47 protein-coding genes (1 of these 47 running past the window's edge) are annotated in these 57,671 nt (G+C 70.7%); 23 read left to right on the plus strand and 24 right to left on the minus strand.

Annotated elements, in window-relative coordinates; all coding sequences use genetic code 11:
• Window positions 1–185: 185 nt before the first annotated feature.
• Both ACZ3II_RS23665 and ACZ3II_RS23670 read right to left on the minus strand, forming a co-directional pair.
• A complete protein-coding gene (locus tag ACZ3II_RS23665) occupies window positions 186–3,137 on the minus strand; it encodes a carbohydrate binding domain-containing protein (protein ID WP_465519889.1) in 2,952 nt (983 codons plus the stop codon).
• Window positions 3,138–3,377: 240 nt separating this feature from the next.
• A complete protein-coding gene (locus ACZ3II_RS23670; protein WP_465519890.1) occupies window positions 3,378–4,040 on the minus strand; it encodes a TetR family transcriptional regulator in 663 nt (220 codons plus the stop codon).
• 78 nt (window positions 4,041–4,118) lie between these two features.
• On the opposite strand from ACZ3II_RS23670, the gene ACZ3II_RS23675 reads away from it, so the two are divergent.
• A complete protein-coding gene (locus ACZ3II_RS23675; RefSeq protein ID WP_465519891.1) occupies window positions 4,119–5,579 on the plus strand; it encodes a DHA2 family efflux MFS transporter permease subunit in 1,461 nt (486 codons plus the stop codon).
• On the opposite strand, the gene pnuC is transcribed toward ACZ3II_RS23675, so the two are convergent.
• Window positions 5,483–6,193 carry a nicotinamide riboside transporter PnuC gene (gene pnuC, locus ACZ3II_RS23680; RefSeq protein WP_465519892.1) on the minus strand — a complete coding sequence of 237 codons (711 nt, stop codon included), beginning with the start codon at window positions 6,191–6,193 and terminating at the stop codon, window positions 5,483–5,485. The genes ACZ3II_RS23675 and pnuC overlap by 97 nt on opposite strands.
• A 57-nt stretch (window positions 6,194–6,250) precedes the next feature.
• Here pnuC and ACZ3II_RS23685 point away from each other — a divergent pair, with 57 nt between their 5' ends.
• The 4 genes from ACZ3II_RS23685 to ACZ3II_RS23700 all read left to right on the plus strand — a co-directional run bounded on the left by ACZ3II_RS23685 (window position 6,251) and on the right by ACZ3II_RS23700 (window position 13,995).
• Entirely contained in the window at window positions 6,251–7,180 is a 930-nt protein-coding gene (locus ACZ3II_RS23685; protein WP_465519893.1) for a magnesium transporter CorA family protein, read from the plus strand.
• Window positions 7,181–7,263: 83 nt separating this feature from the next.
• The gene (locus tag ACZ3II_RS23690) at window positions 7,264–10,296 is read left to right on the plus strand and encodes an FtsX-like permease family protein (RefSeq protein ID WP_465519894.1); all 3,033 of its coding nucleotides are present in this window, start codon (window positions 7,264–7,266) and stop codon (window positions 10,294–10,296) included.
• On the plus strand, window positions 10,293–13,286 hold the full coding sequence (locus tag ACZ3II_RS23695; protein ID WP_465519895.1) for an FtsX-like permease family protein: 2,994 nt from the start codon (window positions 10,293–10,295) through the stop codon (window positions 13,284–13,286). Before ACZ3II_RS23690 ends, ACZ3II_RS23695 begins: the two co-directional genes overlap by 4 nt.
• Window positions 13,287–13,341: 55 nt before the next feature.
• Entirely contained in the window at window positions 13,342–13,995 is a 654-nt protein-coding gene (locus tag ACZ3II_RS23700) for an ABC transporter ATP-binding protein (protein ID WP_465519896.1), read from the plus strand.
• A gap of 25 nt (window positions 13,996–14,020) precedes the next feature.
• Here ACZ3II_RS23700 and ACZ3II_RS23705 read toward each other — a convergent pair whose 3' ends face one another.
• Window positions 14,021–14,863, minus strand: a complete 843-nt coding sequence (locus ACZ3II_RS23705) for an ABC transporter ATP-binding protein (RefSeq protein WP_465519897.1) — start codon at window positions 14,861–14,863, stop codon at window positions 14,021–14,023.
• Window positions 14,864–14,929: 66 nt separating this feature from the next.
• Between ACZ3II_RS23705 and ACZ3II_RS23710 the strand changes: the two genes are divergently transcribed.
• Genes ACZ3II_RS23710 through ACZ3II_RS23720 form a run of 3 tightly spaced genes read left to right on the plus strand, consistent with a single transcriptional unit; the run spans window position 14,930 to window position 19,622 of the window.
• On the plus strand, window positions 14,930–15,868 hold the full coding sequence (locus ACZ3II_RS23710; protein ID WP_465519898.1) for a ribose-phosphate diphosphokinase: 939 nt from the start codon (window positions 14,930–14,932) through the stop codon (window positions 15,866–15,868).
• Between the two features lie 58 nt (window positions 15,869–15,926).
• The gene (locus ACZ3II_RS23715; RefSeq protein WP_465519899.1) at window positions 15,927–17,951 is read left to right on the plus strand and encodes a hybrid sensor histidine kinase/response regulator; all 2,025 of its coding nucleotides are present in this window, start codon (window positions 15,927–15,929) and stop codon (window positions 17,949–17,951) included.
• Between the two features lie 42 nt (window positions 17,952–17,993).
• Entirely contained in the window at window positions 17,994–19,622 is a 1,629-nt protein-coding gene (locus tag ACZ3II_RS23720) for a serine/threonine protein kinase (RefSeq protein ID WP_465519900.1), read from the plus strand.
• 64 nt (window positions 19,623–19,686) lie between these two features.
• Here ACZ3II_RS23720 and ACZ3II_RS23725 read toward each other — a convergent pair whose 3' ends face one another.
• From ACZ3II_RS23725 to ACZ3II_RS23735, 3 genes are all read right to left on the minus strand, one after another.
• Window positions 19,687–20,919: a hypothetical protein gene (locus tag ACZ3II_RS23725; protein ID WP_465519901.1), complete on the minus strand. Its 1,233-nt coding sequence runs from the start codon at window positions 20,917–20,919 to the stop codon at window positions 19,687–19,689.
• A gap of 100 nt (window positions 20,920–21,019) precedes the next feature.
• Window positions 21,020–21,304, minus strand: coding sequence for a PLD nuclease N-terminal domain-containing protein (locus ACZ3II_RS23730; RefSeq protein WP_465519902.1), 285 nt, complete (start codon window positions 21,302–21,304; stop codon window positions 21,020–21,022).
• Between the two features lie 61 nt (window positions 21,305–21,365).
• Complete coding sequence (locus tag ACZ3II_RS23735; protein ID WP_465519903.1) at window positions 21,366–22,136, minus strand: SGNH/GDSL hydrolase family protein; 771 nt, start codon at window positions 22,134–22,136, stop codon at window positions 21,366–21,368.
• A 152-nt stretch (window positions 22,137–22,288) separates the two neighbouring features.
• Here ACZ3II_RS23735 and ACZ3II_RS23740 point away from each other — a divergent pair, with 152 nt between their 5' ends.
• Window positions 22,289–22,663, plus strand: coding sequence for a hypothetical protein (locus tag ACZ3II_RS23740; protein ID WP_465519904.1), 375 nt, complete (start codon window positions 22,289–22,291; stop codon window positions 22,661–22,663).
• A gap of 3 nt (window positions 22,664–22,666) precedes the next feature.
• Here the strand turns inward: ACZ3II_RS23740 and ACZ3II_RS23745 are convergent, their stop codons facing one another.
• Entirely contained in the window at window positions 22,667–23,365 is a 699-nt protein-coding gene (locus ACZ3II_RS23745) for a FadR/GntR family transcriptional regulator (protein ID WP_465519905.1), read from the minus strand.
• A gap of 50 nt (window positions 23,366–23,415) precedes the next feature.
• On the opposite strand from ACZ3II_RS23745, the gene leuA reads away from it, so the two are divergent.
• Window positions 23,416–25,152 (plus strand): 2-isopropylmalate synthase, encoded by a 1,737-nt coding sequence (leuA, locus tag ACZ3II_RS23750; protein WP_465519906.1) that lies wholly within the window; start codon window positions 23,416–23,418, stop codon window positions 25,150–25,152.
• On the opposite strand, the gene ACZ3II_RS23755 is transcribed toward leuA, so the two are convergent.
• Window positions 25,149–26,159 carry a LacI family DNA-binding transcriptional regulator gene (locus ACZ3II_RS23755; RefSeq protein WP_465519907.1) on the minus strand — a complete coding sequence of 337 codons (1,011 nt, stop codon included), beginning with the start codon at window positions 26,157–26,159 and terminating at the stop codon, window positions 25,149–25,151. The two genes, leuA and ACZ3II_RS23755, sit on opposite strands and share 4 nt — an antisense overlap.
• Before the next feature lie 206 nt (window positions 26,160–26,365).
• Here ACZ3II_RS23755 and ACZ3II_RS23760 point away from each other — a divergent pair, with 206 nt between their 5' ends.
• Genes ACZ3II_RS23760 through ACZ3II_RS23780 form a run of 5 tightly spaced genes read left to right on the plus strand, consistent with a single transcriptional unit; the run spans window position 26,366 to window position 33,438 of the window.
• A complete protein-coding gene (locus ACZ3II_RS23760; protein WP_465519908.1) occupies window positions 26,366–28,324 on the plus strand; it encodes a beta-galactosidase in 1,959 nt (652 codons plus the stop codon).
• Window positions 28,321–29,184, plus strand: a complete 864-nt coding sequence (locus tag ACZ3II_RS23765) for a carbohydrate ABC transporter permease (RefSeq protein WP_465519909.1) — start codon at window positions 28,321–28,323, stop codon at window positions 29,182–29,184. Before ACZ3II_RS23760 ends, ACZ3II_RS23765 begins: the two co-directional genes overlap by 4 nt.
• Entirely contained in the window at window positions 29,181–30,014 is an 834-nt protein-coding gene (locus ACZ3II_RS23770; RefSeq protein WP_465519910.1) for a carbohydrate ABC transporter permease, read from the plus strand. Before ACZ3II_RS23765 ends, ACZ3II_RS23770 begins: the two co-directional genes overlap by 4 nt.
• Window positions 30,015–30,049: 35 nt before the next feature.
• Entirely contained in the window at window positions 30,050–31,369 is a 1,320-nt protein-coding gene (locus tag ACZ3II_RS23775; RefSeq protein ID WP_465519911.1) for an ABC transporter substrate-binding protein, read from the plus strand.
• Between the two features lie 2 nt (window positions 31,370–31,371).
• Complete coding sequence (locus ACZ3II_RS23780; RefSeq protein WP_465520259.1) at window positions 31,372–33,438, plus strand: alpha-galactosidase; 2,067 nt, start codon at window positions 31,372–31,374, stop codon at window positions 33,436–33,438.
• Window positions 33,439–33,742: 304 nt separating this feature from the next.
• Here the strand turns inward: ACZ3II_RS23780 and ACZ3II_RS23785 are convergent, their stop codons facing one another.
• Genes ACZ3II_RS23785 through ACZ3II_RS23795 form a run of 3 tightly spaced genes read right to left on the minus strand, consistent with a single transcriptional unit; the run spans window position 33,743 to window position 36,850 of the window.
• The gene (locus ACZ3II_RS23785; protein ID WP_465519912.1) at window positions 33,743–34,480 is read right to left on the minus strand and encodes a ferredoxin reductase; all 738 of its coding nucleotides are present in this window, start codon (window positions 34,478–34,480) and stop codon (window positions 33,743–33,745) included.
• Window positions 34,481–34,485: 5 nt separating this feature from the next.
• The gene (locus tag ACZ3II_RS23790) at window positions 34,486–35,085 is read right to left on the minus strand and encodes a sulfite oxidase-like oxidoreductase (RefSeq protein ID WP_465519913.1); all 600 of its coding nucleotides are present in this window, start codon (window positions 35,083–35,085) and stop codon (window positions 34,486–34,488) included.
• A gap of 37 nt (window positions 35,086–35,122) precedes the next feature.
• A complete protein-coding gene (locus tag ACZ3II_RS23795; protein WP_465519914.1) occupies window positions 35,123–36,850 on the minus strand; it encodes a S8 family serine peptidase in 1,728 nt (575 codons plus the stop codon).
• A gap of 127 nt (window positions 36,851–36,977) precedes the next feature.
• On the opposite strand from ACZ3II_RS23795, the gene ACZ3II_RS23800 reads away from it, so the two are divergent.
• Entirely contained in the window at window positions 36,978–37,415 is a 438-nt protein-coding gene (locus tag ACZ3II_RS23800; RefSeq protein ID WP_465519915.1) for a nitroreductase family deazaflavin-dependent oxidoreductase, read from the plus strand.
• A gap of 59 nt (window positions 37,416–37,474) precedes the next feature.
• Here the strand turns inward: ACZ3II_RS23800 and ACZ3II_RS23805 are convergent, their stop codons facing one another.
• From ACZ3II_RS23805 to ACZ3II_RS23830, 6 genes are all read right to left on the minus strand, one after another.
• Window positions 37,475–38,854: a multicopper oxidase family protein gene (locus tag ACZ3II_RS23805; RefSeq protein WP_465519916.1), complete on the minus strand. Its 1,380-nt coding sequence runs from the start codon at window positions 38,852–38,854 to the stop codon at window positions 37,475–37,477.
• Between the two features lie 2 nt (window positions 38,855–38,856).
• Window positions 38,857–39,294 carry a hypothetical protein gene (locus ACZ3II_RS23810; RefSeq protein WP_465519917.1) on the minus strand — a complete coding sequence of 146 codons (438 nt, stop codon included), beginning with the start codon at window positions 39,292–39,294 and terminating at the stop codon, window positions 38,857–38,859.
• Between the two features lie 78 nt (window positions 39,295–39,372).
• Window positions 39,373–40,581 carry an adenylosuccinate synthetase gene (locus tag ACZ3II_RS23815; protein WP_465519918.1) on the minus strand — a complete coding sequence of 403 codons (1,209 nt, stop codon included), beginning with the start codon at window positions 40,579–40,581 and terminating at the stop codon, window positions 39,373–39,375.
• Entirely contained in the window at window positions 40,578–41,534 is a 957-nt protein-coding gene (locus tag ACZ3II_RS23820; protein ID WP_465519919.1) for a hypothetical protein, read from the minus strand. Before ACZ3II_RS23820 ends, ACZ3II_RS23815 begins: the two co-directional genes overlap by 4 nt.
• Before the next feature lie 9 nt (window positions 41,535–41,543).
• Entirely contained in the window at window positions 41,544–42,521 is a 978-nt protein-coding gene (locus tag ACZ3II_RS23825; protein WP_465519920.1) for a protein kinase family protein, read from the minus strand.
• The gene (locus ACZ3II_RS23830; protein WP_465519921.1) at window positions 42,518–43,276 is read right to left on the minus strand and encodes an NUDIX hydrolase; all 759 of its coding nucleotides are present in this window, start codon (window positions 43,274–43,276) and stop codon (window positions 42,518–42,520) included. Before ACZ3II_RS23830 ends, ACZ3II_RS23825 begins: the two co-directional genes overlap by 4 nt.
• Before the next feature lie 397 nt (window positions 43,277–43,673).
• On the opposite strand from ACZ3II_RS23830, the gene ACZ3II_RS23835 reads away from it, so the two are divergent.
• The gene (locus ACZ3II_RS23835; RefSeq protein ID WP_465519922.1) at window positions 43,674–43,982 is read left to right on the plus strand and encodes a hypothetical protein; all 309 of its coding nucleotides are present in this window, start codon (window positions 43,674–43,676) and stop codon (window positions 43,980–43,982) included.
• Between the two features lie 61 nt (window positions 43,983–44,043).
• On the opposite strand, the gene ACZ3II_RS23840 is transcribed toward ACZ3II_RS23835, so the two are convergent.
• Window positions 44,044–44,334 (minus strand): DUF1540 domain-containing protein, encoded by a 291-nt coding sequence (locus tag ACZ3II_RS23840; protein WP_465519923.1) that lies wholly within the window; start codon window positions 44,332–44,334, stop codon window positions 44,044–44,046.
• Window positions 44,335–44,730: 396 nt separating this feature from the next.
• On the opposite strand from ACZ3II_RS23840, the gene ACZ3II_RS23845 reads away from it, so the two are divergent.
• The gene (locus ACZ3II_RS23845; RefSeq protein WP_465519924.1) at window positions 44,731–46,374 is read left to right on the plus strand and encodes an IPT/TIG domain-containing protein; all 1,644 of its coding nucleotides are present in this window, start codon (window positions 44,731–44,733) and stop codon (window positions 46,372–46,374) included.
• Window positions 46,375–46,508: 134 nt separating this feature from the next.
• Here the strand turns inward: ACZ3II_RS23845 and ACZ3II_RS23850 are convergent, their stop codons facing one another.
• Both ACZ3II_RS23850 and ACZ3II_RS23855 read right to left on the minus strand, forming a co-directional pair.
• On the minus strand, window positions 46,509–47,162 hold the full coding sequence (locus tag ACZ3II_RS23850) for a hypothetical protein (protein WP_465519925.1): 654 nt from the start codon (window positions 47,160–47,162) through the stop codon (window positions 46,509–46,511).
• A 39-nt stretch (window positions 47,163–47,201) separates the two neighbouring features.
• Window positions 47,202–48,017, minus strand: a complete 816-nt coding sequence (locus ACZ3II_RS23855) for a hypothetical protein (RefSeq protein ID WP_465519926.1) — start codon at window positions 48,015–48,017, stop codon at window positions 47,202–47,204.
• Window positions 48,018–48,191: 174 nt separating this feature from the next.
• On the opposite strand from ACZ3II_RS23855, the gene ACZ3II_RS23860 reads away from it, so the two are divergent.
• The 4 genes from ACZ3II_RS23860 (at window position 48,192) to ACZ3II_RS23875 (ending at window position 54,119) form a co-directional block, all read left to right on the plus strand.
• Window positions 48,192–49,487, plus strand: coding sequence for an IPT/TIG domain-containing protein (locus tag ACZ3II_RS23860; protein ID WP_465519927.1), 1,296 nt, complete (start codon window positions 48,192–48,194; stop codon window positions 49,485–49,487).
• Window positions 49,488–49,535: 48 nt separating this feature from the next.
• Window positions 49,536–50,060 carry a DUF4142 domain-containing protein gene (locus ACZ3II_RS23865; RefSeq protein ID WP_465519928.1) on the plus strand — a complete coding sequence of 175 codons (525 nt, stop codon included), beginning with the start codon at window positions 49,536–49,538 and terminating at the stop codon, window positions 50,058–50,060.
• A 101-nt stretch (window positions 50,061–50,161) separates the two neighbouring features.
• Window positions 50,162–52,063 carry a S8 family peptidase gene (locus ACZ3II_RS23870; protein WP_465519929.1) on the plus strand — a complete coding sequence of 634 codons (1,902 nt, stop codon included), beginning with the start codon at window positions 50,162–50,164 and terminating at the stop codon, window positions 52,061–52,063.
• A gap of 91 nt (window positions 52,064–52,154) precedes the next feature.
• Window positions 52,155–54,119 (plus strand): S8 family peptidase, encoded by a 1,965-nt coding sequence (locus tag ACZ3II_RS23875; RefSeq protein WP_465519930.1) that lies wholly within the window; start codon window positions 52,155–52,157, stop codon window positions 54,117–54,119.
• A 64-nt stretch (window positions 54,120–54,183) separates the two neighbouring features.
• On the opposite strand, the gene ACZ3II_RS23880 is transcribed toward ACZ3II_RS23875, so the two are convergent.
• Window positions 54,184–54,903 carry a hypothetical protein gene (locus ACZ3II_RS23880; RefSeq protein WP_465519931.1) on the minus strand — a complete coding sequence of 240 codons (720 nt, stop codon included), beginning with the start codon at window positions 54,901–54,903 and terminating at the stop codon, window positions 54,184–54,186.
• A 650-nt stretch (window positions 54,904–55,553) separates the two neighbouring features.
• Between ACZ3II_RS23880 and ACZ3II_RS23885 the strand changes: the two genes are divergently transcribed.
• Entirely contained in the window at window positions 55,554–55,784 is a 231-nt protein-coding gene (locus ACZ3II_RS23885) for a hypothetical protein (protein WP_465519932.1), read from the plus strand.
• 10 nt (window positions 55,785–55,794) lie between these two features.
• Here ACZ3II_RS23885 and ACZ3II_RS23890 read toward each other — a convergent pair whose 3' ends face one another.
• Both ACZ3II_RS23890 and ACZ3II_RS23895 read right to left on the minus strand, forming a co-directional pair.
• Window positions 55,795–56,970, minus strand: a complete 1,176-nt coding sequence (locus tag ACZ3II_RS23890) for a VWA domain-containing protein (protein ID WP_465519933.1) — start codon at window positions 56,968–56,970, stop codon at window positions 55,795–55,797.
• Window positions 56,967–57,671 carry the final stretch of a DUF5682 family protein gene (locus ACZ3II_RS23895; protein ID WP_465519934.1) on the minus strand. It continues 1,632 nt past the right edge of the window, so the window shows 705 of its 2,337 coding nt (coding positions 1,633–2,337); its start codon lies beyond the right edge, outside the window; it ends in the stop codon at window positions 56,967–56,969. The genes ACZ3II_RS23890 and ACZ3II_RS23895 overlap by 4 nt, the downstream gene beginning before the upstream one ends.

The raw sequence follows: 57,671 nt of genomic DNA on the forward strand, positions 1-57,671 counted from the left end.
CCAAAATAAAAAATTAACAACCAACATTATCCCCAACCCCCACCCCCTCCCCACCCCCCCCCCAAAAAACGGGGGTTGGGATTTGGGGGCCCTTACCCCCCCCCAACTCCACACACCGGAAGCGGCGGGAACAGCCGCGCCGGCCGGGGGGGCCGGCCGGCGCGGTGATCAGGAGAGGCGAGGTGTCACTTGAGGTAGGAGGTAGCGGAACCGATCTTGCCGGGGGCGGGGGTGGCGCTCGTCGAGAGGACGTAGACGCGCAGGTTGCCCTTGGCGTTCAGGGCGACGGTGAGAGACCCGTTGGTGACGGTCTTCGTGTCGCCGGTGACCGCGTCGACGTAGGTGCCGTTCGGGATGCCGCTGAACGTGGCGCCGTTGGAGACCGCGATCAGGGCGAAACTGTCCACACCGTTCGCGGTGTAACGGCGCTTGTACGCCATGTTGCCGCTGACACCGTCCGTCGAGTACTGGCCCATCTGCAGGGCCGGCACCGCCCGGCGGATCTGGTTCAGCCGCTGCAGGTGCTTGACCAGCGGCTTCGACAGCGTGGTGGCGACCTGACCGCTGGCCGACGAGACGACGCCGTAATCGCTTGCGGTGACGTTGCCGGCGATCTGGTTGCCGTAATAGGCGCGGCCGGTGGTCTCCAGCGGGCAGGTCGGTCCACAGTCGATCCGCTGACCGGCCTTGAACTCGATCTCCGAGCCGTAGTACAGCGTCGGGATGCCGCGGAACGTCCACATCAGCGTCATGTTCTCGGCCCACGCGTCGGTGCCCTCGGCGTAACGGACCGACGACTTGTTCGGGCCGTAGTCGTGCGAGTCGACGTAGACGACGTTGTACGTGGCGTCGTTGACCGAGTCGTCGGAGTCCTTGCCGTTGTGGTAGGCGTTGGACGCGTCACCGAAGTTCATGTGCATCCGCATGTCGATGATGTTCATGCCGGAGAACTTCGAGTAGTCGGGGGCGTGGTAGTCGTTGCCCTGCAGGAACGCGTTGGTGCTGGTCGGCTGGTTGCCCGTACCCAGGTTGTTCTCGTGGTCGAACTGCTCGATCGCCGCCTTGACGTCGTCGGCCGCGTACTCCTTCCGCTCCTTCCAGGTGAAGAACTGGGCGGAGTGGTTGACCGAGCCCCGGTTCCACTTGTCGTTCACGAACGCCGCGACCTCACCGAAGATGTAGAAGTCCTTGGCCTTCGCGGCGCCGTACTTCTGGGTGAGGATCTCCTGGAAGGCCGGCAGGAAGCGGCGGTTCCAGGTGACGCGGGGGATGTGCACGGCGGTGTCGATGCGGAAGCCGTCCACGCCCATGTCGATGTACTTCTGGTACGCCCCGATCAGGTAGTCCTGGACGACGGCATTCTCGGTGTTGAGGTCGGCCAGGTCCTCGTGCAGCCAGCAGGATCGCGCGTCCTCACCCTCCCAGTTGCCGATCCAGCACTGGTGGAACAGGTTCGCCGGGAACAGCTTGTTGTTCGCCTGCGGCCACTGGCAGTGGTACAGCTTGAAGCCCTCGGCGCTCCGGCCACCTGTCGCGGCGCCGAAGTTGGGGCAGGTGTTGCCGGCCGGAGCGGTGCTGCTCCACACGTCGCCGTTGTAGGGGCGGCCCTTGGCGAGCGCGTTCTGCGCCGCGGTCAGCGTGGGGTCGTTGCCGGCGTGCTCCTCGAGCGGGTCGTACTTCTTGCCGGCGACCTTCTCGTTGTAGTACCAGCTCCACTCGCTGTCCCGGGTGCCGTAGACGGTCGGCGTGTACAGGCCGGTGGCGCCCCAGCGGGAGGTGTGGTTGAGGACGATGTCCTGGTAGATCTTGAGGCCCTTGGCGTGCGCCGCGTCGATCAGCTGCTGGTATGACGCGCCGTCCGACTCCAGCCGCGGGTCCACCTCGTAGAAGTCGTACCCGTGGTAACCGTGGAAGTCGTAGTCGGACCGGTTCAGCACGACCGGCGTGATCCAGATGGCGGAGAAGCCGAGCCCCTTGATGTAGTCGAGCTTGTCGACCAGGCCCTTGAAGTCGCCCCGGAACATCGGGTCGTCGTTGGCGGCGTTGCCGGACTTGACGTGCTGGCTGCCGCCCCGGTTGTTGCCGCTGTCACCGTCGTTGAACCGGGCGGTGAGGATGAAGTAGATGCTGTCCTTGCGCGGGTCGCCGCCGAGCATCCGCCCACCGGCCGGTGGCGGGTCGGCCGCGCCGGTGGTGACGGTCGCGGTGGCGGCGGTGGACAGGTTGCCGGCCGCGTCGAGCGCCTGCACCCGGTACGTGTACGCGGTCCGGGCCGCGAGCCCCCGGTCGGTGTACCCGGTGGTGGAGCTGCTCAGCACGGTGTCGCCGCGGGTGATCCGGTACCCGGCGACCCCGACCGCGTCGGTGGAGGCGGTCCAGCCGAGCGTGACGGTGGTTCCGGCGGCGGTGGCGGTGAGCCCGGTCGGCGCGGTCGGCGCGGTGGTGTCCGGCGGGGTGTCCACACAGGGGCTGGTCGCGTTCGCGGTGATCACGCCGCCGTTGACGGTGATCGTCCCGGTGCCCAGCGTGTAGTTGCGGCCGGCGTTGTTGTCCCAGGTGCCGGAGCCGTTGTTGAACGTGGCGGCCCAGGTGGTGGCGCTGCCCAGACCGACCGTCCGCTTGGCCCAGCCGGCGCAGGCGGTCTCGTTCATGGCCACGCCCGGCGCCGTGGTCCAGGCGCCGCCGGCCGGCGCGTAGTGCAGGTACGTCGCGGGCCAAGTGGTCTTGTAGAACACCTCGGCGGTGTTGCTGCCGGTGCCGCCGCACGGGACGGCCGAGCTGACCGCGCCGCCGGAGACCGTGACGGTGCCCGTACCCCCGCGGTAGTTGGCCCCCGCGTTGTTGTCCCAGGTGCCGGAGCCGTTGTTGAAGACGACCTGCATGCCGGTGGCGGCGCCGAGGTCGAGTTCCTTCTTGTACCACCCGGCGCAACCGCTGTAGGCGGTCATCACGACGCCGGGCGCCGTCGTCCAGGAGCCGCCGGTCGGCGCGTAGTGCAGGTTCACCGCCGGCCAGGAGGCGGGCGCCTGGTAGTAGACGGTCACCGTGGTCGCCGCGCTCGCGGCCGGCAGATCGGTCAGGAGCAGCAGGGGTACGGCGCAGAGCGCGGCCAGCACGCGACGGACTATTCGGGACACGGGGCCTCCAACCACCTCGGGGACGGGCGGCGTTAAGGGGGAGTTGCGGGGTTATCGACTTGGTAATCCCGCGTTCATATGACCAGGAAGCTAGCAACTTCTTTCAATTTCTGGAAGACCTTGACGTGCTCTTGCAAAAAGATGCACTGAGATGTCTCGATGTGTCCGAACCGGCCGTCATCAGGGCGCGGCGAAGGGGCGTGCCGGCTCGATGCCGGCACGCCCCGAGGGCAAGCTGATCTATCGCTGGGCGGCGGCCTGCGCCTCGACCGCGGCGATCAGCAGGTCGACGGAGAAGGCGTAGTAGCGCTCCATGTCGGGCTCGTCGCGATAGGACGCGGCCAGCTCGATCATCATCGGGAACCGGTCGGCCGGCATCGTCTCCAGGTGCAGCCGCTTCTGCCGCCGCCACTCCGGCTCCTGCTCCGCCGGCAGGCTTGGCGGGCATCCCGGCTGGCCGCTGACGATGCCGATGCAGCCGTTCAGCAGGAACGTCGCGATCCAGTAGCCCTCTTCGACGGTGAACCCCGCGTCGGTCAGCAGGGCCAGGGTGTCGTTGGTCGCGCGGTTGAAGCTCTCGGTCCGCATCTTGTCCACCGAGTGCATCAGGGCCGGCAGCGACGGGTGTGAGCGCATCACGTCGATCACGGCGTCGACCACGGTGCGCAGTCGTTTCTGCCAGGGGCCGCCGGTTGCCGGGTCGGCCCGCACGCTGCTGAGCGCGTGGTCCACCACGCCCAGGAGCAGCTCGTCCTTGTTCTTGAAATGCCAGTAGAGCGCCATCGGGGTGACGCTCAGTTCTTTGGCGAGGCGACGGATGGTGACCGCCTCGAGGCCCTCCTCGTCGGCGAGGCGCAGTGCCCGGCCGGCCACGGCGGCTTTACTCAGTCGATCGCCCGTCACTTGACAACCATACAACGTACAGGTCTCATGTACGAGGTACATGTACAACGTACAAGTACGCCGTACAGGGGAGAGCTGATGGAAAAGAACCGACGGTGGTGGGCGCTGGTCGCGGTCGCGCTCGGCACCTTCATGACGTATCTGGACAACAACGTCGTCAACGTGGCGCTGCCGAGCATCCAGCGGGATCTCGGGCTCAGCATCGCCGGCCTGGAGTGGATCACCAGCGCGTACATCCTGGTCTTCGCCGGACTGTTGCTGGCCGGTGGCCGCGTCGCGGACGTCCTCGGCACCCGCCTCGCGTTCCTGTCCGGCCTGGTGATCTTCACCGGGGCGTCGGTCGCGGCCGGGCTGGCCGGCGGCCAGGAGCTGCTGATCGGGGCGCGGGCGCTGCAGGGCATCGGGGCGGCGCTGCTCGCCCCGGCCTCACTGGCCCTGCTGCAGCAGCTGTTCCCGGACCCGAAGGAACGCGGCACGGCGATCGGCGTCTGGGGCGGCGTCGGCGCGCTGGCCCTGGCGGTCGGGCCGTTCACCGGCGGGGTGCTCAGCGAGCACGTCTCGTGGGGCTGGATCTTCCTGATCAACCTGCCGATCGGGGTGGCCACGCTCGCGCTGACACTCTTCAGCGTGCCCGCGCAGGGACGGCCCGCGGGCGGCGGCTTCCTGCGGCGACTCGACCCGGCCGGGCTGGCGTCCTCCTCGATCGCGCTGTTCGCTCTCACGTACGCGCTGATCGAAGGCGACGCGGAGGGCTGGACCTCGCCGCTGATCCTGGGATCCTTCGGGGTCGCCGCGGCGGCCGCGGTGGCCTTCGTCGCCCTGCAGAACCGCAACGCCGACGCCATGGTGGACCTGAAGTTCTTCCGCTCCCGGATGTTCACCGGTGGTCTGCTGGCGATGGGCCTGTGGGCGTTCGGCGTCTTCGGCATCTACTTCTACATGGCCATCTACCTGCAGTCGGTGCTCGGCTTCTCGCCGACCGAGGCGGGCGCGGCCTTCATCCCGATGGCGATCATCACCGCCGCTGGGGCGGTCCTCGCGCCGCGCCTGGAGATCCGGTTCGGCGTCGCCCGGGTGACCGCTTTCGGTCTCGCGGTGATGGCCGCCGCGATCGGCGGCATCGCCCAGTACGGCGCCGGCACCACCTACGGCGACCTGCTGCCCTGGTTCCTGCTCTACGGCGTCGGCGGCGGCCTGCTGATCCCGCTGAACACCGTGGTGGTCGACGCCCTGCCGCGCGAGCGGGCCGGCGTCGCCTCCGGCATGCTCAACGTCTCCCGTGAGGTGTTCGGCCTGCTCGGCGTCACGGTGCTCGGCGCGATCCTGGCCGACCGGGCGGCCGCGCCCGGCGGCGACTTCCTGGCCGGCTACCAGTTCTCGCTGGTGGTGGCGGCCGTCCTGGTCGCCGCCGGGGTGCCGGTCAGCCTGTGGATGCTGCGCCGTCAGGCCAGTGCCGGCGCCGGCCCGGAGGGGGACGTGGACACGGCCCGGGAGATCCGCAGCCAGACCACGAAACCCCAGATGACGAACGCGGCGTAGACGGCGTAGAGGATCGCCGACGGGTAGTAGCCGAAGTGCAGCAGCTCCGGCACGCCGACCAGGTCCACGGCGATCCAGAACAGCCAGAACTCGACCCAGCCGCGCGCCATCGCGTAGGTCGCCAGCATCGACCCGACGAAGATCCACGAGTCGGCCAGGTAGTACCACCAGGGCACCGGGAAACCCGCGCCGACCTCGCGGAAGATGAAGAAGAACAGCACCACCGAGGCCAGCGCCAGCGGGATGAGGATCGCCCGCTGGCGCGCGGTCGCCCAGCGCGGGACCACCGCGGTGCCGTTGTCGCGGCGCCGGTTGCGCTGCCAGGCCCACCAGCCGTAGACGCTGGTGGCCAGGAAGAACACCTGCCGGGCGGCCTGGCCGTAGAGCGGGGTGCCCTGGTCGTTGCCGAGCGCCTGCCCCAGGAAGACGGTGAGGAGCAGGAGGTTGCCGATGATCCCTACCGGCCACGCCCAGGCGTTGCGGCGCAACCCGAACAGCGCCGAGCCCAGCCCGAAGGCGTTGCCGACGATCTCCCGCCAGTAGATCGACTGATCGGCGGTCACCTGCCACTTGGCCGTGTAGAAACTCGTCAGCAGTTGATCGATCCAGTCCACGATCCGGGTAAGCGCGCCGGGTTTCCCGGTATTCCGGCCGGGGGCATAGTGAGCCGGGTGACATCCCGGCGCTATGTGAACGGCCGCCCGGCCACCGACGGCGACCAGGACCCCGATGCGGTCTCCTGGATCGACCTCGACGGGCCCGACCCGGTGGAGCTGCGGGCCCTCGCCGACCGGTTCGGCCTGCACCCGCTCGCTGTCGAGGACGCCCTGCAGGACCACGAGCGGCCCAAGGTCGACCGGTACCGCAACCATCTGTTCCTCAACGTCTACGCCGTCGAGCACGGCGACGACGGCCCCCGCAAGACAGAGATCAGCGCCTTCGTCACCCCGCGGGCCCTGATCACCGTGCGCAAGTCGCCGATCGACCTGACACCCCTGCTCACCCGGTGGTCCGTCGGCGAGCGGTCCGCCGCCGGGAGCGGCGTCGACCTTCTGGTGTACGGGTTCCTCGACCTCGTCGTCGACGGGCAGCACCGGGTCGCCCAGCGGATCGACGAGGCGATGGACGGCGTCGAGGACCTGATGCTCGGCGAGGGCCCGGCGCCCCGCGAGGTGCGCCGGCGCGGGTTCGCCCTGCGCCGGCACCTGGCCGCGCTGCGCCGTGCCGTGGCGCCGATGCCCGACGTGGTCCGCGAGGTCGCCCGGGACCTGGCCGGCGACGACCACCTGCGGCCGTACTACCGGGACGTCGAGGACCACGCCCGGCACGCCCTCGACCTGATCGAGCATGCCCGCGTCCGGATCACCGAACTGCTCGACGACGACCTGGCCGAGCAGGGCAACGTCCTGAACGTGGTGACCCGCCGGCTCGCGGCGTGGGCCGCGATCATCGCCGTGCCGACCGCGCTGACCGGCTACTTCGGGCAGAACGTGCCCTATCCCGGCTACGAGACGTGGTGGGGCTTCCTGCTCAGCACGACGCTCATCGTGCTGTCGGGCAGCGGCCTGTACGCGTACCTCAGGCGCCGGGGTTGGTTGTGAACCGGTTAAGCAATCGTTGTCCACAGGGGTCCCCGATCAGTCCCCGGATCGCGTAACGTCGCCCCCGAACCGGGGGAGGGTGAATGCTCGCGCTCGTCATCGGCGCGGTCCGAGCCCGCGCCGCGCAGGTGCTGACGATTCTCGTGCTGACCGTGCTGGCGTCGGCCGTCGCGGTCGCCGGCCCGTGGTACGCGTTCGCCGCCGTCGGCGAGAGCGCCCAGGCCTATCTCGACGTCGCCTCGGCCGGCCAGCGCACCATCTCGGTGGCGAACCGGGTGGACCTGCAGGAGGATCCGGCCGCGCGGTTGCGCCGGTTCACCAGCGAGGTGCGCGAGGGACTGCCGGCCGGCCTCGGCGACGGTGTCACCGGGATGATGTGGCCGCTCAGCGTCCAGGCCGGAGTCTCCACCACCAGCCTGCCGGTGGCGTACCGGGACGACTTCTGCGCGCACGTCCGGCTCGACGGGGCGTGCCCGGCGGCCCGCGGCGACATCGCGCTCAGCCGGCGGGCGGCCCAGCGGCTCGGCGTCACGACCGGCAGCACGGTCACCACCCTCGCCGACACCGCGGACGAGCCGATCACGATGCGGGTGGTCGGCCTCTACACGCTGACCGACCCGGCCGGGACCTACTGGCACGACCCGATGTTCCGCGGCGAGGCCACCCTGGACCCGGCGTTCACCACGGTCGCCACCTTCACCCACTGGGAGCTGCGGACGCCGAACATGGCGTACGACGTGGACGTCCCGGACCCGCTGCTGCGCGGCGACGGCGGCCTCGACCTGGAGACCGCGATCCAGGACGCCGACCGCCGCCTCGGCCGCGCCCAGAACCGGCTCACCACCGAGGCCGTCTCGCTGCACCAGGCGATCGTGCGGGACCGCGCCACCATCCTCGACGGGGTCCGCACCACCGGGGCCCAGCTGCTGATCCTCACCCTGTTCGCGATCGGCCTCGCCGGGTGGTACACGCTCCGCGACCGCCGGGCCGACGCCGCCCTGCTCAAGCTCCGCGGGATCAGCCGGTTCGGTCGGCTGCGCCTGGCCTGGGGCCAGCACCTGGTCCCGCTGACCGCCGGCGTGCTGATCGGCGTCCCGGCCGGCTACCTGCTGGCCCGGTCCCTGGCCGGGCCGGTGCCGATCGCCCCCGACCAGCGGTCCGCCCTGGTCCAGAGCGCGCTCGCGGTCGGCGCCGTGCTGCTCGGCGGCCTGGCCGTGCTGGCCGCGGTGGAGGCGGCGGTGCTCGGCCGGCCGGTGTCCGCGCTGCTGCAGCGGACCTCCGCCCCGAGCGGCGCCTGGCGCCCGGCGCTGATCGACATGCTGCTGATCGCCGTCGCGGTCGCCGCGATCTACCAGGCCCGCTCCGGCCGGCCGTCGGACGGGCTCGGCCCCGCGGCGCCCGCCCTGATCGCGCTCACCGTCGCGCTGGTCGCGGCCCGCCTGCTGAGCCGGGCCGCCGACCGGGGCGGCGGCGCCGCGCTGCGCTCCGGCCGGCTGCGGACCGGCCTCACCGCCCTGCGGATCTCCCGCTCGCCCGGCACCGACCGGGTGTTCGCGCTGGTCGTGGTCGCGGTCGCGATGTTCGTGACGGCGGCCGGCGGCTGGGGCGCGGAGACCGACGCCCGGCTCGCCCGCAGCAGCGCCGAGCTGGGCGCGGTCCGGGTGCTGGCCGTCGAGGCCGCCAACCGGACCGCGCTGCTGCACGCCGTCCGCAGCGCCGACCCCGGCGGGCAGGAGGCGATGGCCGCCGTCCGCAACCGCGGCGACGTGCTCGACATCCTCGAGGTGGACACCGAGCGGTTCACCGCCGTCACCTCCTGGCGCCCGGAGTACGGGCCGCCCGCCGCCCTGCCGGACGCGGTCGCCGCCGCCACCCGGCCGCCGATGCCGCTGGTCACCGGGGACCGGATCACCCTGCGCGCGCAGCGGGCCGGCCGATTCGACGTGGCCCTGCGACTGCGCCTGCAGCACGAGGGCACCGGCGAGGCGGTCACCGCCGACTTCGGGACGCTGCGACCCGGCGACCAGACCCGGACCGTCCCGGTCGCCGGCTGCTCCACCGTGCCCGGCTGCCGCATCGTCCGCTGGGAGATGACCAGCCCACCGGACCCCGACGGCAGGTTCGAGCCACCACCGGAGGGCACCTCGGTCACGGTGTCCGGCCTCGGCCAGGGCGGCTCGGAGTCCGGGCTGCTGGACGCCGCCACGCTCGGCGACATCCGGCGCTGGCGGGCCGGCACCGTGGGCGCCGCCCTCGACCTGACGGCCGCCGACGGCAGGCTGCGGCTCGCCGCCGACCCGAACAAGAGCGGGGCGGGCGTGGTCGGGACCGACGCGTGGGCGTCCGACTCGCTGCTGCCGCTGCCCGCGCTGCTGGCCGGTCCGCTGCCGGACGAGTGGCGGGACGCGGACCCGGCGCTCGGGACGTACGGGGAGCCGGTCCCGCTCCGGGTCACCGCCACCGTCGGCGCGCTGCCGCTGATCGGCCGCAGCGGGCTGATCATCGACCTGGACGCGGCCCGCCGGGTGGCCGCCGAGGCCGGCTCCGGCGGCGACTACCAGGTCTGGCTGGCCCCCGGCGCCCGGCCCGGCATCGTCGCCGACCTGACCGCGGCCGGGCTCACCGTCACCGCCGACTCCACGGTCACCGCCCACGCCGCCCGGCTCGGCGCCCAGGGCCCGGCCGTCGTCGTCCGGTTCTCGCTGATCGCCGGCATCGCGGCGCTGCTGCTCGCCGCGGCCACCGTCGCGGTCGCCGCCTCGGTGGACCGGCGCTCGCTGGCCGACCAGTTCGCCGCCCTCCGCGTCCAGGGCCTGCCCCGCCGGGTCGCCGTCACCACCGGTTACGCCGGCGCCGCCGCCCTGATCCTGGCCGGCCTGCTCGGCGGGGTGCTGGCCGCGCTGCTGGCCGCGTCGTTCATCGGCCGGACCGTGCCGCTGTTCGCCGACGGCTGGGCGGTGCTGGAGCCACCCCGCCCGCTCAACGCCGGCACCACCACGCTCGCGGTGCTCGCCGCCGTCGTGGTGCTCGGCCTGACCGCCTGGACCGCCCTGCTGCCGCTGCTGCGCGGCCTGCGCGCGGACCGGTCCGCCGCCCGGACGGAGGCCGGCCGATGATCTCCCTGGTCTTCGCGATGCTCTGGCGCCGGCGTGGGCAGGCCGTCACCCTCGCCCTGCTGTCCCTGCTCGCGGTCGCCTCCGCGGTCGCCGCCCCGGCCTATCTGATCGCCGCCGAGCGGGCCGTCGCCGCCGGCCAGATCGAGACCGCCGCCACCAGCGAGCTGACCCTGGTGACCCGGCGCAGCCTCGACGCCATGGACGACCCGTCCGGCCGGGCCGGGATCGACTTCCCGGACGCCGGCAAGGCGCTGCTCAGCCTGAGCGGCTTCACCTACTACCACTCCGCCGAGGTGCCGGCCGTCGGGCTGGAGAAGAGCATCGAGTACCCGACCCGGGTCGTCTACCGCCAAGGCCTCTGCGACCACGTCCGGATCATCACCGGGCGGTGCCCGGCGGCCGAGGGCGACGCGCTGCTCGGCGAGGACACCGCGCGGCGGCTCGGGCTGACCGCCGGCGACCTCATCGAGATCCGGGCGGCCCGGCAGAACGACATCACCAAACCCCCGACCTGGATGCCCGAGGGCCGGCCGAAGACGATGACGGTGGCCGGGACGTACCGGGCGGCCGACCCCAGCGAGGCGTACTGGGGGCTGCACGGGTACTTCGTCGGCGGGCCGGGGATCGGCAGCGGTGAACCGGTGTTCGTCAACCACGAGACCATGGAGACGACCGAGCGGACCGTCACGACGATGGCGATCGACGGGATCGCCCAGCCGGGGACGATCGACATCGACCGGCTCGACCAGTTGCGGGCCGATCTCGTACGCCTCAACACCACCTCCGACGATCTGGAGCAGATCCAGTTCAACAGCGCCATCCCGCGCCTGCTCGACCGGATCGACGAGGGCCGGGCCGCGGCCCGCCTGCTGGTGCCGGTCATCGCGGTGCCGCTGGTCCTGCTCGCCTGCTTCACCATCTACCTGACCGTCGGCTACGGCGCCGAGGGCCGGCAGAGCGAGCTGGCCGTCGTCGCGCTGCGCGGCTCCCGCTGGTGGACCCGCTGGTGGCTGGCCACCGGGGAGAGCCTGATCGCCGTGCTGGCCGGCGCCGTGGCCGGTTGCCTCACCGGGCAGCTGCTGGTCAACGTGGTGGCGGCGGCCCTCTTCCCCGGGGTGGGCGCCGACCCGGCGTTCTCCTCGCTGCGGTACGCGCCGGTGGCCGCCGCGGCCGCCCTGGTCGCCGCCGTGGTGGCGCAGCGGCGGCAGCTCACCAGCTCGGTCGCCGGCCTGCTCCGGCGCACCCCTGCCGCCGGCCGCCGCCGGCTCGCCGCCGCCGAGGCCGTCGTGGTGGTCCTCGCCATCGCCACCGGCGCCCAGTACGCCCTCGCCGACGAGCCGCTCACCGGCGTCGGGATGTTCGCGCCGGCGCTGCTGGTGCTGGCGCTGGCCCTGGTCGCCGCGTGGGCCCTGCTCCCGCTGGTGAGCCGGGGCGCGGTGGCCGCCCTGCACCGCGGCCGGCTCGGTCTCGCGCTCGCCGGTCTCCAGTTGTCCCGCCGGCCCGGCGCCGGCCGGCTGTTCGCCCTGCTGGTGGCCGCGGCGGCGGTCGCCGGATACGCCGCCGGGGCGGTCGACACCGCGAGCCGCGGCCGGGAGGTCGAGGCGACGCTCGGCACCGGCGCCGAACGCGTCCTCACCGTCAACCCGGTGACCCGGGGGAAGCTGATCGACGCGGTCCGGGCCGCCGACCCGGCCGGCGAATTCGCGATGGCGGCCGTCAAGCTGCCCAGCGGCATCAACGCGGTCCCCGGGTACGCGGTCGACTCCGCACGGCTCGCCGCCGTCGCCGCCTGGCCGGAGGACGGGCCGGACCCGGACGGCGTACACCGGCTCCTGCACCCCCGGCCGGCCGATCCGCCGCTGTTCACCGGGCCGGAGATCACCGCCGACGTGACGTACACCAGCGGTGGCGCGCCGCTGCTGATGACGATCTCCGTGTCGTCGACGTCCGGCCTCGGCGACGGGCTGCTGCGGCTCGGCGAGTTGAAACCGGGCACGCACACCTACCGTAACCGGGTCGAACTGTGCGGCCAGGGCTGCCGGCTCAACGGCATCTCGATCACCGGAGGCGGCGCCGCCACCCCCACCATCAGCGGGCAGGTGGTGATCCGCGCGCTGAACACCGCGCAGCCGGCCCCGCTCACCGACCCGGCCCGCTGGCGGCCCACCGAGGAGGCCCGGCTGTCCGCGGCGCCGGACGGGCTGCGGGCCGACGTGACCGTTCCGGTCGGCGGCAACGACGGCGCCTGGATCCAGCCGGCCGCCACCCCCTACCCGGTGCCGATGGCCTACGCCGGACGGGAACTGCCCGACGTGACGCTGTCCGACGTCGCCCCGTCACCGGTGCCGCTTACCCCGGTGGCGACCCTGCCCGCCGTGCCCGCCGCCGGGCGGCAGGCCGTCCTCGTCGACCTGGAATACCTCGGCGTGCTGTCCGCCGACCCCAAGCAGCTCAACGAACCCCAGGTGTGGCTCAACGCCGCGGCCCCCGCCGACGTGGCCGAGCGGCTCGCTGCCCAGGGGCTGTCGATCGCCGCCGACGCGCCGGCCGCCGCCGTCCGGGACTCGCTCGACCGGCAGGGCCCGGCCGTCGCCCTCTGGTTCCACCTGATCGCCGCGGTCCTCGCCGGCCTGCTCGGCGCCGGGGCGCTGGCCCTGACCGTGGCGGTGGACCGGACCCGCCGTGCCGAGGACCTCACGGCGCTGCGCGTGCAGGGGCTCCGGCGCGGCCCGGCCGCGAGCGCGACTCTCTGGACCTACCCGGTGCTGGTCACCATCGCCACCGCCGTCGGCGTGCTGGTCGCCCTGGTGGCGTGGCGGCTGACCGGGTGGGCGCTGCCGCTGGCCGGGCTCACCCCGCCCGACCTGCCGCTGCCCACCTGGCCCCGACCGGCAGCCGTGCTCGCCGCGGCCGGCGCCGTCCTCGCCGTCGAGTTCCTGGTCGCCCTCCTCAGCGGCCGCGACCTGCGCCGCCGGATCGAGCGCCGATGACGGGGACGGTGGGCGGGACAGTCCTGGTGAGCATCTCGAGGAGAAGGGGACGGCGATGGGGACGCTGACGGTGGACGGGGCGGAGCTGGGGTACGGGGACGGCCCGGCCGTGCTGAGCGGGATCACCGTGACCGCCCGGCCCGGTGAGGTGCTCGCGGTCACCGGCACCTCCGGGGCCGGGAAGACCACGCTGCTCAGCGCCATGGCCGGCGCCCTGACCACCCGCTCCGGGACGGTGACGGTGAACGGCGCCCCGCTGACCGGCCGGGATCACGCCGTGTCGCTCGGGGTGGTGCTGATCCCGCAGGACAACGGCCTCGCGGCGATCCTGACCGCCGCCGAGAACATCTCCGTCGCGGTGATCGCGACCGGTGGCTCGCCCGCCGACGCGCGCCGCCGGACCGCCGAGTCGCTGGACGCGCTCGGCCTCTCCGGTCAGGCGAACCAGCTGATCGACGAGCTGTCCGGCGGCCAGCAGCAGCGCACCGCCCTGGCCCGCGGGCTGGCCCTGCGGGGTGACGTGGTCCTGGCCGACGAGGTGACCAGCGAACTCGACGCCGCGAACCGCCAGCGTGTCCTCGACCTGCTGCGGGCCGAGGCGGCGCGGGGCGCTGCCGTCGTCTTCGCCACCCACGACCCGGAGGCGGCCGCGGCCTGCGACCGCGAACTGCACCTCGCCGACGGCGCCGCCACCTGGCCGCGTCCCTGACGTCGCCGTCCGGCGGCCGTACCCCTCAGGCGGGGGTGTCGTGCCCGGAGGGCACCAGGCTGACCTCGCCGTCGACGTGCTGCACCGTGAACAGGGTGCCCGGCGGGTAGGAGCCCAGCACCTCCGGCGGGAGCTGGACCGTGCCGTCCCCGGCGACCACCGCGAAGTCCTGGCCGTCCCGGCCCTCGGCGCCGACCCGCCCGTCCCGGATGGTGACCGCACGCCCCAGCCGGGCGCCCACCTCGTTGTCGTGGGTGACCACCACGATCGTGGTCTGCCGTTCGGTGTTGACCGTCTCCAGGGCGTCCAGCACCTCGTCGCGCCCGGCGGTGTCGAGGCGGCTGGTCGGCTCGTCGACGAGCAGCAGGCCGGGGCCGGTGGCGATGCCGACGGCGAGGGCGGCGCGCTGCCGGCCGCCGGGGGTGAGGTCGGCGAGTTTGCGGCGGCCCTGGCCGGGCAGGCCGACCAGGTCGAGGATGCGGTCCGGGTCGTCCAGCTCGATGCCGCGGGTGTGCGCGGCCCGGCGCTGGGCGAGCCAGATGTTGCGGTGCAGCGTGGCGTAGGGGAGCAGGTTGCGGGCGGCGCCCTGCAGGACCACGCCGATCTCGGTGCCGCGCAGCCGGGAGATCTCGCTGTCGGAGAGCTTGCCCATCTCGTAGGTGCCGATGACGATGCGCCCGGCGGACGGGCGCATCAGACCGGCGAGCAGCGCGATCAGGGTGGATTTGCCGGAGCCGGACGGGCCGACCAGGGCCAGGGTCTCGCCGGGCGCGATGGACAGGTCGACACCGGCGAGGGCGACGACGTCACCGGCTTCGGCACGATAGATGTGCACCACCCGGCGGCAGGCGACGGCGAGTCCGTTCATGCCTGTCAAGCTAATCGAGGTGGACCGGCCTGACGACCCCGTCCGGGCGCAACCTATCGTGAAGTCGTGCGTGACATCGCCGTTTTCACCGGATCCGCCCATCCCGAGCTCGCGAAGGAGATCTGCGAACACCTCGGTGTAATGCTGTCGCCGACCAAGATCGACCGGTTCGCCAACGACTGCATCGAGGTGCAGCTGCAGGGGAACTGCCGGGAGCGCGACGTCTTCATCATCCAGCCGCTGGTCCCGCCGACCCAGGAGCATCTCGCCGAGCTGCTGTTCATGCTGAACGCGGCCCGGGGCGCGTCGGCCGGGCGGATCACCGTGGTGCTGCCGCACTACGCGTACGCCCGCAGTGACAAGAAGGACGCCCCCCGCATCTCGATCGGCGGTCGCCTGGTCGCCGACCTGCTGACCACCGCCGGCGCCGACCGGGTGCTGGCGATGACCCTGCACTCGCCGCAGGTGCACGGCTTCTTCAACATCCCCGTCGACCATCTGCACGCGCTGCGGGAGCTGGCCCACCACTTCCGCGGCTACGACCTGAGCAACACCGTGGTGGTCTCGCCGGACCTGGGCAACGCCAAGGAGGCCGCGGCCTTCGCCCGGATGCTGGGGGTCGAGGTGGCGGCCGGCGCGAAGCAGCGGTTCGCCGACGACAAGGTGGTGATCAGCTCGGTGATCGGTGAGGTCGCCGACCGGGACGTGATCGTCCTGGACGACGAGATCGCCAAGGGCAGCACGGTGTTCGAGCTGCTGGCCCGGCTGCGCGAGCGCAACGTGCGCAGTGTCCGGGTGGCCTGCACCCACGGCCTGTTCACCAACGACGCGATCAAGCGGCTGGCCGCGGAGAAGGAGATCGAGGAGATCGTCTGCACCAACACGGTGCCGATCCCGGCGGAGAAGGCCGACGACAAGCTGACGGTGATCTCGGTGGCCCCGGCGCTGGCCGAGGCGATGCGGCGGATCCACAACGGCGAGTCGGTGAGCGCCCTGTTCGCCTGATTCTGGCAAACCGGCCACATGAGCCTCACCTAACGCGAATCATTACCGCATGGGAGTCATGGCTTACCCCCTCCGGTACGCGCTTGCCGATCTCGCCCTCGCGCTCAGCCGCGCGGCGGCGGATCCGGCCGAGGTTCGCTCCACGGCGGCCCGCGCCGCCGCCGACATGATCGGTGACGGCAGCGGGGTGCAGCTGCTCCGCGACGACGGGCGGTACGAGGAGATCTCGTACCACCATCTCGACAACGAACGTTCGGCACCGCTGGCCCGGGCTCTGTCCCGGGCCGGCCAGACCCCGGACGACGAGTACTCCACCACCCTGGCCGCGAGCCGCCGCCCGATCGTGCTGGCCGGGGAGACCGCCGCGGCGCTCGCGAACCCCGAGCTGTCGATCACGGCCGCCGTGCTGAGCCCGATCATCGTGGACAACACGTACGCGGGCTATCTGATCCTGACCCGGCACGCCCCGGAGGCCTTCTACTCCACCCCTGAGGTGGAACTGGCCCGGGACATCGCCGGTGAGCTGTCGCTCGCGGTGAGCAGCGCCCGCGCCCAGGAGCGGCTGCGGGCCGCCGAGGAGCGGTACCGCCGGGTGCTGGAGACGATCCCGGAGGGTGTGCTGCAGCTCGACCCGAACGGGGTGGCCACCTACGCCAACGAGCCGATCGGCGTGGTCCTGGGCATGCCGCGGGCCGAGCTGATGGGGGTGTCGCTGCGCGGCTTCCTGGACAACGTGGGCCAGAAGGAACTGGACCGGCGGATCAACGAGTGCAAGACCGGGCGGTCCACGGTGGGCGCGACCCGGCTGATGCGGGCGGACGGCTCGCGGCGCAGCGTACGGATCAGCATGATGCCGGTCCAGGACGAGAACCACGAGTTCACCGGCGTCCTCTGCATGATCACCGACACCACCGATCACATCGACGCCCGCGGCCTGAAGCGGCAGCTCGACCACCTGCGCCGGCTGGACAGTCTGGGCCAGCTGATCGGCGGCCTGTCGCACGACTTCAACAACCTGATGACCGTGGTGGCCGGTTCGGCCGACATGATCCTCGGCACCGCCGAGGAGGGCTCACCGCACGCCCAGCTGGCCAAGGACATCCTGGACGCGGTCGGCACCGGGCGGACGCTGACCCACCAGTTGCTGGCGTTCGGCCGCAGCGAGGGCAACCGGCCCGAGGTGATCCCGATCCCGGATCTGCTGACCGACGTGCAGGCGCTGTTCAGCCGGACCCTCGGCGAGCGGATCGGGCTGGACCTGGCGTTCGGCCCGGACGTGTGGCCGGTGAAGGCCGAACGTGGCCCGCTTGAGCAGGCCCTGGTCAACCTGGCCGCGAACGCCCGGGACGCGATGCTGCACGGCGGCATGGTCCGGGTGACGGCCACCAACGAGGTGGTGGAGCCGGGGCAGCTGGCCGCCGAGGGGGCGCCGGCCGGCAAGTTGGTGCACCTGGTGGTCACCGACACCGGGCAGGGCATGGAGGAGGAGGTACGCCGCCGCGCGCTGGAGCCGTTCTTCACCACCCGCCCGACCGCGGCCGGCCTGGGCCTGGCCACCACGGCCGGGATCGTGCAGAACCTGGGCGGCCACATCGAGCTGGAGTCCCAGCCCCGGATGGGCACGACGGTGCACATCTACCTGCCGGCGGCCGAGCAGAAGGCCGGTACGTCGGGGGAGGGCCAGCGCCGGACCGCGGTGATCGGGCGGGTGCTGATCGTCGAGGACCAGCCGGACGTGGCGCAGTTGGTGCGGCGGCTGATCGAACCCGCCGGGTACGAGATCGCGGTCGCCACCGACGCCCTGATGGCGGTCACCCAGGTCGCCTCGGGCGCGCGGCCGGACCTGCTGATCACCGACGTGGTCATGCCGACGATGACCGGGCCGGAGCTGGCCGGAGCGCTGCGTACCCATCAGCCGGACCTGCCGGTTCTCTACATGTCGGGGTACACGGCGGCGTCGCTCGGGCCGCAGCTGCACCTGGACGAGAACAGCATGCTGCTGGAGAAGCCGTTCACACGGTCGACCCTGCTGGGTGCGATCCGCTCGCTGTGCGGCCCCCAACCACCCGTGTCAGGAAAATGACGCAGACTTGCCGAAATTTCGGGCAAACGGCACTATTCCCGGGTGGCTGAGGACCAAGTCGTCGGGAACTCGTACCGCCTGATCCGCCCGATCGGACAGGGCGCGACCGGTACCGTCTGGCGTGGTGAAGACCAGGCGTCAGGCGAACCGGTCGCGATCAAGCTGTTGCACGACAGTCTGCTCCGGCAGCCCAGACTGGTCACCCGGTTCGTCCAGGAGCGGACCATCCTGCTGATGCTCCGGCATCCCAACGTGGTCCGGGTCCGTGACCTGTTCAGCGCCGGTGAGACGCTCGGCCTGGTGATGGACCTGGTCGACGGCGGGAACCTGCGCGACCACCTGCACCGCAACGGCACGCTCGCGCCGGGGGAGGCGTGCCGGCTGGCCGCGCAGATCGCCGCCGCCCTGGCCGAGGCGCACGACCTCGGCATCATCCACCGCGACCTGAAACCCGACAACGTCCTGCTGGACAGCGCCGGCGAGACCCGGCTGACCGATTTCGGCATCGCCCGGATCCTGAACCTGCCCAGCATGACCACCCCGAACGCGGTCGTCGGCACCCCGCACTACATGGCCCCGGAGGCGTTCCACGGCGTCACCCCGAGCGCGGCCACCGACGTCTACGCGCTCGGCGTGATGCTCTACGAGCTGGTGTGCGGGCATCCGCCGTACCGCAGCGACTCGATACCGGAGCTGATGCGCCTGCACGCCGAGGGCGATCCGCCGCGCCGCCCCGGCATCCCCGGCCCGCTCTGGCGGATCATCACCGCCTGCCTGTCCGAGAAGGCCCGCCAGCGGCCGGGCGCCGCCGAGCTGGTCACCGATCTCACGGCGCTGGCCGCCAACCTCGCGGAGATGCCGGCGCTGCCTCCCGCCGTACCCTCGCACCCGGAAGAACCCCGGCCACCGGCGAACCGTGCCCTGCCCGCACCGCGCCGCCACCGTCCGCGCAACGACGCCCCGGCCGGCCGCTGGTCCCGTCCCGGCGCGATCGCCGCCCTGGTCGCGGGCACCATGCTGGTCTCCGGCATCGCCACCACCGCCTGGCACCTGGGGCGGTCCGGCACCCGGACCCTCCAGGCGCCCTCGATCGCCGCGCCGCAGGCGTCCCGGGTACCGCAGGCCCGGACCGTCCCGAGCGGCGCTGCGCGCCGGCCCTCCCCGAAACCCACGCGGTCGCCGCACAAGGGCAGCCGCGACGTCACGCTTCCCGTTCCGGACGTCAAGACCAACCCCGCGGCGGTACGGGTGACGCGCCCCGCCCCCACGAAAAAGGCGCCCGACCCGCCCCTGCCGGAGGCAAGGACGCGAGGTCCCTGGCAGTGTTCGCAGGGGTTCGTCTTCGATCTGCCGAGCCGTACCCCGCTCGGCCCCCGCCCGTGTCACTCGGTCGGCAGCGACGTCCGGTTCCAGGCGTCCCTGACCGCCCCGGCGGGCGGCCGCGGCCGGATCGAGGTGACCCTGCAGGACACCGCCACCGGGCGTACCGTCGCCGGCCCCGCCACCTGCGACAACCTGAACTTCACCCGGGACTCCTACACGCGGGACTGCGGTCCCGGCGGCGCGCGCCCGAAACGCGGCCGTACCTACACGGTGGTGATGTCCTACCGCTACAGCCGCGACGGCCGTACCACCACCAGCACCACCCGCGGCCGCCCCTTCACCTGGTAATTCCCCAGGCTGGTCGTCGGTGCTGTCTCGGCGGGGTTGAGACAGCACCCACGACCAGCCGGGGTCAGCCGATCGCGGGGTGGAACTGGGGGATGTTGGAGACGCCGCCGTACTCGTTCACCGCGATCGGGTCGATCCCGGCCGAGGGCTCCCGGTCCGCGCCGGTCCGGCCGTCCAGCACGACCGCGTCGTTCTTGACCCTGCCGTACACCGCGCCGTGCCAGGCGAACGTCACCCGCGGCGCGAGCCGGTCCGCCGTCGGCAGCCGCCACAGCTCCGCCCCGGTGGCCGCGTCGAACCCGGCCACCTTGTCGTTGTCGAGCGAGCACACGGTGACCGCCTGCTCGTCGTGGTGGCACCCGCCGACCCGCGTCCCGTTGATCGTCGCGGTCAGTTTCCCGTTCGCGTTCAGGAAGCCGGCGGAGCGCGCCCCGGTGGCATGGTTGCTCACCGCGACGGCGGCGAACCCGGGGCCGGCCGGCGAGATCGTGAACCCGCCGGACGGGACCCGCAGCGCGGTCCAGCGCTGTTTCCCGTCCGCCACCCCGAGACCGCTCACGAACGCGGGCCCCTTGCCGGCGGTGTGGGCGAGCAGCGTGTCACCGAGCACCGCCGCGCCCTGCAGCCCGGCGCGCCGCCACAGCGTCCGGTCGTTGATCACGTCGACGGCGACGGTCTCCGGGTCGTCCATCGTGGCGCCCTTGCCGAAGACCAGCACCACCACGTCGCCGTGGGTGCCCGCGATCCGGACGGTGTCGTGGGCGCCGGCGCCGTTCGCGGGGGCGGGCGGGACGTCCACGGTGACCGAGCCGGCGCCCTTGCCGGTCGCGGCGTCGGCCGTGACCACTTCCAGCTTGCTCCGCTTCGTGCTGGTGCCGGCGGCCGGCAGGGCGACCGGGTAGGCCGCCGCGACCCGATCGCCCGCGGACGTCCTCATCAGCACCGACGGATGCTCCTGGAAGTCCAACGGGGTGCCGCCGGGGGCCACCCGCTCGCCCTCCGGCTCGGCCACGGCCACCGTCCTGCCGGTGAGCAGGTCGGTGACGGTCAGGCCGGCGGTGTCGCCGTAGAAGGCCAGGTTCTTGCGGAGCAGCACGTTGCTGCCGTTCGGCCGGCCGATGTTCAGCGCTTTCGCCTGGAAGCGGACCGGCGGGTCGAACGTCGCCCCGGCGGTGGCCTGCGGCGGCGGTGGCGCGAGCGAACCGTCGATCCGCGGCGCGACCGGGGTGTCACAGCCCGCCGTCGCGAGCAGTGCCAGCATCGTCGCGGTTCCGAGGACCCGTACCGGTCGGCTCATGCGTTCGTCTCCCTCGTGTCGCGCTGGACGTCCGCACGAAGGGTAGCCCCGAGCACGTGTGGACTTCGGGCGCGCATAGCGGCCGAAGTCCACACGCGAATCAGTGGTCGCGGAGGGTCGCGGCCATCCGGCGTACGAAATCGGGGTCGTCCTCCGGGCCGATGAAACCGCTCGCCGCCCGCCCGCCGCCCGCCGTGACCACCGGGGCGCGGCCCGCACGGAACCAGGCGATCGCCCCGAACACCGGGCAGAGCACGATGAGCACCGCCCACGCGCGCCGCGGGAACGACTGGAGACGGGACCGTTCGGTGCGGAGGCAGTCGATCAGCGCCACCACGCTGAACGCGACGACGGCGAGGAAGAGCAGCGTGTTCACTCGGGCCATGACGCAGAATCCTGGCGCCCGTGGGCGGCGATCGGGGTCCGCCCACGGTGCCGGTGGGTTGTTACGCGGCGCCGCTGAAGGCCGGCAGGTATCCGCTGGTGTAGCCGCTGCTGTTCGGGTGGTACGAGTTCTGCGGCGGGATGATCGTCAGTCCGTTGAGCCACGGCCGCGAGGCGCAGACCCCGTGACCGGTGAACTCGTCCCGGACCTCGGAGTAGACGAACCCGGCCGCCTCGGCCCGCTGTTTGATCATCTCGTCGAGCACTCGCGCGCCCTCGTTGAGCGACCGCCGTTTGGCGAGGCTCATCTCGCAGAGGATCGAGGAGGTGTCGAAGATCAGCGGGTACGACAGGACCACCACCCGGGCGTCCGGCGCCTTCGTCCGGATCGCGGCGTAGGTGGCGTCGAGTTTGCCGGGGAGGGTGTTCGCCACGTACGCCCGGCCCTGCGCGACCCTGCTCGCGCACGCCGCGTCGCTGGAGGTGAGGCAGGTGAGGACGGTCGGCGCGAAGCCGGCGTCGTTGCCGCCGATGGTGATGCTGATCAGATCGGCGCCGGCCCGCATGGCCGGAACCTGGCTGGTGCGGACGTCGTCGGTGGTGGCGCCGCCGCAGGCGAGGAACTGGAAGGACGCGGGGTCGTTGCGGGAGGCCCATTGGGCCGCGTAACTGGTGTTGCTGCGCAGGCACGTGCCGGACTGGCCGGGGGCGCCCACACCGGAGGAGTACGAGTCCCCGAGCGCGACGTAGTCGACGCTGCTCGCCGCGTACGCGGGGGTGGCGACGGCGAGGCTGAGGACGGACGAGATGACGAGGACGGTGGCTCTTCTCATCGATGACCTCCTTTGTTACCGCACGGTAGGCCGCGGTGATGAGAAAAGGAATCCGGTGAAATTCCTGTTACGAAGTAGTAAAGTCCGTCAATATGTTCGACGTTCCGGGGGATGCTCAGCGATCCTCCAGGGCGGCGCGCTAGCGTCGGATCATGCACGAGAGCCGAGCCCGCCGAGTCGTCGCCGATCTGCGGGCGCGCAACGTCTTCGCCCACCTCAAACTGCCCAGCGCCGGCCGCTCGGGTTATGCGGTCCGGATCGTCCTGCCCGACGGCCGCGAGGCGCTCTGGGGTGACGACGGTTCGGCCGCCCTCAAGGCGCAGGTGATGCGCGACGGCGTCCTGGTCGGTTTCGTCGACGCGATCGAGGGCTCCGAGGACTTCACCGACGAGCAGGTGGTCGACGCCATCGCCGCCGCGGACTACGACCGCCCGATCGGCCGCTCCGCGCGCCCCGCGGTCCAGCGCCCGGTTCCCCCACCGCCACCCCCGACCCTGGCCCAGCGCCTCCGCGGCCTCCGGGGCTGAGCGTCAGCCGCTCAGGTGGCTCTTGAGCAGGGTGAGTGTCTGCTCCAGTTCCTCGCGCAGGGCGCGGCCGGCCGCCTCCGCGTCACCGCGGATCACCGCCTCGACCAGGGCGGTGTGCCCCACGTCGCCCGGCACCGGGTCGTGCGCGCGCAACCCGACCAGCCCGACCAGGTCCAGCAGTTTCTCCTGCAGCACCGGGGTGAACTCGGTGAACAGGCCGCTGAGCACCGGATTGTGCGCGGCGGCGACCACCGCGGCGTGCAGGGCGATGTCGATCTCGACGAACGCGGCGTCGCTCGCCGACGTGGCGGCGCGGCGGCGGTCGAGGGCGGCCCGTAGCGCCGTGACGTCCTCCTCGGTACGGCGGCCGGCGGCGAGCCGGGCCGCGTCCACCTCGAGGATCATCCGGGCCTCGTAGACATCGGTGATCGCGGCCTGCCGCAGCCGGGTGCTCCAGTCGTCGCTGGGCCGGGTGGCGATGACGAACACTCCGGAACCCTGGCGGGCCCGGACCATCCCGGCGCCGGCCAGGGCGCGCAGCGCCTCCCGCACGGTGGAACGCCCGACGCCGAGCGACTCGGCCAGGGTGACCTCGCCGGGCAGTTTCGTGCCGACCGGCCAGTCGCCGCCGGTGATGTGCTCGCGCAGCCGGTCGGTGGCCTGCTGGACGAGGGGGGAGGGCCGTAACGGACCGGACGTCATGCGCGAATTCTAACTTGTCTGAGGACCTGAGGAGTTAGTAGTGTGCGTCCATGTTCTCCACCCTGCGCACCCCGTCCGGCGACGTCCCCGCGGACGCCCCGCACTGGAATCCGCAGCGCCCCAGCGCGATGCCGTACCACCGCTACCGTCCCGCCCACGACCGCGTCGCCGTGCCGCTGACCGCCCGCACCTGGCCGTCCGCCCGGATCGAACGGCCCCCGCTCTGGGTGCCCGTCGACCTGCGTGACGGCAACCAGGCCCTGGCCGAGCCGATGGACACCGCCCGCAAACGCCGGATGTTCGACCTGATGGTGGCCATGGGCTTCAAGGAGATCGAGGTCGGCTATCCGTCGGCGAGCCGGACCGACTTCGACTTCGTCCGTCACCTGGCCACCAGCGGCGCGGTGCCGGACGACGTCACGGTGGTGGCGTTCACCGCGGCCCGCCACGACCTGATCGACCGGACCGTGGAGTCGATCGCCGGCCTGCCCCGCGCCCTGATCCACCTCTACACCCCGACCGCCCCGGTCTGGCGGGACGTGGTCCTCGGCCGTACCCGGGCCGACCTGCACGCGATGATCCTGGAAGCGGCCGGGCACCTGATGCGGTCGGCCGGTGACGACGTGCGCTTCGAGTTCTCGCCGGAGATCTTCAACCTGACCGAGCCGGACTACGTCCTCGACGTCTGCAACAGCCTGACCGAGTTGTGGGAGGCGAGCCCGGACCGGCCGGTGGTGCACAACCTGCCGGCGACCGTCGAGGTGGCGACCCCGAACGTGTACGCGGACCAGATCGAGTACATGCACCGCCACCTGGCCCGCCGCGACAGCGTGATCCTCTCGGTGCACCCGCACAACGACCGCGGCACCGGGGTGGCCTGCGCCGAACTGGCGGTGCTCGCCGGGGCGCAGCGGGTGGAGGGTTGCCTGTTCGGCAACGGGGAACGGACCGGCAACGTCGACCTGGTGACCCTGGCGCTCAACCTGTTCGCCCAGGGCGTCGACCCGATGATCGACTTCTCGGACATCGACCTGGTCCGGGACGTGGTGGAGCACTGCAACCGGATTCCGGTGCACCCGCGTCACCCGTACGCCGGGGAGTTGGTCTACACCGCCTTCTCCGGCACCCATCAGGACGCGATCGCCAAGGGCATGGCGCTCCGGGCGGCGAAGCAGGCCGACGACGCGGTCTGGGAGGTGCCGTACCTGCCGATCGACCCGGCCGACGTGGGCCGCACCTACGAGGCGATCATCCGGATCAACTCGCAGTCCGGCAAGGGCGGGGTCGCCCACCTGCTCAAGGTCCACCACGGCGTGGAGCTGCCGGACGGGATGCGCCAGGACTTCTCCCGCACCGTGCAGACGGTCGCCGACGAGACCGGGGCGGAACTCGCGCACGAGGAGTTGTGGGAGCTGTTCCGGCGGACGTACCTGCACCCGGCCGGCCCGGTCACCCTGGTCTCGTGGCGGGCCGGCGAGCCGGAGCACCGCTTCGACGGCGTGTTCCGCGTCGACGGCCGGGAAAGGGCCTGCGGGGGTACGGGTAACGGCCCGCTGTCCGCCCTCGCCGCCGCGCTGCGCGAGGCCGGGGTGGATGCCGATGTGCTGGAGTTCCACGAGCACGCCGCGACGACGGGGACGGCGAGCCCGGCCGTCGCCTACGTCCGCTGCCGCGTCGGCGACACCACGGCCTGGGGCGCCGGCCTCGACGACTCCCTGCTGGCCGCCTCGGTGCAGGCCGTGCTGGCCGCCGTCAACCGGGCCCTGAACGGGGCAGCCGGAAACTAGGCGGAGTCGCGCAGCACCAGGGGAGTGGGCAGCAACTGCCCGCCCGGATCGGTCTGCTCGCCGCGCAGCTGGCGCAGCACCAGCTGCGCGGCGCACGACCCGATCTCCTTCGCCGGCTGGTGCACCGTGGTGAGCTGCGGCTGGGTGCGGACCGCCCACGTGCTGTCGTCGAACCCGGCGACCGCGACGTCACCCGGCACGCTGCGCCCGGTCTCCCGCAGCACCTCGAGCGCGCCGGCCGCGATGGCATCCGAGGCGGCGAAGATCCCGTCGATGGCCGGCTCGCGTTCCAGCAGGTCACGCATGCCCTTGACGCCGGAGCCGTAGTCGTAGTGCGGCACGTCGGCGACCAGCTCGGCGTCGAACATGTCGCCGAGCGCGGCCCGGAAGCCGGCCAGCCGGTCGATGCCGGAGTCCCGGTCGAGGGCGGCGGCGATCATGCCGATCCGGCGGCGGCCGGTGGAGCGCAGGTGCCCGGTGATGGCGCGCGCCGAGCCGACGTTGTCTATCCCGACGAACGGGATGTGCTGGTCGAGCTCGGGCGGGTGGCCGACGAACGCGGCCGGCAGGGACAGGTCGCTGATCACCTTGATGATCGGGTCCTTGGTGCGGGCCGAGACGACGATGGCCCCGTCGACGAAGCCGCCGCTGAGGTAGCGGGAGACGCGCACGGTGTCGCGGGCCGACTCGACGACCAGGCTGACCATCTGGTGATCGGCCAGGGAGAGGGCGGCGTTGGCGCCCAGCATGATCGCGCCGATGTTGGGGTCGTCGAGGAAGAGCGAGTGCGGCTCCAGCGCGACGAAGGCGACCGCCTGCGACCGGCGCATCTTCAGCGCGCGGGCGGCGTTGTTCGGCACGTAGCCGAGGTCGCTCATGGCCGTCTCGATGGCGCTGCGCGCCTCGGCGGAGACGTAGCCCCCGTTGAGCACGCGGCTCACGGTGCCCCGGGAAACGCCGGCCACGGCCGCGATGTCATGCACGGTCGGGCGCTTCACGGGCTTCATAAGGTCAACAGTAGCCGCCGGGCTATTGACCTCGCCGGGGGTCGGTCATAACGTGTGCACGTTCACACATCCGTAACCGCCGGTGAGGCGCACGGAAATGTGTGCACGTGCACACATGCTTCGTGTGTGGATTTCGGCTGCCCAGCGCGCCCGTACTCCACACACTGAACTGGGCCTTGACCAGGAGTTCAATGAAAACCGTGCGGATGCCGCTACCAGGCGTGAGTCTGGGCTGCGACTACAACCCGGAGCAGTGGTCGCCGGACGTGTGGCGTGAGGACGCCGCGCTGATGCGCCGGGCCGGGGTCGACCTGGTCGCCGTCAACATCTTCGGCTGGTCCCACCTCGAGCCGAGCCCCGGCGAGTACCGGTTCGACGATCTCGACGAGGTCATCGAGCTGATGCACGCCAACGGCATCCGGATCAACCTGGGCACCGGCACCTCCTCGCCGCCGCCCTGGCTGACCACCCTGCACCCCGAGGTGCTGCCGGTCGCCGCCGACGGGACGGCCCGGTTCCCGGGCGGGCGCCAGGCGTACTGCCCCAGCTCTCCGGTCTTCCGCAAGCGGGCCCTGGACCTGGTCGAGCGGGTCGCCGAACGGTACGGCCGGCACCCCGCGCTCGCGCTCTGGCACGTCTCCAACGAGCTGGGCTGCCACAACGCCCTCTGCTACTGCGACACCAGCGCCGAGGCGTTCCGGGAGTGGCTGCGCGCCCGGTACCGGAAGATCGAGACGCTGAACGAGGCGTGGGGCACCTCCTTCTGGAGCCAGCGGTACAGCGACTGGGCGGAGATCCAGGTCCCGCGCCTGGCGCTGTCCCTGCGCAACCCGGCCCAGCTCGTCGACTTCCAGCGGTTCAGCTCCGACGAGCTGCTCGGCCACTACCGCGCCGAGGCGGCGATCCTGCGCCGGCTGTCGGATGTCCCGGTCACCACGAACTTCATGGTCACCGCGCACATCCGGAACCTGGACTACTGGTCCTGGGCGCCGGAGATGGACGTGATCGCCAACGACCACTACCTGGACCACCGCCTCGGCGACCCGGTCGCGGAACTGTCCTTCGCCGCGGACCTGACCCGCGGCCTGGCCGGCGGCCGCCCCTGGATGCTGATGGAGCAGGCGGCCGGCGCGGTCAACTGGCAGCCGCACAACCTGACCAAGGCGCCCGGCGAGATGATCCGCAACTCGCTGACGCACGTGGCCCGCGGCGCCGACTCGATCTGCTTCTTCCAGTGGAGGGCCTCCGCGCAGGGCGCCGAGAAGTTCCACTCCGCGATGCTGCCGCACGCCGGCACCGACACTGTCGCCTGGCGCGAGGTCCTGAAGCTGTCGGAGATCCTGGACCGGATCGGCGAGGTGGCCGGCACCGAGGTCGCGTCCGACGCCGCCCTGCTGTTCAGCTGGGAGTCGTGGTGGTCGGCGGAAGGGGAGGCCCGGCCGTCGCAGGCGGTCACCTACCTCGACCAGGTGCACGCGAGCCACCGGGCGCTGCGCGGCCTGGGCGTCACCACCGACGTGGTCGCGCCGGGCGCCGACCTGAGCCGTTACAAGCTCGTCGTGATCCCCGGTCTCTACATGGTCTCGGACACCGACGCGCAGGCGATCGCCGACTACGTGGCCGGTGGCGGGCACGTGGTGGTCACCTTCTTCAGCGGGATCGTCGACGAGCGGGACCGGATCCGGCTCGGCGGCTATCCGGGGGCCTTCCGGGACCTGCTCGGCGTGGTGGCGGAGGAGTTCGCGCCGCTGCTGCCCGGCGTCACGGTGCAGCTGAGCGACGGTGCGACGGGCGCGCTGTGGACCGAGCGGCTGCGAACCACCACAGCCACTGAGATCTCGCATTATGTCGACGGCCCGCTCCCCGGCGTCCCGGCCATCACCCGTAACCAGCACGGCGCCGGCGAAGCCTGGTACGTCGCCACGGCGACGGACATGACAGGCATCCTCCGGGAGGCCTCTTCCGCTTCCGGAATTATATTTCACGAAATGTCCGAAAAAGTGGAGGTGGTTCGGCGTGGGAACTATCTCTTCGTTCTCAATCACGGAACCGAACCCGTCGAGTATCCCGCGACCGGCCACGAACTCGTCACCGGCGAGCCCGTGCAAGACGTGATCCGCGTCGACGGCGGCGGCGTCGCGGTGATCAGGGAGGAGGGGCAGTGAAAGCGAACAAGAAGGCTCTCCTCTTCTTCATCCTCCCGTTCGGCCTGCTGTTCACCGCCTTCTACCTGGCCCCGATCGGGTACGCGATCAAGCAGTCCCTCTACAAGGTCGAGCGCCAGGGCACGTTCGGCAAGGCCCAGGAGGTGTTCGGCGGCCTGGACCAGTACCAGCGGGTGTTCTCCGACGGCCCGTTCTGGGAGTCGATCGGCCGGGTGCTGCTGTTCGGTGTCGTACAGGTGCCGGTGATGTTGGGTCTCGCCCTGGCCCTGGCCCTGTTGCTGGACTCCGGGCTGGTGAAGGGCCGGCGGTTCTTCCGGCTGGCGTTCTTCGTGCCGTACGCCATCCCCGGTGTCGTCGCCGCGATCATGTGGGGTTTCCTCTACTCCCCGAACCTGTCCCCGTTCACCGCCGTCACCAGCGCCGCCGACCTGCTCAGCGCCGACCTGGTGCTGTGGTCCATGGCGAACGTGGTGACCTGGGTCTACGTCGGCTACAACATGCTGATCATCTACTCCTCCCTGCTGGCCATCCCGCAGGAGGTGTACGAGGCCGCGAAGATCGACGGCGCCGGGGCCTTCCGGACCGCCTGGTCGATCAAGATCCCCCTGGTCATGCCGGCGATCGTGCTGACCACCGTCTTCTCGATCATCGGCACGTTGCAGCTGCTCGCCGAGCCTGCCGTGTTCCGTACCTTCAGCTCTGCGGTGTCCAGCACCTACACCCCGAACCTGACCGTCTACTCCACCTCCTCCATCCCGAACTTCAACCTGGCCGCGGCGTTCTCGGTGGTGCTGGCGATGGCCACGTGCCTGCTCTCGTTCGCCTTCCTCAAGCTCACCCAGCGGGGAGGCGACAAGTGAAGAACCTCAACCGTGTGGGCCCCATGCTGGTCATGGGCGCCGCCACGCTCTACTTCCTGGTCCCGATCTGGTGGCTGGTGGTCGCCGCGTCGAAGACCCGCAGCCAGTTCTCCAACACCGACCCGTTGTGGTTCGCCGACTTCGCGCTGGTCGACAACGTGAAAGAGCTGTTCGCCTACCGCGACGGCGTCTTCCTGCGCTGGATGCTGAACAGCGTCGTCTACACCGGCGGCGCCGCGCTGCTCGGCACCCTGTTGGCCGCCATGTGTGGATACGCCCTGGCCAAGTACCGTTTCTGGGGCCGTGAGGCGATCTTCAACATCGTTCTCAGCGGGGTCCTTGTGCCGGCCACCGCCCTGGCCCTACCGTTGTTCCTGATCTTCAGCCAGTTCGAGGCGACGAACACCTTCTGGTCGGTCTTCCTGCCCAGCCTGGTGAATCCGTTCGGCGTCTACCTGGCCCGGATCTACGCCACCGCGAGCGTGCCGGACGAGTTGCTCGAAGCGGCCCGCCTGGACGGCTCCGGCGAGATCCGCACCTTCTTCACCGTCTCCAGCAAGCTGATGTTCCCGGCTCTCGTCACGATCTTCCTGTTCCATTTCGTGGCGGTCTGGAACAACTTCCTCCTCCCGCTGATCATGCTCGGCGAGGAGAAGCTCTTCCCGGTCACCCTCGGCCTCTACTCCTGGAACACCCAGGTGAACCAGATCCCTGAGCTGCGGATGCTCGTGCTCACCGGCGCTCTCGTCTCGATCGTCCCGCTGGTGATCGCCTTCCTGCTCCTGCAGCGCTTCTGGCGCAACGGCCTCGGCTCCGGCGCCATCAAGTAATCCCCCTTTTTCATGAAATGAGGAACATCATGCGTATGAGGTCACTCAGCGTCGTGCTGGCTTCGGCGCTCGCACTCGGCGCCTGTTCGTCGACCGACTCCCCGGAGGGCGGCGACCAGGCGGCGGCGGGCAGCTGCGCCCCGTCGTCCGGCAAGGTCGAGCTCACCTACACCACCTGGATCCCCGGGATCGACAAGGTGGTGAAGCTCTGGAACGACAAGAACCCGAACATCCAGGTCAAGGTCCAGACCGGCCCGAACGGCAACGGCGGCACCTACGCCAACTTCTTCAACCAGATCAAGGCCGGCAACACCCCCGACCTGGGCCACATCGAGTACGACGCGCTGCCCAGCTTCCGCGTCCAGGACGGCCTGGCGAACCTGGCCTCCTGCAGCGAGGTGACCGCCGCGAAGGACCAGTTCGTCGACTGGACCTGGGGCCAGGTCACCTTCGGTGAGCAGAACTCGGTCTACGGCGTGCCGCAGGACGCCGGCCCGATGGCGCTGTTCTACCGCAAGGACCTGTTCGAGAAGAACAACATCCCGGTCCCGGCGACCTGGGAGGAGTACGCCGCGGCCGCCGAGAAGGTGAAGGCCGCCGGTGGCAACATCACCAACTTCTCGCAGAGCGACATCAACCAGTTCGCGGGCCTGGCCTGGCAGGCGGGCGGCCGCTGGTTCGCCAACGACGGCACCAAGTGGACGGTGAACCTGCAGGACGAGGCCACCACCAAGGTCGCGAACTACTGGCAGGGCCTGATCGACAAGAAGCTCGTCTCCAGCGTCCCGCCGTGGACCACCGAGTGGGACAACGCCTACAACAAGGGCAACGCCTGGACCTGGACCTCCGCGGTGTGGGGCGCCAACTCGATCATCTCCGGCGCGCCGGACACCAAGGGCAAGTGGGCGGTCGCCCCGATGCCGCAGTGGGCCGCCGGTGAGACGAAGGCCGGCAACTGGGGCGGCTCGGCCACCGCGGTCTTCAAGAGCTCGAAGCACCCGTACGAGGCCGCGAAGTTCGCCCTGTGGCTGAACACCTCGGAGGAGGCGCTCACCGCGCTCAACAAGGAGGCGCAGCTCTACCCGGCGACCAAGGCCGGCGCGAAGCTCGGCGCGCTCTCCGAGGGAGTCGAGTTCTACGGCGGCCAGAAGATCTACGATGTCTTCGCGACCGCGTCCACCCAGGTCGCCGCCGACTTCGTCTGGGGACCGACGATGACCAGCACCTACGCCACCGCCTCGGACGGCTTCAAGGCCGCCGTCTCCGGCAACGGCACTCTGCTCGACGCGCTCAAGACCACCCAGACCAAGACCGTCGAGACCATGAAGTCCCAGTCCATCCCGGTCGCCGAGTGACCATGTTCCACCTGCGTGCCGCGGGTGTCAGCCTCGTGCTCGACACCCGCGGCACTGCCGCGCACATCCTCCACTGGGGTCCCGGCCTCGGCGACTTCACCGCCGGCGCGGACACCTTCGTGCCGGCGGTGCCACCGAGCTCGATCGACGTACCCCTGCGGTTGTCGCTCCTGCCCTCCCTCGCCGAGGGGTGGAGCGGGCGCCCGGCGATCGAATCCGGTCACGGTTTCCTGCTGGCCGAGGCCCAACAGCAAGATCAAACTATTCTTGTACGGTCGTCGAGCCCCGACGCCACGCAAGAGGTGGTCACGGAGCTGGAGCTGTCCCCGGAAGGTGTCCTGCGAGTCCGGCACCGCCTGACCAACCGTGGCGACGCCGACCTCGCCGTCCCCGGCCTGGACGTCCTGCTCCCGATCCCGCACGAGGCGTCCGAGCTGCTCGACTTCACCGGCCTCTGGTCGCACGAACGGCAGCCGCAGCGTGCCCCGCTCCGGCACGGCGTGTGGAGCCGGGAGAGCCGGCACGGCCGCCCCGGCCACGACGACGCGTTCCTGATGATCGCCGGCGAGCCCGGTCTCGGCTTCCGCAAGGGCCGCGTCTGGGCCGCCCACCTGGCCTGGAGCGGCGACAAGCGGATCTGGGCGGAACGCTCCGCTCTCGGCCCGAACGTCCTCGGCGCCGGCGAACTGCTCGCCCCCGGCGAGATCCGCCTCGCGCCCGGCGACTCCTATCAGACGCCGTGGCTGGTCGCCGTCTTCTCCGACCGCGGGCTGGACGGGCTCTCCGACCGGTTGCATCCATGGATTCGCAGTTTTAAAAACACGCGCATGCCCCGCCCGGTGGTCCTCAACACCTGGGAGGCCGTCTATTTCCAGCACGACCTGACCGTCCTGCGCGACCTGGCCGATGCCGCCGCCGAGGTGGGCGTCGAACGGTTCGTCCTCGACGACGGCTGGTTCACCGGCCGCCGCGACGACAAGCGGGCCCTCGGCGACTGGACCGTCGACGCGGACGTCTGGCCGGACGGCCTGCACCCGCTGATCGATCACGTCGTCGCGCGCGGCATGGAGTTCGGCCTCTGGGTCGAACCCGAGATGATCAGCCCCGACTCGGCGCTCGCCACGGCCCACCCCGACTGGATCCTGCGCTCCCGCCCGTCCGCATCCGTCGCCTCACCCGATGGGCCGACCTGGCGCTGGCAGCGGGTCCTCGATCTGGATAATCCGGGCGCCTACGCCTACCTGCTGGAACGCCTGAGCGCGCTGCTCACCACGTACCCCATCGCGTTCCTCAAGTGGGACCACAACCGTGACCTGCTCACCCCCGGCACCGCCCACCGGCAGACCCGCGCCCTCTACCGCCTGCTCGCCGACCTCCGCGCCGCCTTCCCGCACGTGGAGATCGAGAGCTGCGCGTCCGGCGGCGCCCGCATCGACCTGGGCATCCTCGACCTGGTCGACCGGTTCTGGACCTCCGACACCAACGATCCCCTGGACCGCCAGTCGATCCAGCGCTGGACCGGCGTCCTGATCCCCCCGGAGTACCTCGGCGGCCACCTCGGCGCCGGAACCGCCCACGTCACCGGCCGCACCTCGGCCCTCGGGTTCCGCCTGGCCACCGCCCTGTTCGGCAGCGCCGGCATCGAATGGAACCTGACCACCACCACACCCGCCGAGAAACAGGACATCGCCGCCTGGATCGCCGAGCACAAGCGCCTGCGCCCGCTGCTGCACTCCGGTGTGGTGGTCCGCGCCGACTCGCCCGACCCCGCCCATCTGGTCCACGGCGTCGTCGCCCAGGACCGTGGTCACGCGGTGTTCGCCCTGGTCACCCTGGGCACCCCTGCCGCCGCCCTGCCCCCACCCCTGAAGTTCCCCGGCCTGGATCCCGACCGCGTGTACACGGTCCGCCCGATCGGCGTCCCCCCACGCACCATGCAGGACGCCCCACCCCCGTGGCTGGCAGCGGGTTCGGTGAGTCTCCCCGGCCGCGTCCTGACCGAGGCCGGCCTCCCGGCCCCGCTCCTGACCCCCGAACAGGCCCTCCTCCTGGAACTGACCACCTCCTGACCGGCCCAGCCGTACCCCACGCCCGTCTCGCCCGCCCCGTAACCGCCCTGCCGTACGGCTCAGCCGCCGGTGGATCTTGTCCGGCTGGCTCTCCTGGCTGTCTCCCGCCCGCCGAGACAGCCAGGAGAGCCAGCCGGATGTTCCGGTGCCCCGCTCGCTCCGCGCCTAGCCCGCTTGCGGGCCGACGCTCCCGTCGCCAGCCGTATGCCAAGCCGGTTTGCGGGGTTGCGAAGGGTGGCTGGGGTACGGCTGGGGTGGTGAGCCGTACCCCGGGCCGGGTTGGGCAGGGGGCTGGGGAAACGGGTCAGGCGCCGCCGAAGCGTTCGGTGCGGATGCGTTTCGGGTCGTGGCCGAGGGCGACCAGGATGTCGGCGACGGTCTCGACGAAGGTGTTCGGGCCGCAGACGAAACAGTCCGGCTGGAAGTCGGCCGGCCAGCCGTGCGAGTTGATCACCGCGACGTCGAGCCGTTTCGGGGGGACGGGCCAGTCGTCCGGCGCCTTGCGGGTGTAGACGAGGTGGACGTCCAGGCCGGCGTCCTCCCGGGCGCGACGGCGCAGCTCGTCGGCGTAGAGGGCGTCTTCCGGCGTCCGTACCGAATAGATCAGCCGGAACGGCTGCCGGCCGCCCGCCAGACCGCGCGCCCGGATCATCGCCATCAACGGGACCACCCCGGACCCGCCGGCCACCAGCACCACCGGCGCCGTGGACGCCTGCCGCCACACGAACCAGCCGCCGATCGGCCCGCGTACCTCGATCTGATCGCCCGGCTGGACGATATCGGTCAGGTACGGCGAGACCTCACCGTCCGCCAGCCGCTGCACCGAGATCTCCACGAGTGCGGCAGCGGAGGACCAGGCGGAGGCGATGGAGTAGCTGCGCTGGGCCTGGTAGCCGTCCTCGGCGGTGAGCCGGATGTCGACGTGCTGGCCGGGCAGGTGACCGGCCCAGGCCGGGACGTCGAGCACCAGGGTCCGCGCCGAGGGGGTCTCGGCACGGACCTCGACGACCGTGGCCGCCTGCCACGAGATGCGTTTGACCACGCCGATCAGTCGCCGTGGTAGCGCTGCTCACGCCACGGGTCGCCGTACATGTGGTAGCCGGCGTCCTCCCAGAACCCGGGCTCGTCCTCGTGCATCATCCGCAGCCCGTCGACCCACTTGGCCGACTTCCAGAAGTACAGGTGCGGGATCAGCAGCCGGGCCGGGCCACCGTGCTCGGGGTGGAGAGGCTCGCCGTCGTACTCGTACGCGATCCAGGCCTTGCCGTCGAGAAGATCTTCCATGGGTACGTTCGTCGTGTACCCGCCGTAGCTGTGGGCCATCACGTAGTCCCCGGCGGTCTCCACCTCCTCGAAGAGGGTGTCGAGCGAGACGCCCTTCCACGAGGTGCCGAGTTTCGACCACTTGGTGACGCAGTGGATGTCGACAGTGATCTCCTCGGCCGGCAGGGCGGTGAACTCCGCCCAGTTCCACGTGTGCTTCTCGCCGGTCTCGGTGACGATCGTGAAGTGCCAGCGGTCGAGCGGGATCTTCGGCGTGGGCCCCGCGGAGAGGACCGGGAAGTCGTGGGCGAGGTACTGGCCGGGCGGCAGGTCGGGCGACGGCTCTCGCCGCCGCCCGCCGAAACCCCGGGAGATGATGCTCATGAGGTACGAGTAAACCTCACGAGCGTTGCCGTACGGGTCAGGCCTTGACCGTGCCGCTGGTCACGCCCTGGACCGTGGCGGTGGACGCCAGCACCACCCGGTAGCTGCCCCCGCTCACCAGCCCGCTGATCTTGCGGGTGGCCGTCGCGGTGACGGTCTTCGCGGTCGCCCACCTGCCGTTCACCAGCCGCTGCAGCGTCATCTTCTGCCCGGCGGCGCCGGCGACCCGCACGGTGAGCACGCCCTTGGCCGTGCGGGCCGCCGTGACGCCGGCCTTGACCGTGTACGACGCGGTGGCCGAGCCCGCCAGCGCCTTCTGTCCCTCCGGCACGGTCACCCGGACCTTGAAGGAGCCGGTGGCGACGTGTGTGTAGACGTACCCGCCCTGGTCGTCGGCCTGGCCCCGCACGCACTTCCAGGCGCCGCCGCCGACGGAGACGCAGGCGTCCAGGTCCACCCGGGACAGCCGGCCGCCACTGTCGGCGATCGTGAAAGCGGTGCTGGTTCTCGTGCCGTGGACGACGGCCCGCCCGTTCGGGCCGGGCGTGATGACGGGAGCCTGCCGTTCGTCGGCGCCGCCGGCCAGGCGGATCGCGGCGGCGGCGTTGACGAGCCCGTTGCCGAAGTCGTTGTCGAACCCGGCCGCGCCGAGGTCGGTGGCCGAGCCCTCCAGCACCTGCTCGACCTGGTCCGGGCCGAGGTCCGGCTGGTGGGCCTTGACCAGCGCGGCGATCGCGGCCACGTGCGGCGACGCCATCGACGTGCCGCTCATCTTGACGTACTGGCTGCCGTCCTTGGCGAGCCCCGCCGGGTAGTCGCTCATGATCGCGACGCCGGGCGCGGCCACGTCCACGTAGCTTCCGGAGTTGGAGAACGGGGCGACCTTGTCGTACGCGTCGGTGGCGGCGACCGCGATGACCCCGTCGTAGGCGGCCGGGTAGCTGGCCGGGTTGCCTTCCTGGCGTTCGTTGCCGGCCGCGGCGACGATCGTGACGCCCTTGCTCCGGGCGTACGCGACCGCGGCGGCCTCGGCCTTGGTGGCGACGCTGGAGCCGAGCGACAGGTTGATGACGTGGGCGCCGTTGTCGGCGGCCCAGACGATGCCCGCCGCGGTGTCCGCGGTGGTGCCCTCGCCGCCGGCGTCGAGCACCTTGACCGGCAGGATCTTCGCGTTCGGGGCGTACCCGGCGACGCCCACGCCGTTGCCGACGCCGGCGGCGATGGTGCCGGCCACGTGGGTGCCGTGCCCGTTGCCGTCGGTGTCGCCGCCGGCCACCTTCGCGACCGCGTCGTACCCGGTCAGGACCTGGCCCTTGAGGTCGGGGTGCGAACCCTGCACGCCGCTGTCGATGACGGCGACCACCACCCCGGCGCCGGTGCTGGACCGCCAGGCCTGTTCCATGCCGAGTTTCATCAGGTCGTACTGGTGCACGCTGTACGGGTCACCGGCCGCCGACACCAGATCGAGGGCGTGGACCGGGGCGTCGACCTCGACGGCCAGGGTGGCGCCGCCGTCGTGCGCGGCCGCGGCGATCCGGGTGGCGTGCGCCCGGTCGGTGGCCTCGCTGACGGTGAAGACCGGCCGGCCGGTCGCGTCCAGGGTGGTCGTCACGATCCGGACCGGGCTCGCCGGGCTGATCGAGGCGGGCAGCGCCAGCCCGTACGAGACGGGGGAGAACGCCTGGCTGCCGGTGGGCAGCGCGAAGGCGCCCACCGAGGCGGCGACGACCGCCGCGAGGCCACCAGCGAAAAGGTTCCGGCGCATGCGGGTCCACCCTCCGTCGTGAGCCTGCCGTCCGTGGCGGGGCCCGTGTGGACAAAGGTGCGGGCGCCGCAGTGCGAAGCGGGCTCGCCGCCGGTGCGATCAGGGTGCGCGAGGTAGGGTCGGGATCATGCCATTGACGGGTGAGTACGCCCCCAGCACTTCCGACTGGGCGCGCAATCAGGCAGAGAAGTACGAGGCCTCCGACGGTGCCGAGGCCAACGACATCCAGGGCATGCCGATCGTCGTGGTGACGAACGTCGGCGCCAAGAGCGGCAAGCTGCGCAAGACCCCGCTGATGCGGGTCGAGCACGAGGGGGAGTACCTCGCGGTCGGCTCCCTCGGCGGCGCGCCGAAGAATCCGGTGTGGGTCTACAACGTCCGGAAGAATCCGCTGGTCGAGCTGCAGGACGGCCCGCTGAGGCAGGATTACACGGTCCGCGAGATCTCCGGCGAGGAGCGGGAGATCTGGTGGGAGCGGGCGGTCGCCGCCTACCCGCCGTACGCGGACTACCAGAAGAAGACCGAGCGCGTCATCCCGCTGTTCCTGCTGTCCCCGGTCTCCTGACGCCACTTCCGCGTGTTGATTTCGGGCGCGCATAGCGGCCGAAATCAACACGCTGGGGGTTACTCCGGGATGTTGCCGGCCTCGCCGCCCACCCGGTACGGCGTGCTCACGCCCGCATAGGCCAGGTGCGCGACGAGGCCCTCCGGCACGTGTTCCAGGTTGTGGCAGTGGTCGGCCCAGATCCCCGGGTTGTCTGCGGCGAACGCGATCTCGTACGTCTCCCCGTCCGCCACGTCGAGCGAGTCGATCCACCACGGGCTGCCGGACGCCGGCGTCCCGTTGCGGCTGAGCACCACCGCGTGATGACCGTGCAGGTGCATCGGGTGGACCTCGCCGCTGACGTTGCGGATCGTCATCCGGACCACGTCGCCGGTGTTCACCATGAACATCGGGACGTCCGGGAACAGGCGGCCGTTGATCGTCCACCACATGCCGGGCAGGCCGTCGAGGAACCCGATCCGCCGGCCGATCCGGTAGTCGAAGTGGCGAGCCGCCGTCGCGGGATCGAAACCCAGGGGCGCGCGGGTCCCGTACGACAGGGGATCGAGCAGTTCCCGAGGCTCGGCGGAAGCCGGGCCGGAACCGATCGCCGCGCCCGCGCCCACGTCGATCCGCGCACTCGCCGCGATCTCCAGATCCACCCGCCCACCCGCCGTGACCAGCACCGCCTTGCCGGTGACCGGCCCCGGCTCGTGCACGTCGTGGCCGTCGATCGCCAGCACCCGGTAGGGGGATCCGCTCACCCAGACCCGGATCGGCCCGGCATCCGTGTTGATCACCCTGGCCCGAACTGTCGGCGCGGAGACCGGCAGCGGGGTGACGCCCGGAACACCGTTGATCGTCCGGCGCCCCTGGTAGGTGTGCACGGCCACCACCGGGTCGTCCTCCGAAGCGCCGATCACCAGCGCGCCGAACAGCCCGCCCCGGACCTGCGCGTGCGACGCCTGATGGGAGTGGTACCAGTAGGTGCCGGCGTCCACGGCGACGAACCGGTAGACGTGCCGCTGCCCGGGCTGCACCGCGTCCTGGGTGATCCCGGCGACCCCGTCCTCGCCGTTCGGCACGTCGACGCCGTGCCAGTGCAGGGTCACGCCGTCCGGCACCGACTCGTTGACCAGCGTCACCTCGATCAGCCCGCCCCGGTGGGCGCGGATCTCGGGACCGGGCGTGACGCCGTTGAGGGTGTAGCGGTCGCCGTCCTTCCGGGCGGTCAGCGTGACCCGTACCTCCGCAGGGGTTGATGGTCCTCGCAAGTCGGCGACGCTCGGGCCGCCGGTGTGCCGGTGCTCGGCGGCCGGACCGCCACCACGGTCGGGGTAACCCATCGCGGCCATGTCGTAGGTGCCGGGGACCAGGCTGCCGTACCAGAACCAGCCGAGCGGGGCGAGCACGAGAAGGGCCGCCACCGAGGCGATGGCGGCCCGGACACCGGTACGCACGGTCAGGACACCACCGCGGGCCGGGGCTCCGCCGGAACGCCAGGCTCGACCCGCGCCTTGCGTGCGGCGATCGACGCGACAGCGGCCAGCGCGAACGCGTTCAGCCCGTGCAACGTCCCGAGCGCCGGCGCGGTGAACCCGGCGAACGCGAACAGGATCTGCAGCAGCACCACCCCGAACGTGATCGACGCCCACTTCACCCCGCCCGGGATCCGGGCGAAGAACGAGACGATCAGCAGAATCAGCGCGAGCACCGGGATGGCGAGCATGCCGACGATCGCGTGGGCGGCGTGTCCCCAGTTGCCCTCGTAGTTCTTGTCCACGACGGTGCCCGAGTCGAGGTCGTGCAGCACGGTGAACCAGGCCGCCGCGAGGACCGCCGCCTGCACCAGCACGCCCAGCGCGATGAACAGAGCGAGGACACGGTAAGTAGCGCGCATCTGACATCCCCCCTAGTGGAGCCGATGAAATCAGCATCGGCCGGTCACAGAGGGTGAGCAATACGTCGGTGGGCGTATCTACATGAGGGCGGGTACGCCGATCGGGTGCATCCGCTTGTCCGACGAGCGCGGGCCGGTGGACTCCAGGAGGACCGGGGCCCCCAGGTGGGTGGCGATCGCCGCGGACCAGTCGTCCGGGCGGTAGCGGTCGCCCGGTTCGGCTTTGCGCAGCCGCTCGCCGAGCCGTTCCTGGAAGACCAGATCGTGGGGCGGGCCGGGCTCGATGCGGTCCCAGGTCTCGCCGTCGATCCGGTAGGAGGTGCAGATCCGCAGGCCGGGGGAGCGCTCCGGGACGTCCAGGTGGGTGATCGCGAGGGCGTCGATGCCACCGGTGACCTCGACGGCGTAGCGGTGGGCGACGGCGTCGAAGTGACCGACCCGGAATTCCCCCTGCCAGGGGCCGTTTCCGTTGTGCATTTCCGGAATCTGCAGGTCGGCTTCGGTGACGAAGGGCCCCGCCCCGTGCCGGGTGGTGTAGGTGCGAACGACGCCAAGTCTTGAGAAATCCGGGCAAAGCTTTTGTACGTTCTCGAACGTCGTCGTCGACCACGTCGTGTACGGATGCCAGCCCCGCCACTCGTCGAGCAGGACACCTTGGGCGCCCTCGAAGACGCAGGGGCCCTCCTTCAACAGTCGATCGGTGAACTCGGAGCCGACGATCCGGACAGCCTCGCCGAAGGCAGTGAAAGCGTCGGCCACGTCCTCGACCGGCGGCCCGCCACCCAGGGCCTCCCGCACCGCGGCGAGCCGGCGCCGCAGCCGGGACGGGGAGAGGACGTCGCTCACCCGCGGGGCATCCGGGTGCTCCAGGGCGTACGCCATCGTCTCGCCCACGCCCATGCCGCACGAACCGTGCCGGGAGTCGCCGCGCGCGAGCTCCCGGCGACGGTTCGCTCCGCGATGCCACGGAGTGGCGAGCAACGCATCCCCGTCAACCGTGAGCAGCTGAAAGGGATTGCCGAGCGCTGCCGCCTCGCCCGCCAGCGCTAGCGGGTCCACCACCATGAACCGCGTCAAATGGGTCGGCACCCCCCGCAGCGTGCCCGACCCGAACTGGGCGAACGTGTGATGCCGCCCGTCCTCGGTGATCACGTTGTGCGCGGCCTGCGCCCCCCCGTTGAAGCGCAGGACGGCCCGTCTCGCCGAGGCGGCACACAGCGCGTCGACCACCGTGCCCTTGCCGGCGTCACCGTAGCCGAGGTCCACCACGGCAACGTGCTCGCTCACAGCCTTTGGTTCCCGCCCGGGCCGCCCGCGATCTCGAACGTCGACCGCACCACCGACGTCCGCTGCAGCGGGGCGAGGGCGCGGCCCACCGAGTCGCCGGCCCGCGAGCCGACGTCGGTCAGGTCGTCGAGGCCCTCGTCCAGGTCGATGGCGTCCTCGCCGAGGCCGACCGTGAGCGCGATCGTCTCGCAGACCGCGTCCAGGTCGTCGAGCTCCAGGACGTTCTGCCCGAGCAGTTTGCGCCAGCGGCTCAGGATCTCCCGGTCGCCGCTGTGGTGCGCCGCGGTCGGAATGATGTAGTACACGTCGTACTTGCGCTTGAGCTCCTCGAGGATCGTCTCGATGCCGATCGGCTCGCTCAGCTCGTCGCCGATGACCGCCTTCACCTCGCGCGGCTTGACGCGGGGGTACGGCATCTCGTCCCCGATCAGGAACAGGTATCCCCGCCGCCCCCGGTTGATCATCGAGTCGAGCACCGTGTGCCGGGCCATGAAGTACAGCGCCAGCTCGTACGACTCGTGCTTCTGACCTCCGCCGCCGCCCTCCAGGACGATCTTCTCCAGCTGCTCGTCCATCCGGTTGTCCGACTCGAACTGCCCGACCTGCAGCGGCGCCCGGTCGCACGTGGCGTCCCCGATCGCACCGAACATGATCTGCGGGTCGATCGCATAGTTCTTCCGGGTCAGCAATCCGAGCAGCTGCGGGAGTTTGGTCTGCAGAACGCGGGGTACGTGGCCCATGGACCCGGTCACGTCGAAGAGGACCGCGATCGGCGTGCTGAACGGGTGCTCCTCGCTGTCCTTGCTCTCTCGCATGAACACACCGTGCGGATCGAGGTCCGGGTGGACCGTCCGGGCGCCGCCGTCGCTGTACGCGAACGCGCTCGCCCCGGTGGCCGCCCGGTAGTTCGCGGCCGCGCTGTAGACATCGGTGGACCAGTTTCCGCTTCCCATTATGTCCTCCTATGCGACGAACGGCCGGAACTTGCGCGGGCCGTAAAGGTGGTGAAGCAATTCGTCGAACTCGCCCAGCAACGACCAGGCGTCCTGCGGTCGCATCCGCGGCGCGGCGTACATGCAGCCGGCCGCGAACAGGCGCAGCGGCTGCGGCATCCGCGGCCCGATCAGCCGCGTCATCAGCCTGGTCACCATGTAGATGTCGGTGGCGGGTCCGGCGAGACTGTCGTGCAGCACCTCCGGCGGGTAGTCGGACATCCGTGCCTTCACTATCGCCTTCGGTCGATGACCCGCATAGCACCAATCGACCAGAACCACGCCACGGTCCTCCGGGTGGATCAGCACGTGCTCCGGCAGGATCGCGCCATGGGTCACCCCCGCCCGGTGCGCCCACCCGACCGCCACCAGCAGCCGGCGCCAGATCCACGCCACGTCCTGCGCGTCCCTGGGTTTCCGGGAAAGGCCGGCCACGCTGACCATGCCGCGCTGGAACTCGACGACGTTCACCCGGCGCCGGCGGCGCTGCGCGTCCTCCCAGACGAAACTCTCGATCAGGCGGGCCGCGTACGGCCGGAACTTGGGGTCACCGTGACTCCACAACCGCCGTAGGGCTTCCGCCTCGGTCTCGAGGAGATCGTTGTCGGCCGGATGCCGCGGCACCTTGATCAGGGCGGCGCCGTCCGCGTACAGCTCGGTGATGTCACCGGCCGCGAACGCCTCACCCATCCGGTAGGCGCGGCGCCTGCCGTGCAGCACCGGCGCCTTCTCCGCCTTCTTGTACAGCGCGGAGAGCTTGGCGAAGGCATCCGTCGCGGTGGCGCGGCGCGCCGCGCTCACGGTGTCCGGGTGGACCAGTTTCGCCCATTTCTTGTACGCCGTGCCGCTCGTCGCCGGGTTTTCCAGGTCGCGGAAACTGCTCGCTTCCGTGATCCGGACGACTGCCTCCTCGAACGTCGGCTCCGTTCTGAACGTCGTCTGCGTCACCTGACTCGGTCCTCCCTCGTCGGTCTCAGCAGAGCCGGGTGCAGCAGCCGGGCATCCCCCGCCCGGTACAGCTTCGCCTTCGGCCCGCCCCGCTCCCCGCCCCGCGCCGTCGTCCCACCGGTGCTCTCCACGAACCCCGGGACCGACAGCACCTTCCGGTGAAAGTTGCCGGCGTGCAGGTCCTCGCCCCACACCGCCGCGTAGACCTGCCGCAACTCGCCGATCGTGAACTCCGGCCCGGTGAAGGCGGTGGCGAGTGGCGTGTACTCCAGCTTCGCCCGGGCCCGCTCCAGGCCGTCGGCGAGAATCCCGTCGTGGTCGAAGGCCAGATCCTTCGCCTCGTCCACCGGCACCCAGAACGCGCGGGCCGCGTCACTGCCGGCCGTCGGCTCGGGCAGGCTCGGCGCGAACGCCAGATAGGCCACCGAGACGATCCGCATCCGGGGGTCGCGCTGCGGGTTCCCGTACGTCCCGAGCTGTTCGAGGTGGACGCGGTCGAGGTCCCCCTCGGCCCTCGACCCGGCCGTCAGGCCCGTCTCCTCGGCAAGCTCCCGCAGCGCCGCCTGATCGAGGGTCTCCTCCTTGACGAACCCGCCCGGCAGAGCCCGGTGGCCTTTGAACGGCTGCGCGCCCCGCTCGACGAGCAGGACGCTGAGCCGCCCCTCACGGATGGTCAGCGCCACCACGTCCACGGTCACCGCGACCGCGGGGTAGGCCCGGGGGTCGTACGCCGCCAGGAAGTTCGCCTCATCCATCCGCGTGGTCCTTCTCGCCTTGAGTTCTTCTCGCTGTGAGTCTTACTCGATCTGAGGAGAACCTATCGCGGGATTCCGCCGCCGTCAATGCTCTTGCTCTCCTTCTCGGGTCGCGCCGTTCATCCGGACGGGGTCCACGAAGGCGTCCAGCTGGGTTCCCTTGAGCCGTCCAGCGGGCAAGGCTGAACTTCGCGAAGCGGATCCAACCTGTTCAGAAGGCAGGCAAGCCGTTCTCGGTGGTTCGCGAGGGCGGAAGTCACTCGATCTTCCGCTGCGGCGGCCAGAACGTCGTCATACCGAGCCACCGGGACCTCGATGAGCAACTCGGAAAGGACTGGTGGAAGTGGGGGCATACACCGCGGTGTGCCGCCGCAGTGGCAGATGGTGGGCTGTCGCCGTGGCCGAACTCAAAGGCGTGCACACCCAGGCGCGCCGGCTGGATCAGGTCGCTGCGATGGCCCGGGAGGCGATCGCGCTGTTCCTCGACATCGACCCGGCGACCGTCACCGTCGAGGTGCGGCCTGAGCTGCCCGGCACGGTCACTGATGCGTTATGCGCCCGGCAGGCCGCGCGGGCCACCGCGTCGGCGGTGGAGGCGCTCCTGCGTGACGGCTACACAGTCCGCGATGCCGGAGCCCTTCTGAAACTGTCACCCCAGTGCATCTCGCAGATCGCGGCCAAGGGCTCCGTTCGCGCCGCTGCGTGACCTCATAAACAGAACCGCCGCCCCGCGAGATGCGGGACGGCGGGCGTTGATCCGGAACCGGTCAGGCGTGCTGGTAGGTGAGGCAGTCCGCCTTGTCGGCGGACGCGCCCACGGTGATCGCCGGCGCCTGACATTCGAGATTCTTGTTGTACGTGCAGTCGGCGCGTTTACAGGCGCCCACCTGGGCGGTCGCGATGCCCATCCCACCGGTCAGCCCGGAGCCCGCGAACGTGTCACAGGCCGAGTTGCTCTCACTGATGGTGATGGCGAACGCGGTGCAGCCATCGTGGTTGTATCCACAGTCCGTCACGGTGCAGGTCTGCACTCGCGGCATGTTCATCATCTGAGTCACGACGAATCTCCTTCGGCGGGCAGGTTGTGAAGGTCCCCGCCGAATGTATCCATTACTTTGAGATCCCACACCTTTTTCTCGCTATTTTCTCAGTAAACAAGAATTGTTAGGTAAGGCTTCCTTGTGCAATTTAGGTAAGCCATACCTCATTCAATTCCCCTGTGGTGAATGTGCTTTGGTGGAGTGCTCCTGCCCTGGTTGGAAGGGGTTTCGCGATCGCGGAGCCTAGTCGAGTCCGCCGGAGGTGTCCGGCATATGAGGATGTTTCCGACTTTCACCTACCGAACCCTCGCCAATGGATACGCTTCCGGCGAGACGGCCCGCGACGGTTCCACCGGACGTAAGGGCCCACCCAATCCAGTGAAGCGGTCCGTAGAGACCGTAGGAGGACCTCGCATGAGCAAAACCAAGTCCACCCCCCGAGGCCGGTTGAGGCGTGCCGGTCTTGCGGTAGGGGCGGCCGCCACCACCGTCCTCGGCGCGGGTGTCCTGGCGACGCCGGCGCTCGCCGCCACGGCCACGGTCACGCTGAGCCCCGCCGCCGGTCCGGAGTCGACGCTCACGCCGACGGTGATCTCAGCGTCGACCGACTGGCTTGCCGGTTCCACTGCGCCGCAGGTGGCGTTCAACATGAGCGCCTGCCCGACGACCAACACTTCGGCGGCCAGCAACGAGGTTGCCGTCGGCAGCACCACCACCGGTCTCAAACTGGCCAGCGCTCCGCGAAAGCTGTCGAACAGCCGACTGGCAGTGTCGGTCCCGACCGGTGTGGAGACATACCTGACGGCCGCGAGCCAGAAGTGGAACGTCTGCATCTACGCGAGCGCCGCGGCCGACACCGAGCTGATCGGTAAGGGCGTCTGGACCTCGGGTGCGCAGTCGACGATCACCAAGGTATCTCCGGCGGCTGGTCCGTCGACCGGTGGCAGCAGCGTCACGATCTCCGGCACCAACCTGCCTACCACGATCGGCACCAGCGGCATCATCTCGGCGTCTATCGATGGGCAGCCGCTGACGAACCTCAAGTCGCTGGGCGCAACCGCTTTCTCCGGCACCATGCCGTCGCACGCGGTCGCGAACAACCTGACGCTGACTGTCGTCACCTCTACCGGAACCATCAACTACGAGAAGGCCTTCAGTTTCCAGAACGGTGTCTCGGTCACCCCGAACACCGCTGCCAACGAGGCCGGCTTCGTGGATGTGTCGGTCGAGGGAACGGGCTTCCTGGGTTACACCTTCCGGGATACCGGAACCACGAATGACGTCAACTCGCACGTCTATCTGGTGCCGGGTGTGTACGACGCGAACGCCAACACCACCAACAAGGTGAACGGTCAGGTTGCTGAGTGCACCGACGTTCTGGTGTTCGGTGACAACGAACTGGTTTGCCGCCTGCAGCTCTTCTCCCGGCAGACCAACGCCTCGGCCAACGCCTATGCGGCTGCGGACACCCGCCAGGTGACCGATGCTCAGACCTACGGCACCAGCAGCGCTGTGATCACCTCGGCCACGGCGAACTTCTCCCAGGAGGATGTCGGCAAGCTGCTTGCTCAGGGCAGCAACACGAACGTTCCGGCGGGTGCCTTCATCAAATCCGTCGAGAGTGCCACCTCGGCCACGATGAGCGTGAACGCCTTGGGTTCAGCTACAACCGCCACACTCACCGTCACCATCGGTGGTGACCGCACCATCACACTGGACGGTACCGGTGCTGCGATCGGTGCCACGACTCTCGTCGGTCCGGCGGGTAGTTTCGTTCAGCGGGATGTCGGGCGCCGTGTGGTTCACTCGACCGGTGGCCCGCTGCAGGCCGCGACGGTGATTACCGCCGTCAACGCCACCGGTACCACCGCTACCATCTCGCGTCCGGTCGTCACCTCCGCCTTGACGGTCGTGACCGTCAAGGGTGAAGCCAAGGTGCCGGACGGCGGATATGTCCTGACTGTCGTCAACTCGGGGGCCATCGACGCCAACCTGGCTGGCACCTTCAAGCAGACGATCGTCTCCAGCGGTTCCACCTTCACGGTGGCGGACTTCTGATCCGGCGATCTCTGTCGAACTATCAGTAATTCACATCGCGGCCCGGGCATTTTGCCCGGGCCGCGGTCTGTCTGCCTGTTCTGTTCTCTCAGATATGACGGATGGGCCGTTCCACGGAACGGCCCATCCGTCATTCAGCCCATCTGCGCCCACGCCTTGTCGATCGCGGCCACGCTGGCCTTCTTCGACGGCTTCTCGTCGATGTCGATCAGGATGGTGTAGACACTGCGCTCCGGGCTCAGCCGCCAGCACATCAGCATGGTGGGCCGTGTCCGGGGCGTCTCTTCGTTGCTGAGTTTGATCTTCTGGGAACAGGTCGAGCTGCCGACTCGTTCCCCCTCGTCGGCTATCCAGGCGAGTTCCTTGTAGCCGGTCAGATCCTGGGCCGACGAGACCACGCGGAGCATGCGGCCATCTTTCTGGACCGATCCCTGACTCCGCACCTCGATGGGTTTGGAAATGTCCGGCGGATGGGCGTTCGGGAGGGCCCGCTGGGGCTTGATGTCGTACTTGCCGGCCTCTTTCGCGTTGGCCAGGCGCTGCATCGCTTGTTTCCCCAGCTCGATGGTCGGCCCGGGAAGCGGTGAGGATGTCGCGGAAGCCGATCCGGCAACCGCCTGGCTCGGGGTGGCGGCGCCGGTAGGGGAGGCCATCGCCGAGGCTGCGGGCATCGCCGTCGTCGGCGTCCTCTCAGCGTCGCTGTCGGTCGTTTGAACGGCAATGACATAAGCGCCGCCACCGATGATCGCCAGCCCGGCGGCGAGGGTGGCGTACTTGACTTTCTTCATCTCGCATCTTCCAGATCGATCGGGAAACGGCACCGCAGATCAGCTGAGTGCAGCCCATTCCTTGGTGATGACGTCGACGCTGGTAGCCGTGGAGGGCTGCCCCTTCGGGGTGATCGCCATCGCCACCACGCTGCGCTTGGCCGAATTCCGCCAGCACAACAGCACCGTCGGCCGTGCCGCTGCCGCAGCACCTTCGGCGAAGCGCACCTTGTTGGTGCAAGTAACGCCGTTGCCGGCAGGCTTGCCCCCGTCGCCAGCGAATCGCATCTCGCGCTGCCCGCTCAAGTCGTGTCCGGCGGAGAAGACGCGGATACTCCCGCCGGGGATGCGCACGATCCGTTCAGTCACCGGCCCCCCTGCGGCGACCTGGTGCTTCAGCGGACGCTGGAGCTTCACCCCGTCAGCTGCGGCCTTCTCCCGAGCCTCCTGGATCTCCTTGCGGATCACGTCGGGATCGCGCTCGGTAGGCCCGGGCCGCGGCTTCTCCTGTTCGACCGGGGCTCCAGCCGCCTGACCCTGATGGCCGGAAGTCGCCGTCGAATCGGCCGCGTTCGGCGCGGTGGCGGCCGGTGGCGTGGACACGGACGCTGAAGAAGTGGGGCGCGTACCCGGCGCCTCGAGCGGAGCCACGATTGTCATCGGTTCGGCGACGGTGTGCTGACTCGTTTGATACGTCTTGGTGGCGAAGTAAGCCCCGCCCGCGAGAAGTACAGCGGCGCCACCGGTGCCGAATACAGCCAATCGGCGGCGGTTGACGTTTCGGGCCAGCCGTGCGGGTGGGACCCGCCGGGTAGCCGACTCGTTCTGCTCTTGGTCCGCCATATCACCATCCTCCGGTTTGATCAGGTTCGTCATCCCAATCGTTTCAAAGGCGAGGACATATCGGATTGATTCGCCGATACTCTCAGCGGTCGTTCAGCCCGCCGGGGCCGTGTCCGGAAACCTCTCCACGTTCCCCGGATTTCCGGAGTAATCGGTCGTTACGCTGCCCGGAGGTGACTCGGGCTATCCCGGCCCGACCGCCACGAGATGCAGGAGGACCGCGTTCTCATGTCTCAGCGGGGGTTCCGCCGCGTCGGCCGTGCCGGTATGGCGTCCGCAGCCGTGACGGCGCTGACCATGGCCACTGTGAGCACACCGGCTGCCGCGGCCGTTTTCCCGATGACGTTGAGCACCGCCAGCGGGCCGAGCGGTGGCGGTTCCAACATCTCCGCTTCGATCGCAGGCTCGTCTGGGCCGTTCGTGCCCGGTGCCACGCCGGCGGTGCAGTTCCAGTACTTCGGTACCGGAGCTGCCGCCACCTGCAGTCCTACCGCGAAGCCGGTGACCCAGATCGCCGCCACGGGTGTGACCACCACGGCGGGAGTGGTGACCGTCGACCCGTACACGGTGCGGCGCGTCTCCTTCACGAAGATTGCCTTCGAGGTGCCGTCCGGCTCCTATCCCCTCCTCGACGAGAACCTGAACATCAGCACGATCAACACGTCCGGGCTGGTCCTGATCGGTGAGCAGACCTCGTCGAAGTGGAACGTCTGCGTCTACGACAGCGACTCCACGGTTGCCAGCGAGTTGCTGGCGGAGAGCAGTTACACACTCGTGCGGAAGCCGGTGATCACTTCGGTCATCCCGTCCAGCAGCCCGGCAAGTGGCGGTCAGCTGATCACAGTCAACGGGATCGGCTTCAACCCGTTCTCCTCGTCGATCAGCGCGTCGATCGGGGGGGTGTCCCTGACCGAAATCAACGTCCTGCCGGGCGGAAAGAGTTTCACCGGGATCACCACGCCGCGTGCACCCGGTGCCAACCTGCCCTTGATCGTCAATACGCTGGGCGGACCGGTCAGCAGTTTCGACCCGGACAACAACGGGCTGCCTCAGGACAACGACAACAGCACCAGCGACGCACCGATCCCGTTCACTTACAGCAATGGCATCACCGTCACGCCAAGCACGGCTGCCGTCGACGCCAGGGTCGATGTCGGTGTACGCGGCGCGGGATTCTCAAGGCTCATCTTCAGCGATGTCGGATCCGCGACCGACAATCTGGCGCACGTGTTCCTGGTCGACGGGGTTTACGAGTCGGCCAGCAACCGGGGTATCGCCGAGTGCTACGACGTGCTCGTAGTGACCGACACCGAACTGGTCTGCACGCTCGACCTGTCGAGTTACCAGCTGAATCCGGTGGACAGCTCCGTGGTGGCGAATACCCCGATCGACGAGGGCGCCTACTTCCTGACGGTGGTGGAGACCGGTGATGTCAGCGCGGGCCTGGCCGCGAATCCGACACTGCCGACAAGCGGTGCCGCGTTCATCGTCGCGCCCTACTGATCAGTGGTCGCTGAACGGCATCGAACATTCTGCTCAAGGAGGATCGTCATGCATTTCCGTCGTATCGCTGTCGTGGCCGGCCTGGCCGGGTCATTGGCGTTCACCGCCAACCCCGCACAAGCGGCGGAGCCGCCATTGGTCGACCACGAATTCGTACGTGCTGCTCATCAGGGAAACCTCGCCGAGATCGCGGCCGGCCGGGTCGCCTGGCAGAAGACCAAGGATCCGCAGGTCAAGGAACTCGCGGCGACCTTCGTCCGTCACCACATCAAGCTGGATGCCGCCCTGTCGCAGGTCGCGCGCCGACTGGAGATCCAGCTCCCCAACACGCCCACCACCAAACAGCAGGAGCTCACCGCCCGGTATGAGTCGATCGGGGCTGACGTCTTCGACGAGTACTTCATCTCGACCCAGCTGACCGTTCACCTCGAAGCCCAGCAGATGATCACGGCACAGACCGAACAGGGTGAGAACCCGGCGCTCACTGAGATCGCCGAAGTCGCTGCACCCGTCATCGCGCAACACCGGAAGTTGCTGCGGAAGGCCGCCATCTCGGACTGGCTGGGGGACTGAGCCCTCATCCCCCGCTGCTACCCAGCCGCAACCGAGAAAAGGATCGTCGGCGGTAGGGCGGCGCCGATGTTGCTCCCCGACTGAGATCGGGGAGGGCACGGATGAGGGTTCAGCTGCTTCGCTTCGCCGCTGGGGCGGTGGCGGCCGGTGCGTTCGCCGCGGTGGGGGTATTCGTGCTGCCGACGGGCTCCTCGAGTTGGGAGCCCGTCACCTACGGGCTGGCGCAGCGGCCGGAGGAGATCGTTCCGGCGACGGTGACCGAGGCGGCGCCGGCGCGGGTGGTCAGCACGACGGTCGGGAGCGACGGCAAGCCTGCCGTCAGCGTCCGGAAGGCCACCGACAAGGCGTCGGCCGTCAAGCTGGTCGGGGACGCGCAGCAGGCCGACGGGGCGGTGAGCGTCGAGATCGACACCCCGGTGTACGCCTTGGGAGTGCCGGCCGGTTCGGACACGTACCGAAGCCAGCAGTGGGATCTGGCCAAGATCCGCACCACCGAGGCGTGGCAGACGTCCACCGGGAACAGCGTGACGGTCGCCGTGATCGACACCGGGGTGGACGCGATGCACCCGGACCTGGCGGCGAACGTGGTCAGCGGCTATGACGCGATCGCGAACAAGGCCGGCTACACCTCCGACGGCAACGGGCACGGCACGCATGTGGCGGGCACGATCGCGGCGGTGACCGGGAACAACACCGGGGTCTCCGGGTTCGCGCCCGGCGCCAAGATCATGCCGATCAAGGTGCTGAACGACAGCGGCGCCGGGTACGCCTCGGACACCGCCGAGGGCATCATCTGGGCCGCCGACCACGGCGCCAAGGTGATCAACATGTCGCTGGGCGGGCCGTCGAAGAGCACAGCGCAGAGCAACGCCATCGCGTACGCCCGCAGCAAGGGTGTCACTGTCGTCGCGGCGGCGGGCAACGAGCGGCAGGACGGCAGCCCCACCTCCTACCCGGGTGCGGACGAAGGCGTGATCGCGGTCGCGGCGACCGACTCCGCCGACAGGTACGCCTCCTACTCCAACCGGGGCGGCTACGTCGACGTGGCGGCGCCCGGCAGCGCCATCCTCAGCACGTACCCCTCGGCGCTCGGTAAGTCGTACGCCTCCCTGAACGGCACCTCGATGGCGTCGCCGCACGTCGCGGCCGTGGCCGCGCTGCTCAAGTCCTACCAGCCGCAGCTGACCCCGGATCGGATCGAGGCCGCGCTGGAGAGTTCCGCTGTCGATCTGGGGACCGCCGGCTTCGACACCGACTACGGGCACGGGCGGATCGACGCCGTCGCGGCCCTGGCCGCGGTGACCCCGGCGACGACCGCCCCGACGACCCCCGCGACGACCGCTCCCACCACCAGCGCTCCGACGACTGCTCCCACCAGCGCTCCCACCAGCGCTCCGACGGCCGCCCCTACCACCAGCGCGCCCACCAGCAGCCCGACGGCGACGCCTACCGCTACCAGCAAGCCGAAGCTCAACCCGCTGGTGACCACGAACGTCAGGACGCGCGCCGTCACGTACGGGACGAAGACGTCGACCACGTTCACCGTCCGGGTGGCGGGCAAGGCGTGGGCGCGCAAGCCGGCGCAGATCTGCCTGTCCGTGGACGGCGGGGCGGTCACCTGCACCGACGCGACGACCACCACCAGCGGAACCGTGGTGGTGCAGCAGGTCGCCGCCGGCGCCTTCCAGGTGTACGTGAAGGCCGTCGAGACCGACACGACCCTCGAAGCCACGTCGCCTGCCAGCACGTACACCGTCAAGGCGAGCGTGACCGTGAGCAAGGCGTCCGCCGGCGCCATGAAGGTGGCCATCGCCGGCGCAGCCGGCCAGGAGGTCGAGGTGCAGCGGTACGACAGCAGGTCCCGTGGCTGGCTGCGCGAAGGCGCCTTCACCGCCGTCGACAGGGGCACCCTGACCGGCCTGACCGCGAAGCAGAAGTACCGGCTGATCATCCCCAGCACCAGCGCGATCGTCGGTGTCACCAGCTCCGCCGTGACCGTCTGACGGCCACAACTGGAGCGCAACAGTCCGACAACGGTATCCACAACTCTGCCCCGCGAATCTTATGAAGTCGTTCCGAGGGGGAGGAAATACTTTGAAGCAGGTTCAGATCCGTAAGTTCGCCGTCGGTGCCGTCGCCGCGGGTGCGCTCGCTGCTGTCGGTGTGTTCGCCCTGCCGACCGGCAGCGCTGACTGGACCCCGGTGACCTACGGCCTGACCGACGCTCCGGAGCGGATCGTTCCGGCGGTTGTCACCGAGGCTCAGCCGGCCCGGGTCGTCAGCACCACGATCGGCAAGGACGGCAAGCCGGTCGTCACGGTCAAGCAGGCCACCGACAAGGCCTCCGCGATCGAGCTGGTCAAGGACGCGCAGCAGGCCGCGGGGGCGGTCGGCGTCGAGATGGACGCGAAGGTGTTCGCGCTCGACGTTCCCACCGGCACCGACCCGTACCGGTCGCAGCAGTGGGACTTCGCCAAGATCCGCACCACCGAGGCCTGGCAGAAGTCGACCGGCGCCGGCGTGACCGTCGCCGTGATCGACAGCGGGGTGGACGCCACCCACGGCGACCTGAAGGCCAATGTGCTCAGCGGGTACGACGCGATCACCAAGAAGGCCGGCCCGACCACCGACGGGCACGGGCACGGCACCCACGTGGCCGGCACCATCGCCGCGGTCACCGGCAACGGCGTGGGTGTCTCCGGCTTCGCGCCGGACGCCCGGATCCTGCCGGTCAAGGTGCTCTCCGACGAGGGCAGCGGCAACATGTCCGACACCGCCGACGGCATCATCTGGGCCGCCGACCACGGCGCCCAGGTGATCAACATGTCGCTGGGCGGCACCACCAAGGTCACCGCGGTCAGCAACGCCGTCAAGTACGCCCGCAGCAAGGGCGTCACGGTCATCGCCGCGGCCGGCAACAGCCGTCAGCAGGGCAGCCCGACCGCGTACCCGGGCGCCGACGAGGGTGTCATCGCCGTCGCCGCGACCGACTCGGCCGACAAGTACGGCGTGTACTCCAACGCCGGCTCGTACGTCGACGTCGCCGCTCCCGGCACCAACATCATGAGCACCTACCCGGCGAACCTGGGCTCCCAGTACAAGACGATGAGCGGCACCTCGATGGCCTCGCCGCACGTCGCCGCGATCGCCGCGCTGCTCAAGGCGTACAACCCGGCCCTCACGCCGGACCAGATCGAGTCCGCCCTGGAGAAGACCGCTGTCGACCTGGGCGCCAAGGGCTTCGACAACGACTACGGGTACGGCCGGATCGACCCGGTCGCGGCGCTCGCCGCGGTCGCCCCGGTGACCACGCCGCCCACGACGGCTCCGGTCACGAAGGCGCCGACGACCGCTCCCACGACGGCTCCCGTCACCAAGGCGCCGACGTCCGCCCCGGTCACCACCGCTCCCACGCCGTCCGCTCCCGTGACCACCGCTCCCGTGACCACCGCTCCCGTGCCGTCGGCCCCGGTCACCACCGCTCCGGTGACGCCGCCGGCCTCGGCCGGCCCGACCACGCCCGCGCCGGTCGCCGGCAAGCTGGAGATCAGCGCGAACGTGTCCTCGGCCGAGGTCACCTACGGCGCCGGCACCTCCACCACGTTCACCGTCAAGGCCGGCGGCACGGCGGTGGCCGGTAAGAGGGTGCAGGTCTGCGTGACCGAGGCCGACGCTGCCGAGAAGTGCTCCGACACCGTCACCGGCAACCTCGGAACCGTCCAGGTCAACCGCACCGCGAACGCGTCCTACCAGCTCGTTCTCAAGGCCACGGCGGACGGCGTCACCTCGGCGCCGGTCAGCTACCGGGTCACGGCGTCGGTCGCTGTCGTCCGTGCCGCCCGCGGTCAGCTCGGCGTCACCCTGACCGGCGCGGCCGGCCAGGTCACCGAGATCCAGCAGCGGGTCGGCGGCGCGTGGCAGACCGTCGCGACGTACAAGGCTCCGGCCGCCAGCGCCCGCGTGACGGTGACCGGCGTGACGCCCGGCCAGACCTACCGCGTCGTCGTCCCGGACAGCATCAAGATCGGCGGCGTCGCCAGCGCTCCGATCGTCGCCTGACGAAACTGTGACCGCGGCGGGATCTTCCGATCCCGCCGCGGTTCCCCGTTCCCGCCGGGCCCGGTCACTCCAGGCGGGACCACTCGCGGTCGATCGCGTCGATGCTGTCCGCGGTCGGGGGCTCGCCCTCGGGGGACGACGCCATCGTGATCACGCTGCGGCGCTCCGACGTACGCCAGCACAACAGTGTCTCCGGAGCCGCGGACGGCAGGCTCAACCCGTACCGCAGCTCCGTGGTGCACCGCACGCCCCGCCCCACCTCCTCGCCGTCGTCGCCCGCGAGCAGCATCTGCCGTTCGCCGCTGAGATCCCGCCGCGCGCTCACGATCCGGATCGTGCCGTTTCCGAGCGACTCCGTCCGTTCCGTGATCTCGCCACGGTTTCCCAGCAACTCGCTGATGGCGACGGACGCCCGCGCCGTGCCCGATTCCGGGCTCGCCGCACGGCTCGCGAACGGCGTGGGCACCGGGCTGCGTTCGACGGGTGCGGCGTGTTTCGTGACTTTCGGCGTACGGGTGACCGAAGGCTCCCCACCCACCCCCTCCGGTGCGGCGCTCGCGGCGGTCGTCAACGGCGCCAGCGCCTCCGGCTCGGGAAGACCGGGCTGACTCTCGTTCATCAGCTCGATGACCAGGAACCCGACCCCCGCCAGCACCGCCACCACCCCGGCGATCCCGACCACGGCCTGCTTGCGTCGCTGCGCCGAACGCTCGGGGGTCGCGGCAGTCGAGGACGCGTAGAGGCCACCCTCGTGCGCCCCTTCCGGGTGCTCTTCGTACGCCATCTCACCGTCCTCAGGCCACTGCTGCTCACCCCATGTTTCCAAATACGTGGACATATCGGGCGCTAATTCCCCATCGTCCCGCCCGTCCCCAAGACATCGGTGCTCCCGGCTGGCTGTGTGTGCCGTCTCGGGACGGTGGAGACAGCGCTGGCGGGCGGCCCGGGAACGTCGGCTGGTTCTGGTGGCTGTCTCGAGGGCGGCGAGACAGCTGTGACGACCAGCTAGGGAATCGGCTGGTCGCGAGGGCGGGAAGGCAACACTGCCGGCCGGCCGGAGGGCGTCGGCCGTGTCGGAGGTGGAGGCGGCCACCGGGGCCCGCTGGGTGGGGAGGTTGGCACTGTCGGGATGTGGTCAGCGGGGCGATGGGGGCGATGGGGCGGCGTACTCCGCCAGAGGGTTTTGATCTTGAGGGGATGTCGCAGCCTGTGCGGGGCGCTGAGGAAAGCGAGCCCGGGCCGCGCCCGCGCGAGCTGGCCGATCGACCGACCGTGACTGTGCCGGAACGACCAGTACCGATGGCCCGGCCGGGCGTCACCCGGACTGGCGAGCCGGTGGCCTCGGCGGTTGACCGGTGGGCGATGCACGCGCAATGTGTGGAGCACGCGGGTGCGGGCGATGGCGGCCGAGCACGGGGACCGGGCGGAGCGGACATGACCGAGAACGGGAACCAGGCGGAGCACAGCCCCGCCCGGCCGTCCTGGGACTGCCGCTCGTGCGGGCGCCCCTGGCCGTGTGACTCCGCCCGGTCGCAGCTCGGGCGTGATCGTGGCCGTGTCGATCTCGCGGTGCTGATGTGGGACCACCTCGAGGAGGCCGCCCGGGACATGCCCCAGACGCCCGCCTCCGAGCTCTTCGACCGTTTCCTCCGCTGGACCGGATGATCCGATGCGGTCAGCCGGGCTCCTGGGCGGTCTGGCGTTCGGCGAAGGCGCGCAGATCACGGCGTTCGATCGCGGCGGCCATCAGGTCCGGGAAGGCGTCCGGGGTGCAGGCGAACGCCGGCACGCCGAGGGCCGCGAGCGCCGCCGCGTTCTCGTGGTCGTAGGCCGGCGCGCCCTCGTCGGACAGCGCCAGCAACACCACCACCTGCACCCCGGCCGCCGTCATCTCCGCGACCCGGCGCAGCATCTCGGAGCGGACGCCGCCCTCGTACAGGTCGCTGATCAGAACGAAGATGCTGTCCCGCGGCCGGGTGATCAACTGCTGGGAGTAGGCGATCGCCCGGTTGATGTCCGTCCCGCCGCCGAGCTGCGTGCCGAACAGCACCTCCACCGGATCCGCCAGCTGGTCCGTCAGGTCCACCACGGCGGTGTCGAAGACCACCAGCGACGTGCGCAGCGACCGCATCGACGCCAGCACCGCCGCGAACACCCCGGAGAACACCACCGAAGCGGCCATCGAACCCGACTGGTCGACACAGAGCACCACATCGCGTTGTACGGCGGAGGTGCGGCGGCCGTACCCGACCAGCCGCTCCGGGATCACCGTGCGGTGTTCCGGCAGGTAGTGCTTGAGATTGGCGCGGATGGTCCGGTCCCAGTCGATGTCGGCGTGCCGGGGGCGGCTGATCCGGGCGGCCCGGTTGAGCGCCCCGGTCACCGCGGCGCGGGTCTGCTGCGCGATGCGCCGCTCCAGTTCCTCCACGACGGTACGGACCACCTGCCGTGCCGCCTCGCGCGTGGCGTCCGGCATCACCCGGTTCAACGAGAGCAGCGTGCCGACCAGGTGGACGTCGGGTTCCACGGCGGCGAGCATCTCCGGTTCCAGCAGCAGCCGGGTGAGGTCCAGCCGCTCGATCGCGTCCGCCTGCATCACCTGGACGACGGTGCTGGGGAAGTACTCCCGGATGTCGCCGAGCCAGCGGGCCACCTTCGGCGCCGAGCCACCCAGCCCGGCGGACCGTCCGGCCGGCCGCCCGTCCGCGTCCCCGGCGTCGTAGAGCGCCGCGAGCGCGGCGTCCATCGCCCCGTCCCGCCCGTCCGGCCTGCCGAGCGACTCACCCGCCGCCCCGCCGAGCACCAGCCGCCACCGCCGCTGCCGTTCCCGCGTCGTCTCGTCGCCGCTCATGCGTCCTCCAGCATCGATGTCATCGGGCGTCCCAGGAGCGCGCGCAACGTCGGCAGCGGCGCGGCGGCCCGAACCGTGTCGATCACGGTGGTGTCGCCCGGACCGGTCGGCCGGCCGCCGGCGATCCGCTCACCGATGGCGCGCCGTTCCCCGGCGTCGAAGCCGCCGAACGTACGCCGCAGCAGTGGCAGCACCGCCTCGAACGCCTCCGCCGGAATGTCCGCCAGCCAGTCGTCCACCAGCGACAACAGCGCCTCGTCGTGGACCAGCAGCAGCCCGCCGCCGGCCAGGAAGCCCTCCACCCAGGCGGCCGCGTGCGCCGGTGGGGTGCCGACGGTCAACGGCAGCCGGAGCCTCCGGCGCACCTCGGCGCCGTCCAGCCGGCCGGCGTCCAGCAGCAGCCGCGTCAACCGTCCCGCCGGCAGCCCGTGCAGGCCCGGCCGCGCCGCCAGCGACGCGATCGTGCCGAGCCAGCGGTCCCGCAACGTCGCGTCGGCGAGCAGGCCGACCGCCTGATGCACACCGTCCATGCCGTCGCGCAACTGCCGGGCCGCCTCGTCGGAGAGCGAGCCGGCCGCCGACGGCAGCGCGGCGCACACCCGGCCGAGCAGGCTCGCCGTCACCCGGGCCAGGCCGGTGAGGTCGGTGCGGCGGACGTCGCCGTACCGCAGGGTGCGGGCCAGCGCCGGAATCGCCGCCAT

The organism is Actinoplanes sp. NPDC019969 (assembly GCF_055562375.1).

Excerpts from the sequence above, each read along its gene's own strand:
- ACZ3II_RS23690 (WP_465519894.1), top strand. The coding sequence starts at position 7,264 with ATGCTCGCGCTCGTCATCGGCGCGGTCCGAGCCCGCGCCGCGCAGGTG.
- ACZ3II_RS23780 (WP_465520259.1), top strand. The coding sequence starts at position 31,372 with ATGTTCCACCTGCGTGCCGCGGGTGTCAGCCTCGTGCTCGACACCCGC.
- ACZ3II_RS23820 (WP_465519919.1), bottom strand. The coding sequence starts at position 41,534 with ATGGGAAGCGGAAACTGGTCCACCGATGTCTACAGCGCGGCCGCGAAC.
- ACZ3II_RS23730 (WP_465519902.1), bottom strand. The coding sequence starts at position 21,304 with ATGGCCCGAGTGAACACGCTGCTCTTCCTCGCCGTCGTCGCGTTCAGC.
- ACZ3II_RS23705 (WP_465519897.1), bottom strand. The coding sequence starts at position 14,863 with ATGAACGGACTCGCCGTCGCCTGCCGCCGGGTGGTGCACATCTATCGT.
- ACZ3II_RS23795 (WP_465519914.1), bottom strand. The coding sequence starts at position 36,850 with ATGCGCCGGAACCTTTTCGCTGGTGGCCTCGCGGCGGTCGTCGCCGCC.
- ACZ3II_RS23860 (WP_465519927.1), top strand. The coding sequence starts at position 48,192 with ATGCAGGAGGACCGCGTTCTCATGTCTCAGCGGGGGTTCCGCCGCGTC.
- ACZ3II_RS23790 (WP_465519913.1), bottom strand. The coding sequence starts at position 35,085 with ATGAGCATCATCTCCCGGGGTTTCGGCGGGCGGCGGCGAGAGCCGTCG.
- ACZ3II_RS23800 (WP_465519915.1), top strand. The coding sequence starts at position 36,978 with ATGCCATTGACGGGTGAGTACGCCCCCAGCACTTCCGACTGGGCGCGC.
- ACZ3II_RS23850 (WP_465519925.1), bottom strand. The coding sequence starts at position 47,162 with ATGAAGAAAGTCAAGTACGCCACCCTCGCCGCCGGGCTGGCGATCATC.
- leuA (WP_465519906.1), top strand. The coding sequence starts at position 23,416 with ATGTTCTCCACCCTGCGCACCCCGTCCGGCGACGTCCCCGCGGACGCC.
- ACZ3II_RS23865 (WP_465519928.1), top strand. The coding sequence starts at position 49,536 with ATGCATTTCCGTCGTATCGCTGTCGTGGCCGGCCTGGCCGGGTCATTG.
- ACZ3II_RS23845 (WP_465519924.1), top strand. The coding sequence starts at position 44,731 with ATGAGCAAAACCAAGTCCACCCCCCGAGGCCGGTTGAGGCGTGCCGGT.
- ACZ3II_RS23675 (WP_465519891.1), top strand. The coding sequence starts at position 4,119 with ATGGAAAAGAACCGACGGTGGTGGGCGCTGGTCGCGGTCGCGCTCGGC.
- ACZ3II_RS23715 (WP_465519899.1), top strand. The coding sequence starts at position 15,927 with ATGGCTTACCCCCTCCGGTACGCGCTTGCCGATCTCGCCCTCGCGCTC.
- ACZ3II_RS23745 (WP_465519905.1), bottom strand. The coding sequence starts at position 23,365 with ATGACGTCCGGTCCGTTACGGCCCTCCCCCCTCGTCCAGCAGGCCACC.
- ACZ3II_RS23760 (WP_465519908.1), top strand. The coding sequence starts at position 26,366 with ATGCCGCTACCAGGCGTGAGTCTGGGCTGCGACTACAACCCGGAGCAG.
- ACZ3II_RS23855 (WP_465519926.1), bottom strand. The coding sequence starts at position 48,017 with ATGACGAACCTGATCAAACCGGAGGATGGTGATATGGCGGACCAAGAG.
- ACZ3II_RS23735 (WP_465519903.1), bottom strand. The coding sequence starts at position 22,136 with ATGAGAAGAGCCACCGTCCTCGTCATCTCGTCCGTCCTCAGCCTCGCC.
- ACZ3II_RS23700 (WP_465519896.1), top strand. The coding sequence starts at position 13,342 with ATGGGGACGCTGACGGTGGACGGGGCGGAGCTGGGGTACGGGGACGGC.
- ACZ3II_RS23890 (WP_465519933.1), bottom strand. The coding sequence starts at position 56,970 with ATGAGCGGCGACGAGACGACGCGGGAACGGCAGCGGCGGTGGCGGCTG.
- ACZ3II_RS23725 (WP_465519901.1), bottom strand. The coding sequence starts at position 20,919 with ATGAGCCGACCGGTACGGGTCCTCGGAACCGCGACGATGCTGGCACTG.
- ACZ3II_RS23885 (WP_465519932.1), top strand. The coding sequence starts at position 55,554 with ATGACCGAGAACGGGAACCAGGCGGAGCACAGCCCCGCCCGGCCGTCC.
- ACZ3II_RS23740 (WP_465519904.1), top strand. The coding sequence starts at position 22,289 with ATGCACGAGAGCCGAGCCCGCCGAGTCGTCGCCGATCTGCGGGCGCGC.
- ACZ3II_RS23870 (WP_465519929.1), top strand. The coding sequence starts at position 50,162 with ATGAGGGTTCAGCTGCTTCGCTTCGCCGCTGGGGCGGTGGCGGCCGGT.
- ACZ3II_RS23830 (WP_465519921.1), bottom strand. The coding sequence starts at position 43,276 with ATGGATGAGGCGAACTTCCTGGCGGCGTACGACCCCCGGGCCTACCCC.
- ACZ3II_RS23880 (WP_465519931.1), bottom strand. The coding sequence starts at position 54,903 with ATGGCGTACGAAGAGCACCCGGAAGGGGCGCACGAGGGTGGCCTCTAC.
- ACZ3II_RS23695 (WP_465519895.1), top strand. The coding sequence starts at position 10,293 with ATGATCTCCCTGGTCTTCGCGATGCTCTGGCGCCGGCGTGGGCAGGCC.
- ACZ3II_RS23775 (WP_465519911.1), top strand. The coding sequence starts at position 30,050 with ATGAGGTCACTCAGCGTCGTGCTGGCTTCGGCGCTCGCACTCGGCGCC.
- ACZ3II_RS23755 (WP_465519907.1), bottom strand. The coding sequence starts at position 26,159 with ATGAAGCCCGTGAAGCGCCCGACCGTGCATGACATCGCGGCCGTGGCC.
- ACZ3II_RS23810 (WP_465519917.1), bottom strand. The coding sequence starts at position 39,294 with ATGCGCGCTACTTACCGTGTCCTCGCTCTGTTCATCGCGCTGGGCGTG.